Source organism: Serinicoccus sp. CUA-874 (assembly GCF_001942225.1).
GTDB lineage: Bacteria > Actinomycetota > Actinomycetes > Actinomycetales > Dermatophilaceae > Ornithinicoccus > Ornithinicoccus marinus.
Genome location: NZ_MKJZ01000008.1, coordinates 1 through 52,126 on the forward strand (window position 1 = coordinate 1; position 52,126 = coordinate 52,126).

Annotated in this window: 45 protein-coding genes, 2 tRNA genes and 4 pseudogenes; 36 read left to right on the forward strand and 15 right to left on the reverse strand. The window is 73.1% G+C overall.

Translation table 11 applies throughout. The annotated features are described in order from the left end of the window. Positions 1-424 precede the first annotated feature (424 nt). Entirely contained in the window at positions 425-1,672 is a 1,248-nt protein-coding gene (locus BJF80_RS03020; protein ID WP_075811229.1) for an IS256 family transposase, read from the forward strand. 215 nt (positions 1,673-1,887) lie between these two features. On the opposite strand, the gene BJF80_RS03025 is transcribed toward BJF80_RS03020, so the two are convergent. Beyond that, positions 1,888-1,964, reverse strand: a tRNA-Pro gene (locus BJF80_RS03025). Positions 1,965-2,077: 113 nt separating this feature from the next. Between BJF80_RS03025 and BJF80_RS03030 the strand changes: the two genes are divergently transcribed. Continuing rightward, positions 2,078-3,562: an ATP-binding protein gene (locus BJF80_RS03030; RefSeq protein WP_075811231.1), complete on the forward strand. Its 1,485-nt coding sequence runs from the start codon at positions 2,078-2,080 to the stop codon at positions 3,560-3,562. Here the strand turns inward: BJF80_RS03030 and BJF80_RS03035 are convergent. The 3 genes from BJF80_RS03035 to BJF80_RS03045 form a co-directional block, all read right to left on the reverse strand. Further along, positions 3,525-4,499, reverse strand: a complete 975-nt coding sequence (locus BJF80_RS03035; protein ID WP_414899272.1) for a metallophosphoesterase — start codon at positions 4,497-4,499, stop codon at positions 3,525-3,527. The two genes, BJF80_RS03030 and BJF80_RS03035, sit on opposite strands and share 38 nt — an antisense overlap. A 67-nt stretch (positions 4,500-4,566) precedes the next feature. Continuing rightward, positions 4,567-5,031, reverse strand: coding sequence for a GatB/YqeY domain-containing protein (locus BJF80_RS03040; protein WP_075811233.1), 465 nt, complete (start codon positions 5,029-5,031; stop codon positions 4,567-4,569). A 179-nt stretch (positions 5,032-5,210) separates the two neighbouring features. After that, positions 5,211-7,790, reverse strand: coding sequence for a penicillin-binding protein (locus tag BJF80_RS03045; RefSeq protein ID WP_083673417.1), 2,580 nt, complete (start codon positions 7,788-7,790; stop codon positions 5,211-5,213). A gap of 98 nt (positions 7,791-7,888) precedes the next feature. Between BJF80_RS03045 and sp36 the strand changes: the two genes are divergently transcribed. Genes sp36 through BJF80_RS03065 form a run of 4 tightly spaced genes read left to right on the forward strand, consistent with a single transcriptional unit; the run spans position 7,889 to position 10,273 of the window. Continuing rightward, on the forward strand, positions 7,889-8,059 hold the full coding sequence (gene sp36 / locus BJF80_RS18095) for a Sp36 family protein (protein WP_022925427.1): 171 nt from the start codon (positions 7,889-7,891) through the stop codon (positions 8,057-8,059). Between the two features lie 8 nt (positions 8,060-8,067). Next, positions 8,068-8,562 (forward strand): RidA family protein, encoded by a 495-nt coding sequence (locus tag BJF80_RS03055; RefSeq protein ID WP_075811237.1) that lies wholly within the window; start codon positions 8,068-8,070, stop codon positions 8,560-8,562. A gap of 6 nt (positions 8,563-8,568) precedes the next feature. Continuing rightward, positions 8,569-9,444 carry an NUDIX hydrolase gene (locus BJF80_RS03060; protein WP_075811239.1) on the forward strand — a complete coding sequence of 292 codons (876 nt, stop codon included), beginning with the start codon at positions 8,569-8,571 and terminating at the stop codon, positions 9,442-9,444. 13 nt (positions 9,445-9,457) lie between these two features. Then, positions 9,458-10,273, forward strand: coding sequence for an MBL fold metallo-hydrolase (locus tag BJF80_RS03065; protein ID WP_075811241.1), 816 nt, complete (start codon positions 9,458-9,460; stop codon positions 10,271-10,273). Positions 10,274-10,286: 13 nt separating this feature from the next. Here BJF80_RS03065 and BJF80_RS03070 read toward each other — a convergent pair whose 3' ends face one another. Continuing rightward, positions 10,287-10,964, reverse strand: a complete 678-nt coding sequence (locus tag BJF80_RS03070; protein ID WP_022925431.1) for a Crp/Fnr family transcriptional regulator — start codon at positions 10,962-10,964, stop codon at positions 10,287-10,289. A gap of 161 nt (positions 10,965-11,125) precedes the next feature. Between BJF80_RS03070 and nth the strand changes: the two genes are divergently transcribed. After that, positions 11,126-11,782, forward strand: a complete 657-nt coding sequence (gene nth, locus BJF80_RS03075; RefSeq protein WP_202817129.1) for an endonuclease III — start codon at positions 11,126-11,128, stop codon at positions 11,780-11,782. After that, the gene (locus BJF80_RS03080; RefSeq protein ID WP_075811245.1) at positions 11,779-12,450 is read left to right on the forward strand and encodes an NUDIX hydrolase; all 672 of its coding nucleotides are present in this window, start codon (positions 11,779-11,781) and stop codon (positions 12,448-12,450) included. The genes nth and BJF80_RS03080 overlap by 4 nt, the downstream gene beginning before the upstream one ends. A gap of 39 nt (positions 12,451-12,489) precedes the next feature. Here BJF80_RS03080 and BJF80_RS03085 read toward each other — a convergent pair whose 3' ends face one another. Further along, positions 12,490-12,954 carry a phage holin family protein gene (locus BJF80_RS03085; RefSeq protein WP_075811247.1) on the reverse strand — a complete coding sequence of 155 codons (465 nt, stop codon included), beginning with the start codon at positions 12,952-12,954 and terminating at the stop codon, positions 12,490-12,492. Positions 12,955-13,272: 318 nt separating this feature from the next. Here BJF80_RS03085 and BJF80_RS03090 point away from each other — a divergent pair, with 318 nt between their 5' ends. The 7 genes from BJF80_RS03090 (at position 13,273) to BJF80_RS03120 (ending at position 18,046) form a co-directional block, all read left to right on the forward strand. Next, positions 13,273-14,148: a Fic family protein gene (locus tag BJF80_RS03090; protein WP_237767398.1), complete on the forward strand. Its 876-nt coding sequence runs from the start codon at positions 13,273-13,275 to the stop codon at positions 14,146-14,148. 417 nt (positions 14,149-14,565) lie between these two features. Next, positions 14,566-15,642: a TadA family conjugal transfer-associated ATPase gene (locus tag BJF80_RS03095; RefSeq protein WP_075811249.1), complete on the forward strand. Its 1,077-nt coding sequence runs from the start codon at positions 14,566-14,568 to the stop codon at positions 15,640-15,642. Then, a complete protein-coding gene (locus tag BJF80_RS03100; protein ID WP_075811251.1) occupies positions 15,636-16,397 on the forward strand; it encodes a type II secretion system F family protein in 762 nt (253 codons plus the stop codon). The genes BJF80_RS03095 and BJF80_RS03100 overlap by 7 nt, the downstream gene beginning before the upstream one ends. Continuing rightward, complete coding sequence (locus BJF80_RS03105) at positions 16,394-16,975, forward strand: type II secretion system F family protein (protein ID WP_022925438.1); 582 nt, start codon at positions 16,394-16,396, stop codon at positions 16,973-16,975. The genes BJF80_RS03100 and BJF80_RS03105 overlap by 4 nt, the downstream gene beginning before the upstream one ends. A gap of 77 nt (positions 16,976-17,052) precedes the next feature. After that, complete coding sequence (locus BJF80_RS03110; protein WP_022925439.1) at positions 17,053-17,256, forward strand: DUF4244 domain-containing protein; 204 nt, start codon at positions 17,053-17,055, stop codon at positions 17,254-17,256. 32 nt (positions 17,257-17,288) lie between these two features. Further along, positions 17,289-17,618 (forward strand): TadE family type IV pilus minor pilin, encoded by a 330-nt coding sequence (locus tag BJF80_RS03115; RefSeq protein WP_075811253.1) that lies wholly within the window; start codon positions 17,289-17,291, stop codon positions 17,616-17,618. Beyond that, positions 17,615-18,046 (forward strand): Rv3654c family TadE-like protein, encoded by a 432-nt coding sequence (locus tag BJF80_RS03120; protein ID WP_158068456.1) that lies wholly within the window; start codon positions 17,615-17,617, stop codon positions 18,044-18,046. Before BJF80_RS03115 ends, BJF80_RS03120 begins: the two co-directional genes overlap by 4 nt. Positions 18,047-18,082: 36 nt before the next feature. On the opposite strand, the gene BJF80_RS03125 is transcribed toward BJF80_RS03120, so the two are convergent. Beyond that, positions 18,083-18,517, reverse strand: coding sequence for a hypothetical protein (locus tag BJF80_RS03125; RefSeq protein ID WP_143553944.1), 435 nt, complete (start codon positions 18,515-18,517; stop codon positions 18,083-18,085). Between the two features lie 595 nt (positions 18,518-19,112). Here BJF80_RS03125 and BJF80_RS18100 point away from each other — a divergent pair. Next, positions 19,113-19,316, forward strand: coding sequence for a hypothetical protein (locus BJF80_RS18100; RefSeq protein ID WP_143553945.1), 204 nt, complete (start codon positions 19,113-19,115; stop codon positions 19,314-19,316). Positions 19,317-19,479: 163 nt separating this feature from the next. Here the strand turns inward: BJF80_RS18100 and sftH are convergent, their stop codons facing one another. Continuing rightward, positions 19,480-21,813, reverse strand: a complete 2,334-nt coding sequence (gene sftH / locus BJF80_RS03130; protein WP_075811305.1) for a DNA 3'-5' helicase SftH — start codon at positions 21,811-21,813, stop codon at positions 19,480-19,482. 164 nt (positions 21,814-21,977) lie between these two features. Here sftH and BJF80_RS03135 point away from each other — a divergent pair. Together BJF80_RS03135 and BJF80_RS03140 are read left to right on the forward strand one after the other, a co-directional pair. Further along, a pseudogene (locus BJF80_RS03135) lies at positions 21,978-24,286 on the forward strand (sodium-translocating pyrophosphatase). Positions 24,287-24,342: 56 nt separating this feature from the next. Then, positions 24,343-25,791: a DUF7059 domain-containing protein gene (locus tag BJF80_RS03140; RefSeq protein ID WP_527251113.1), complete on the forward strand. Its 1,449-nt coding sequence runs from the start codon at positions 24,343-24,345 to the stop codon at positions 25,789-25,791. Between the two features lie 6 nt (positions 25,792-25,797). Here the strand turns inward: BJF80_RS03140 and BJF80_RS03145 are convergent, their stop codons facing one another. Beyond that, the gene (locus BJF80_RS03145) at positions 25,798-26,544 is read right to left on the reverse strand and encodes a hypothetical protein (RefSeq protein ID WP_075811261.1); all 747 of its coding nucleotides are present in this window, start codon (positions 26,542-26,544) and stop codon (positions 25,798-25,800) included. Between the two features lie 140 nt (positions 26,545-26,684). Between BJF80_RS03145 and topA the strand changes: the two genes are divergently transcribed. Next, entirely contained in the window at positions 26,685-29,387 is a 2,703-nt protein-coding gene (gene topA / locus BJF80_RS03150; RefSeq protein ID WP_075811263.1) for a type I DNA topoisomerase, read from the forward strand. Positions 29,388-29,415: 28 nt separating this feature from the next. Here the strand turns inward: topA and BJF80_RS03155 are convergent, their stop codons facing one another. Next, positions 29,416-30,621 (reverse strand): trans-sulfuration enzyme family protein, encoded by a 1,206-nt coding sequence (locus tag BJF80_RS03155; RefSeq protein ID WP_075811265.1) that lies wholly within the window; start codon positions 30,619-30,621, stop codon positions 29,416-29,418. Between the two features lie 217 nt (positions 30,622-30,838). Here BJF80_RS03155 and BJF80_RS03160 point away from each other — a divergent pair, with 217 nt between their 5' ends. The 11 genes and pseudogenes from BJF80_RS03160 to BJF80_RS03210 all read left to right on the forward strand — a co-directional run bounded on the left by BJF80_RS03160 (position 30,839) and on the right by BJF80_RS03210 (position 42,338). Next, positions 30,839-31,306 carry a winged helix-turn-helix domain-containing protein gene (locus BJF80_RS03160; protein WP_158068457.1) on the forward strand — a complete coding sequence of 156 codons (468 nt, stop codon included), beginning with the start codon at positions 30,839-30,841 and terminating at the stop codon, positions 31,304-31,306. A 63-nt stretch (positions 31,307-31,369) separates the two neighbouring features. Next, positions 31,370-35,095, forward strand: coding sequence for a S8 family serine peptidase (locus tag BJF80_RS03165; protein ID WP_143553947.1), 3,726 nt, complete (start codon positions 31,370-31,372; stop codon positions 35,093-35,095). After that, entirely contained in the window at positions 35,050-35,484 is a 435-nt protein-coding gene (locus BJF80_RS03170) for a hypothetical protein (RefSeq protein WP_075811271.1), read from the forward strand. Before BJF80_RS03165 ends, BJF80_RS03170 begins: the two co-directional genes overlap by 46 nt. Continuing rightward, a pseudogene (locus BJF80_RS19615) lies at positions 35,481-36,367 on the forward strand (cell wall-binding repeat-containing protein); the annotation flags it as partial. The gene BJF80_RS03170 and the pseudogene BJF80_RS19615, both read left to right, overlap by 4 nt. 45 nt (positions 36,368-36,412) lie before the next feature. Then, the gene (locus BJF80_RS19620) at positions 36,413-36,694 is read left to right on the forward strand and encodes a cell wall-binding repeat-containing protein (RefSeq protein WP_237767400.1); all 282 of its coding nucleotides are present in this window, start codon (positions 36,413-36,415) and stop codon (positions 36,692-36,694) included. A gap of 86 nt (positions 36,695-36,780) precedes the next feature. Then, entirely contained in the window at positions 36,781-37,290 is a 510-nt protein-coding gene (locus BJF80_RS03185) for an Lrp/AsnC family transcriptional regulator (RefSeq protein WP_022925451.1), read from the forward strand. A 43-nt stretch (positions 37,291-37,333) separates the two neighbouring features. Further along, the gene (locus BJF80_RS03190) at positions 37,334-38,107 is read left to right on the forward strand and encodes a MerR family transcriptional regulator (protein WP_075811307.1); all 774 of its coding nucleotides are present in this window, start codon (positions 37,334-37,336) and stop codon (positions 38,105-38,107) included. Between the two features lie 112 nt (positions 38,108-38,219). Then, the gene (locus BJF80_RS03195; RefSeq protein WP_075811277.1) at positions 38,220-38,792 is read left to right on the forward strand and encodes a hypothetical protein; all 573 of its coding nucleotides are present in this window, start codon (positions 38,220-38,222) and stop codon (positions 38,790-38,792) included. Between the two features lie 120 nt (positions 38,793-38,912). Next, entirely contained in the window at positions 38,913-39,572 is a 660-nt protein-coding gene (gene tmk / locus BJF80_RS03200) for a dTMP kinase (RefSeq protein ID WP_075811279.1), read from the forward strand. After that, positions 39,569-40,732 carry a DNA polymerase III subunit delta' gene (locus BJF80_RS03205; RefSeq protein ID WP_075811281.1) on the forward strand — a complete coding sequence of 388 codons (1,164 nt, stop codon included), beginning with the start codon at positions 39,569-39,571 and terminating at the stop codon, positions 40,730-40,732. Before tmk ends, BJF80_RS03205 begins: the two co-directional genes overlap by 4 nt. A gap of 16 nt (positions 40,733-40,748) precedes the next feature. Then, complete coding sequence (locus BJF80_RS03210) at positions 40,749-42,338, forward strand: alpha/beta hydrolase (RefSeq protein WP_075811283.1); 1,590 nt, start codon at positions 40,749-40,751, stop codon at positions 42,336-42,338. Positions 42,339-42,414: 76 nt separating this feature from the next. Here the strand turns inward: BJF80_RS03210 and BJF80_RS03215 are convergent. The 3 genes and pseudogenes from BJF80_RS03215 to BJF80_RS03225 form a co-directional block, all read right to left on the reverse strand. Next, a tRNA-Thr gene (locus tag BJF80_RS03215) sits at positions 42,415-42,491 on the reverse strand. Positions 42,492-42,651: 160 nt separating this feature from the next. Continuing rightward, entirely contained in the window at positions 42,652-44,184 is a 1,533-nt protein-coding gene (locus BJF80_RS03220) for a DUF3352 domain-containing protein (protein ID WP_075811285.1), read from the reverse strand. A 185-nt stretch (positions 44,185-44,369) separates the two neighbouring features. Beyond that, positions 44,370-44,886 (reverse strand): annotated as a pseudogene (locus BJF80_RS03225) (inorganic diphosphatase). Positions 44,887-44,980: 94 nt separating this feature from the next. Between BJF80_RS03225 and BJF80_RS03230 the strand changes: the two are divergent. The 5 genes and pseudogenes from BJF80_RS03230 (at position 44,981) to hpt (ending at position 49,387) form a co-directional block, all read left to right on the forward strand. Continuing rightward, entirely contained in the window at positions 44,981-46,489 is a 1,509-nt protein-coding gene (locus BJF80_RS03230) for a D-alanyl-D-alanine carboxypeptidase/D-alanyl-D-alanine-endopeptidase (protein WP_075811287.1), read from the forward strand. Between the two features lie 76 nt (positions 46,490-46,565). Then, positions 46,566-47,708: an Rv3626c family coenzyme F420 biosynthesis-associated protein gene (locus BJF80_RS03235; protein WP_075811289.1), complete on the forward strand. Its 1,143-nt coding sequence runs from the start codon at positions 46,566-46,568 to the stop codon at positions 47,706-47,708. 13 nt (positions 47,709-47,721) lie between these two features. Beyond that, positions 47,722-47,916 (forward strand): annotated as a pseudogene (locus BJF80_RS21745) (tRNA lysidine(34) synthetase TilS); the annotation flags it as partial. 47 nt (positions 47,917-47,963) lie between these two features. Next, a complete protein-coding gene (locus BJF80_RS03240) occupies positions 47,964-48,758 on the forward strand; it encodes a tRNA lysidine(34) synthetase (protein ID WP_321166336.1) in 795 nt (264 codons plus the stop codon). A 77-nt stretch (positions 48,759-48,835) separates the two neighbouring features. Further along, positions 48,836-49,387: a hypoxanthine phosphoribosyltransferase gene (hpt, locus tag BJF80_RS03245; RefSeq protein WP_075811291.1), complete on the forward strand. Its 552-nt coding sequence runs from the start codon at positions 48,836-48,838 to the stop codon at positions 49,385-49,387. A 22-nt stretch (positions 49,388-49,409) separates the two neighbouring features. Here hpt and BJF80_RS03250 read toward each other — a convergent pair whose 3' ends face one another. After that, complete coding sequence (locus tag BJF80_RS03250) at positions 49,410-50,234, reverse strand: hypothetical protein (protein WP_143553948.1); 825 nt, start codon at positions 50,232-50,234, stop codon at positions 49,410-49,412. Positions 50,235-50,547: 313 nt separating this feature from the next. On the opposite strand from BJF80_RS03250, the gene BJF80_RS18105 reads away from it, so the two are divergent. After that, positions 50,548-51,471, forward strand: a complete 924-nt coding sequence (locus BJF80_RS18105) for a hypothetical protein (protein WP_075811297.1) — start codon at positions 50,548-50,550, stop codon at positions 51,469-51,471. Positions 51,472-51,702: 231 nt separating this feature from the next. Here BJF80_RS18105 and BJF80_RS03265 read toward each other — a convergent pair whose 3' ends face one another. Next, positions 51,703-51,990, reverse strand: a complete 288-nt coding sequence (locus tag BJF80_RS03265; RefSeq protein ID WP_075811299.1) for a hypothetical protein — start codon at positions 51,988-51,990, stop codon at positions 51,703-51,705. Positions 51,991-52,126: the final 136 nt, after the last annotated feature.

Genomic DNA, 52,126 nt, shown 5'->3' on the forward strand with positions numbered 1-52,126 from the left:
CCCACTAGTGACACGCCGTGTCACCGCTCACGCACGCGTTTCCCCAGGTCAAACCCTACTTCTGTGTCCATACCGCGACCATCAGCTGCGGAACTCAGGACCGGGGCGTCGTCGTTTTGTTCACGCGGCTGAGGCCGTGTCCAGCGCCGCGTCCAGCGGGTCGGTAGCTACCTCATTGCAGGCCTCTCTGCTCGCATGCCGAGGGGCGGGTGAAGACGGGAGGCCGGGGGCGCCACAGGGAGGGGCTCTACGCCCTTCACGGGCGGAGCGATGGCGGCTACGATAGGAGCCACGAGTTGAGTCCCGCATAGTGGTGTAGCGCGGTCACCGTGATCGTTTCCGGCGTGTACGTCGGACGCGGGCGCGGTCACCGCGTGATCCTTCGAGTCAACCGTCCACAGAATCCTCGAACGGAGTCATCGCGATGACGGCTCCCCACATTGTCGACCCTGCCGGCGTGCTCGGTGAAGCCTTGGCCGAAGCCTCGCCCGATCTGATGCGCCATCTGCTGCAGTCGATCATCAACAGCCTGCTGTCCGCGGACGCTGATGCCGTCGTTGGCGCCGAGTACGGTCAACCCACCGCCGGCCGCGTCGCGCAGCGCAACGGCTACCGCCACCGCCCGTTGGACACCCGGGTGGGCACCCTGGACGTGGCGGTCCCCAAGCTGCGCAAGGGCACCTACTTCCCCGAGTGGCTCCTCGAGCGGCGCAAGCGGGCCGAGTCCGCGCTGATCACCGTCGTCGCCGACTGCTACCTCGCCGGGGTGTCCACCCGGCGGATGGACAAGCTCGTCAAGACGTTGGGCATCGACTCGCTGTCCAAGTCCCAGGTCTCCCGGATGGCGACCGACCTGGACCAGCTCGTCGAGGAGTTCCGCCACCGCCCCCTGGACCAGGCCGGCCCGTTCACGTTCGTGGCCGCCGACGCGCTCACGATGAAGGTCCGCGAAGGCGGGCGGGTCATCAACGCCGTCGTCCTGCTCGCGACCGGCGTCAACGGTGACGGGCACCGCGAGGTCCTGGGCACCCGCGTCGCGACCGCCGAGACCGGGGCCGCGTGGAACGAGTTCTTCGCCGACCTCGTGGCCCGCGGCCTGGACGGGGTCCGGTTGGTGACCTCAGATGCCCACGCCGGGCTCGTCGACGCGGTCGCGGCGAACCTGCCCGGCGCGTCCTGGCAGCGCTGCCGCACCCACTACTCGGCGAACCTGATGTCGGTGACACCCAAGTCCATGTGGCCGGCCGTCAAGGCGATGCTGCACAGCGTGTACGACCAGCCCGACGCCCCCGCGGTCCACGCCCAGTTCGACCGGCTCATCGACTACGTCACCGACAAGCTCCCCGCGGTCGCCGACCACCTGGGCGGTGCCCGCGAGGACATCCTCGCGTTCACCGCCTTCCCCAAGGACGTGTGGACCCAGATCTGGTCCAACAACCCCGCCGAACGCCTCAACAAGGAGATCCGCCGCCGCACCGACGCCGTCGGCATCTTCCCCAACCGGGCCGCGATCGTCCGCCTCGTCGGAGCCGTCCTGGCCGAACAGACCGACGAATGGGCCGAAGGACGCCGCTACCTCGGCCTGGACCTCCTGGCCCGCTGCCGGACCACCATCACCCCCGACACCGAACCCGAGATCGGAGCTGATCACCTACCCGCACTCACCGCCTGACAACCCCTGTCGAAGGAGCGCAGCGCTACACCACTACCCGGGACTTGACCGAGCCACGTCAGCACCTACTTTGCTGTCGTCCGACCCCCGGAGGTTGCCGCCTCGCGGGGGTCATTCATGGTCGCAGCCGATCCAGTTATGCCCCAGTTATGCCCAAGTGGGACAACGCAAACCGGCCCTGACTGCGTTTCCGCAGGTCAGGGCCGGTTCTTGTGTGGTCGGGGTGACAGGATTTGAACCTGCGACCTCTTCGTCCCGAACGAAGCGCGCTACCAAGCTGCGCCACACCCCGTGGCCTCCGCGCGAGGCCGAGGGGGCCGCGCGCAGCGTCCGCAAGGATAGCCCACGGCCCTGGCCTGGGCTAAATCCGTCGTGCCTGTCGGTGGGGGCGTCTAGGTTGAGGAGATGGACGACGACGTCAGGGGATTCCTCCGTTCCTTCCGCTCGCTGGCGGAGGCGGCACAGCGCAGCACGGTGGACGAGGGCGGGGAGCCGCTCGGGGAGCGGATCACGGCATACCTCGGCACGACCGCGGCGCAGGTGGCGGTCGTCACCGAGGAGGTGGCCGGGCACCGCTTCGCCGACTGGGACGTCGCGCTGGCCGAGGTCGCGGGCCGCGATCCCGAGGCGGAGGAGATCGGGGTCGGGGGCGGCGACCTGCGTCACCACCTCTCGCTCGCCGACCTCATCAGCGGCTCGCACGGTATGCCCTCGGTCGGTCAGGTCGACTACGTCTCGGTCGCTGTCGGACCGCACGAGCACCGGCGCGCGATGGGGGTGGGGCTCCGGCTGTTCCGTCACGGCGGGGTGCCCGTGGTGGTGCTGCAGCGCCGGGGCAACCCGCAGTACGGCCGCAACAGGGCGACCTTCGAGGTGCTGTGCGCCGACGACATGGCCCGCGACGCGGTGCTGGAGGAGCTGCGCGTCCTCTCCCTCGAGCGCAGCGTGCTGCGCGGCAAGGTCATCAGCTTCGAGTCCTCCGGATACGGCCCGGAGTCCGAGGGCGTCACCTTCTTCCCGCGACCGGACGTCGACGAGGGGGAGGTCATCCTGCCGCCGGGCTCGCTCGCCCGGATCACCGGGCACGTCAGCGGCATCGCCGAGCACGCCGCCACGCTGCGCCGCTACGGCCAGCACCTCAAGCGCGGGCTGCTCCTCTTCGGGCCCCCGGGCACGGGCAAGACGCACACCGTGCGGCACCTCATCGGGCGCAACCCCGAGCACACCGTGGTCCTGCTCGCGGGCGACTCGCTGCGCTTCATCTCCCTCGCCGCATCGCTCGCCCGGGCGTTGCAGCCGGCCGTCGTGGTGCTGGAGGACTGCGACCTCGTGGCGGAGGACCGCGGAATGGGTGACGTGGCCCGGCCCCTGCTCTTCGAGGTGCTGGACGCCATGGACGGGCTGGACGCCGACGCCGACGTGACCTTCCTGCTCACGACCAACCGTGCCGAGGCCCTGGAGCGGGCCCTCGTGCAACGCCCCGGCCGCGTCGACCTGGCGGTGGAGATCCCGCTGCCGGACGAGGCGGGGCGCCGCCGCCTCCTCGATCTCTACGCCGCCCAGCTCCCGCTGGCCGAGCAGACCCGGGCCGAGGTCGCCCGCCGCACCGAGGGCACGACCGCCTCCTTCGTCAAGGAGCTGGTGCGCCGCGCGGTGCTGGCGGCTGCCCTCGCCGACCAGGAGCCGCAGGACCGCCACCTCCTCGAGGCCCTCGACGGGCTGCTGGCCAGCCAGGACGAGCTCACCCGGGTGCTCCTGGGCCACGGCCGAGCAGACGACTCACCGGGAGCGGACTTCCCTGACGGCGGGGCGTCGGCGGACGCCCTCGACCTGGTGGTCGAGGACGATCCCCTCAGCGACGAGCGGCAGGGCCGGGTCGGGCCGCGGTAAGGGTGAGCAGCGTCGCCTCGGGCCGGCAGCAGAAGCGGAACGGCGTGTAGGGGTTGCCGCCGAGCCCGGCCGACACGTGCAGCCAGGCTGCGTCGGCGGGTGCCGCGTCCGAAGGTGTCGCGCCCGCGCCGGGCCACCAGCGGGACAGCCCCGACGCGCGAGAGGTGTCGAGGTCGCAGTTGGTGACCAGGGCGCCATACCCCGGCACCCGCAGCTGGCCGCCGTGGGTATGCCCCGCGATGAGCAGGCCGGCGCCGTCCGCCGCCATCGGGTCGAGCACCCGTCGGTAGGGCGCGTGGGTCACACCGATCGTCAGGTCGGCCCCCGGGTCCGCCGGCGCGGACACCCGGGCGTAGTCGTCGAGGCCCAGGTGCGCGTCGTCGGTGCCGACCAGCTCCAGGTCGAGGTCACCGGCGCGCAGCCGCACTCGACGGTGGGTGAGGTCGGCCCAGCCGCGGGCCGTGAGCCCGTCGACGAGATCCTGGGTCGGGAGCCGCAGGGGGGTGAGGTCGGCACCCTTGCGGTGGCTGTCGTTGACGTAGCGCAACGGGTTCTTGCGCGTGGGCGGGTAGTAGTCGTTGGAGCCGAGCACGAAGGCTCCCGGGCGGTCCAGGAGGCCGTCATAGGTCTCGAGCGCGGCGGGCACGGCGTCCATGGCCGCCAGGTGGTCACCGGTGTGGATGACCAGGTCGGGCTCGAGGTCGGCCAGGGCGCGCACCCAGTCACGCTTGCGGGTCTGCCAGGGCACGAGGTGCAGGTCCGACAGGTGCAGCACACGCAGGTCGCGCGACCCGACCGGCAGGCACGGCACGGTCTGCTCCCGGAGGGCGAACCAGCGTGGCTCGACCCAGGTGGCGTAGGCCGCCACCCCGGCCCCCAGGCCGAGCGTCATGGCCCCCGCGCGGGCGAGGTCGCGGCCGACCGCGCGTCCGCTCACGCCATCCCCAGGTCGATGGCCCCGCACCTGCGTGCGGTGGCCCGAGATCCCGGCGCCGGGGTGGAGGTCATCCGGCGAGGGCCTGCCTGACGGCGGCGGCGACCCGGCCGCCCTCGGCGCGGCCCCCGACCCGGGGCTGCAGGACCTTCATCACCTGGCCCATGCCGCGCAGGTCGGTCGCGCCGGTCTCGGCGACGGCCGCGCGGGCCAGCTCGACCAGCTCCGCATCGCTCAGCTGCTCCGGGAGGTAGGCCTCGAGCACCGCCAGCTCGGCCTCCTCCTGGGCGGCGAGCTCCGGGCGGCCGGCGCCGGTGTAGGCCTCCGAGGCCTCGCGGCGCTTCTTGGCCTCCTTGGCGATGACCTTGAGCACCTCGCCGTCGGCCAGCTGGCGTGCCTCCTTGCCGGCGACCTCCTCGGTGGTCACGGCGGTCAGGGCCATGCGCAGCGTGCCCGCGCGCACCCTGTCCTGGGCGCGCATGGCGGCGGTGAGGTCCTGCTGGAGGGTGGCCTTGAGGCCGGTCTGCTCGCTCATGCGGTCAGTGTCTCATCGGGGCATCGCCCACGCCCGTGCGCGGGCTGCCGCGCACCGTGGGAGGGGTGCAGGTGGCTCAGTCGTCCTGACCGGGAGGGTCGGTGCCCGGCGGCTCCTCGGGCGGTCCCGGGGTGGGTGCCGGCTCCGGCTCGGGCTCGGGCTCCTGCGTCGGCTCCGGCTCAGGCTCGGGCTCCTGCGTCGGCTCGGGCTCGGGCTCGGGTTCCGGCTCCTGCGTGGGCTGCGGCTGGGGTTGCGGCTGCGGCTGTGGCTGCGGCTGGGGTTGCGGCTGCCGGGGGGCCGGCTGCGGTTGCGGCTGGGGGGAGGGCCGCGGCCTGCTGGAAGCCGGTGGAGACGTGCAGCGTCACCGGGTTGGAGGTCTGCACCGACGAGCCCACACCCGGGGTGGTGTAGACGACGGTGCCCTCGGGCTGACTGGAGGAGACCCGCACGACGCTGCCGGTCAGGCCGGCGTCCTCGAGCCGCCCCTGCGCCTCGTCCACCGGCATACCGACGACGCGGGGGATCGTCACCCGCTTGCCGTTGAGGATCTCCGCGGAGGGCTCGTCCCAGTCCTCGATCTCCATCCCCTCGGAGGCGGTATCCATGATCCGCTTCCACGTCGGGGCCGCGAGCGAGGAACCGAAGAGCGGACCCTCGATGAACTCGCCGCCGATGGTGATGTCGACCAGGTCGTCGCCGTAGCGGGCGCCGCCCGGGACGTTGCCGACGAAGACCGCGGTCGACAGCTGCGGGGTGAAGCCGGCGAACCACGTGCTCGTCGAGTCGTTGTTGGTGCCAGTCTTGCCGCCCGCGGGGCGCTCGCCGTCGAGGATGGCCTGGTATCCCGAGCCGGCCTGGTCGACGACGCCCTTGAGCAGGTCCACCGCGCCGAGGGCGACGTCCTCCTCGATGACCCGCTCGCACTCGGGCAGCTCCAGCGGCAGCTCCTCGCCGTTGGCGTCGGTCACCTTGGTCACGGGGACCGGCGGGCAGTAGACGCCGCCCGAGGCGAACGTCGCGTAGGAGGTGGCCACCGTCAGCGGGCTGGCCGTGTCGGCGCCCAGGACCAGCGAGGGGGCGAGCGTGGTCTCGGCGTTGCCCGGGTCCAGACCGTAGGCCTGCCCGTTGGCCGCGTGCAGCCCCATCTCCGTCATGGTCTCGGCGATGTCGCAGGTGCCGACCTGCGAGGCCAACGTCGCGAAGGCGGTGTTGACCGAGAGGGCTGCCGCCTTACGTAGCTCGATGCTGCGCTGGTGGTTCTCGTCGTTGGCGTTGCGGACCGCCCAGTGGTCCTCACCGATGGTGCAGCCGTCCTCGAAGTCGTCGCGGAAGAAGATGCCAGCCGGGAAGACCTCGTCGCCGGGCGGGTAGGTCGCGCTGCCTTGCGGGTCCTCCAGCCAGACGTTGCCGTAGGTGCTGTCCTGCGGCGCCCGGACGTTGAGGGTGGCCTCGACCGGGACGCCTTTCTCCATGGCCTCGACCAGGGTGTAGGCCTTCGCGATCGAGCCGATCGCCATACCTCCCGGACCGCCGTAGGCGTTGTCGACGTTCCAGTTGACCGAGGTCTCGTCGACCTTGTCGCGGCTGTCCTCGAAGGAGTAGGTGCTGGACTGGTTGAAGGCCAGGATCTTGCCGGTGCCGGGCTCGACGACCGTGGCCGCCGACCCGAGGTTGTAGTCGTTGCCCTGCGGGGTGGCGTCCTGGAGGATGTCCTTCATGTCGGCGGACAGCTCGAGGTCGAGCGTGGTCTCGACGGTCAGCCCGTTGGTCGTGAGGTTCTCCAGCCGCTCGTCCCGGGTCTTGCCCAGGGCCGGCTGCTCCAGCAGCCAGGCCTCCACGTAGTCGCAGAAGTAGGGGTTGCGCGAGCGGAGGCAGGAGCGCTGGCTGTCGCGGATCTCCAGCATGTCCCCCACATCCTGCGCCACGGCCTCGTCGTGCTCCTCCTGGGTGATCATGCCCTGGTCGAGCATGTTGCCGAGCACGACGTCGCGCCGGGCCTGGGCCAGCTCGGGGTCGGCGACCGGGTTGGTGTTGCTCGGCGAGCGGACGACCCCGGCGAGCAGCGCGGACTGCGACACGGTCAGGTCCGAGGCGTTGACGTTGAAGTAGTGCCGGGCCGCGGCCTCCACGCCGAAGACCCGGTCGCCGTAGAAGGCGAGGTTGAGGTAACCGACGAGGATCTCGTCCTTGGTCAGTCGCTCCTCGAGGGTGATCGCATACTTCAGCTCGCGCAGCTTGCGGACGTAGCCCTCCATGCCGGAGCGGGCCTGCGTCTGCGCGTAGGCCTCGCTGTCGCCCTCCTTGAGCGCCTGCTCCTGCAGCGCGAGCTTGATGTACTGCTGCGTCAGCGTGGACCCACCCTGGGTGGTGTCGGTCGTGGTGTTCTGCACGACCGCCCGGGCGAGGGCCTCGACGTCGGCGCCCCCGTGCTGGAAGAAGCGCTCGTCCTCGATGGCGACCTGCGCGTCCTTCATGTTCTGGCTGATCTCGTCGCTGTCGACGATGATGCGGTTCTGCCGTGCAGGGGTCGCGAGGATGGTGCCGTCAGCGGCCAGGATCCGCGACTGCTGGGCCAGCGGGTTCTGCTCCAGGTCACCGGGCAGCTCCTCGAACATGCCGACGCTCTCCCGCGCGGCCAGGCCGGTGGCCCCGACGACCGGGGCGAGCAGACCGGCGCCGATGATCCCCATGAGGACCGAGACGGCGAGGAAGACCCCGAGCAGGGAGGTCACCCGTGCGACAGTGAGGGCAGAGCGCATACCAGACACGGTACGTGAGGTTTCTGAGAGGTCCGGCTTGCCGCGCCAGGCCCCCGGGTCGGAGCGTCCGAGGGGACGGCGCCGGTAGGCTCGGCACCATGACGACTGCGCACCAGTGGGAGTACGCCACCGTTCCGCTCATGATCCACGCGACCAAGCAGATCCTCGACCAGTGGGGCGAGGACGGCTGGGAGCTGGTGCAGGTCGTCCCCGGCCCCGGGGACGGCAGCAACCTCGTGGCGTACCTCAAGCGCCCGAAGAACGCCTGAACCCGCCCATGAGCTCAGCCGAGCCGACCGCCGGTGCCGTCGAGGCGCGTCTGGCCGAGCTGGGCCGCCGGGTCCCCGCGGTCGCGGCGCCGGTCGCCGCCTACGTCCCCGCCGTGCAGCACGGCGACCTCGTCTTCAGCTCGGGGCAGGTCCCCTTCGTCGACGGCCAGCTCGAGCTGACCGGCAAGGTCGGTGAGGGACCGGGGCTCGTGTCCCCGGCGGACGCGACCCGGCTGGCCGGCGTCTGCGCGCTCAACGCCATCGCCGCCGTCAAGTCGGTCATCGGCGACCTGGACCGGGTGGTCCGGGTGGTCAAGGTCGTCGGCTTCGTGGCCAGCGACCCGGGTTTCACCGGACAGCCTGGTGTCGTCAACGGCGCCTCCGAGCTGCTCGGCCATGCCTTCGGCGACGCCGGGGTGCACGCGCGCTCGGCAGTCGGCGTCGCCGTGCTGCCGCTCGACGTGCCGGTCGAGGTCGAGATCACCGTCGCCGTCCGGGGCTGACCCGCAGTGGCGCAGGGCGAGGGCTCCGCGGAGCAGGCCTACCGGGACTTTGCGGTGCCGGAGCCGGTCGCCGAGGCCGGCCGGGCCTGGCTGGCGACGCCGAGGGACCGGCGCACGGTCGCGGAGCCACGCCGCTCGGCCACCGTCATGCTGCTCCGCGAGGGCCCGTCAGGCGTTGCCCGGAAGCTCGAGGTCTTCGTGCTCCGACGCGCCGGCAGCATGGCTTTCGCGGCGGGGATGCTGGCCTTCCCCGGCGGAGGAGTGGACGCGCGCGACGCCGAGCGGTCCGTCCCGTGGGCTGGTCCCTCCGCCCAGGAGTGGTCCGGTCGGCTCGGTACCGACGAGGAGGGCGCACGCGAGCTGGTGACCGCCGCGGCCCGTGAGGTCTTCGAGGAGTGCGGCGTGCTGCTCGCGGGGCCCGACGCCGGTGAGGTGGTCGCCGACCTGCGCGACCCGGTGTGGCGGCAGGAGCGTGCCGCGCTGCTGGACCGCTCGCAGAGCTTCGCCGAGCTGCTCGCCCGGCACGGCCTGGTGCTCCGCACGGACCTGCTGAGCCTGCGCGGCCGGTGGATCACCCCCGAGTGCGAGCCGCGCCGCTACGACACCTTCTTCTTCGCCGCGCGCATGCCGCGGGGCCAGCGGGCCGACGACGAGAGCACCGAGGCCGAGGTGGCGAGCTGGCGCTCGCCGGCACAGATCCTGGAGGGGCAGCGCGCAGGCCGCGACGTCATGCTCCCGCCGACCCAGGTCATGGTGGAGGAGCTGGCGCAGGTGGAGGACGTGACCCTCGACTCCTGGCTCGGCCGACCGGTCGAGGTCCGACCCGTGCTGCCGGTCCCGGTCGAGGACGGCGGGGCCGTCGCCATGCGCATACCGCGGTGAGAGGCTGGGCGGCATGACCTCCACCGACGAGCCGTGGACCGGTGGGCCCTGGGGCGACCGGGCGCACGCCGTGCTCTGCCCCAACCCCTCGCCCATGACCCTCGAGGGCACCAACACCTGGGTGCTCCTCGAGCCGGGCAGCACGGAGGCCGTCGTGGTCGACCCGGGCCCGCTCCAGGAGGAGCACCTGCGGGCGGTGCTCGCCCACGTCGCCGGCCGGGGAGCGCGGGTCGCGCTCACCCTGCTGACCCACGGGCACCCGGACCACGCCGAGTCCGCGGAGCGGTGGGCCGAGCTGACCGCGGCGCCGGTGCGGGGAGCCGGTCGGGGTCAGGACCTGACGGACGGTGAGGTCGTCGGCGCCGGCGGCCTCGAGCTCCGCGTCGTCACCACGCCGGGGCACACCGCCGACTCGTTCTGCTTCCTGGTCCCGGCGGACCGGGTCGTGCTCACCGGCGACACCGTGCTGGGCCGGGGCACCACGGTCGTCGCCCATCCGGACGGCGACCTCACGTCATACCTGGCCTCGCTGCAGCGCCTGCGGGACCTGGCGGCCTGCGGTGAGGCCACCAGCATCGCGCCGGGTCACGGCCCGGTCGCGGCGGACGCCGCAGGCGTTCTGGACCGCTATCTCACGCACCGGCACCAGCGGCTGGACCAGGTCCGGGAGGCCGTCACGCAGGTGCGCGGGTCCGAGGCGCCCCGCGGGTCCGATCTCGCGGACCGCGTCGTCGAGCTGGTGTATGCCGACACCCCCCGAGAGGTATGGCCCGCGGCGCGGCTCTCGGTCCTGGCCCAGCTGGCCTACCTGGGCGAGCCGGTGGGCTGACCGGGCACGAGGGTCAGCGGGCGCGTCGGCGCAGCCGGTCCACGTCGAGGAGCGTGACCGACTTGGCGCCCAGGGTGACCCACCCGCGCTGGGCGAAGTCGGCCAAGGCCTTGTTGACCGTCTCCCGGCTGGCACCGACGAGCTGTGCCAGCTCCTCCTGGGTGAGGTCGTGCGCGACGACCAGCCCGGCCTCCGAGCGACGCCCGAAGCGGTCGGACAGGTCGAGCAGCGCCTTGGCCACCCGCCCCGGCACGTCGGTGAACACCAGGTCGGACAAACCCTCGTTGGTCTTCCGCAGGCGGTGCGCCAGTCCGGCCAGCATCTGCATGGCGACCTCGGGGTGCTGCTCGAGGAAGGAGCGGAGCGCGTCGTTGCCCAGCGAGATGAACTCGGTGTCGGACACGACGTAGGCGGTGGTCAGCCGTGGGCCGGGGTCGAAGAGGCTGAGCTCACCGAACATCTCACCGGGACCGAGCACCGACAGCAGGCTCTCCCGGCCGTCGGAGGCGGCCTTGGACAGCTTCACCTTCCCCCGCGTGATGACGTAGAGCGAGTCGCCCGGGTCCCCCTCGTGGAAGACGACATCCCCGCGGGCCAGCCGACGCGGGCTCATCGACTCCATGAGCTGGTCTGCCGTCGCCCCATCGAGCGCGGCGAACAGCGGAGCTTTCATCACCACGTGCCGGTCCACCGGTTCATGGTGCCATGGCGGCGACGCCGACGGGCGGATCAGGTGTGTTCCATGCCACGTCTAGGCTTGCGCGGGTGAGTGAGGACGACGGGCAGGGCCAGCCGGAGGTCGCGAGGCCGACGGGGGAGAGCGCGCTGGCGCTGACCCGGCGGGCGCGCAAGATGTCCCGGCTGCTCCACGAGCACTACCCGGACGCCCACTGCGAGCTGGACTTCGAGGATCCCTACCAGCTGCTCGTCGCGACGGTGCTGTCGGCGCAGACCACCGACGTGCGGGTGAACGGCGTGACGCCGACGCTGTTCGCGCGCTACCCCGACGCCCGGGCGCTCGCGGCGGCGGACCGGGCCGACGTCGAGGCGATCATCCAGCCCACCGGCTTCTTCCGCGCCAAGACGGAGTCGCTCCTGAAGCTCGGGGCCGCCCTCGTCGAGCGCTTCGACGGGCAGGTCCCGGGGCGGTTGCCCGACCTCGTGAGCCTGCCCGGGGTCGGCCGCAAGACGGCCAACGTCGTGCTCGGCAACGCCTTCGGCGTGCCGGGCATCACGGTCGACACGCACTTCGGGCGTCTGGTCCGCCGGTTCGGCTGGACCGCGCAGGAGGACCCGGTCGCCGTCGAGCAGGAGGTCGGCGAGCTCTTCCCGCGTCGGGAGTGGACCCAGCTCTCGCACGTGCTGATCTTCCACGGGCGCCGGCTGTGCCACGCACGCAAGCCCGCCTGCGGGGTATGCCCGGTCGCGCGCCAGTGCCCGAGCCACGGCGCGGGACCGACCGACGAGGCCGCCGCGGCGAAGCTGGTGCGGACCGGCCCGCGCGCGTGAGCGGTGAGGTCGCGCAGGCCCGCCCCCCGACCTGGCTGACGGACCTGGCGGGGAGGGTGCCGACGATCCCCGGCGAGCGCTTCAGCCGGTTCCTGCCGCCACCGGACGGGGGTCGTCGCCACTCTGCGGTGCTGGTGCTCTTCGCCCCAGGCATCCGGCACCCGGCCGACTCGGACGCGACGACCGTCGTCGTCACCGAGCGGGCGCACACCCTGCGCTCGCACGCGGGTCAGCCCGCTTTCCCCGGAGGTGGCACCGAGCCGGGCGACGGTGACGCCGCGGCGACGGCCCTCCGGGAGGCGCACGAGGAGGTGGGCCTGGATCCCGCCACGGTGCAGGTCCTGGGCGAGCTGCCCACGCTGCACATCCCCGTCTCGGGCTACGACGTGACCCCCGTGCTCGCGTGGTGGCGGCGGCCCGACCCGACCGCGCTGTGGGCGAAGGACCGGCGGGAGGTGGCGAGGGTGCTGCAGCCGGAGGTGCGCGAGCTCACCGATCCGGCCCGACGGTTCTGGGTGCGTCACCCCTCGGGTTTCGTCGGCCCGGCCTGGGAGGTCGACGGCCTCCTCGTGTGGGGTTTCACGGCCGGCGTGCTGGACCGGGTGCTGGACCTCGCGGGGCTCGGCGTGCCGTGGCCGGACGCGCCGACCCGGGACCTCGAGCTCTGAGCGCTGCGGCCCTGCGACGTCGGGGTGCCGCTGGGAGGCTCAGCCCCGGGAGGTCTCGATCGCGGCGCCGCGTTGCTGCCCCTGGGCGGCGGACTTGACCGTCTCGACGGTCTCCTTCGCCTCGCGGATGGCACGCTCGGGCTTGCCGTGGACCTTCTTCCGCTGGCTGTTGCCGATGAGCGCCAGGATGCCGGCGACGAGGAACAGCCCCCCGGCCATGATCAGCAGACCGGCCCACCAGGGCAGCCAGATCGCGATGACGCCCGCGAGCCCGAGGAACAGCAGCCCGAGGCCGTAGAGACCCAGGACGCCTGCCCCTGCGAACATCCCCACGCCCTTGCCCGCGTGGGAGACGTCCTGCTTGATCTCGGCCTTGGCGAGCTCGAGCTCGCCCCGCATGATCTGCGAGACGTCCAGCGAGACGTCCGACACGAGCTCACCCAGGGAGCGCTTGCCCGTGGTGCCGGTCAGCGTCGTGGTGTCTGTTTCCGCAGGAGTTGCCATGCCCAGGATGCTATCCCGAGCCGGTCTGGGTCGCATCACGCACGGACGCCTGCTGGACGATGGCCCCCGGACAAGCACGGGGCCCGCTCGGCACCCCCTGTTCAGTGCCGAGCGAGCGCCCGTGTCGACGAACCGGTCCCGTGACAGCCGGTGGAGCCACGCCCTCCGTGGAAGGGGCTCCTTGAGTCGATACGTCCAGTCTGCCAGGAGGATCAGGGTGGTCAGCGCCACTTTCGGCAAAGTTTTGTTAAAGACTTCTCCAGGTCGGCGCCTCCCCGTGCACAGGGGGCGGTTCGTGGCCGGCCGTAGGGTGAGCGGGTGAGCATCACGGCAGAGAGCGCGGTGGCGGAACTCGTCCGGATGCCGGACGTCGCCGAGTCGGTGGACGCCGCGCGGGAGGCCTGCACGCGGCTGCGGTGGCATGAGGGGCTCCGGCGCCGGTCGCCCGAGGCAGCCGCCGAATCACGGGTCCGCGGGGCCACGGCGACCGCACTGCTGGAGGGCGCGGAGCCGGCAGGGTCGGAGCGCAGCGTGGACGTGGTGCGGGACCTGCTGCGCGGGGCGCTGGGACGGAGCGCACGCGAGGCGGACCCGGTCTGGCGGACCGTCCTGGCCGCGGCGCGGGTGACGGCGCGCACGGAGGGTGTGACCGTGGCCCACCTGCGTGCCCCGGCGCAGCTCGTCGCCGCGCTCCACACCGCTGCGGGCGCCGGGCTCGCGCCCGAGCACCAGCTCGGCCGTCCGCGTCGTCCGGAGGAGGCGGTCGCGGGGCAGGAGGTCCTCGGCCCGGCACCGCCGGCGCAGGAGGCTCTCGCCCGCCTCGGCGCGATGCACGGTCTGCTCGGGTCGGCGGTGGCGGGTCGTGCCCCGGCGTTGGTCGTCGCGGCGATCGCCCATGCCGAGATCGCGGTGGCTCGCCCGTTCGTCTCCGGCAACGGTCTGGTGGCCCGCGCGCTCGAGCGCGTGGTGCTCACCGTGTGCGGCGTGGACCCGACGGGGGTGAGCGTCCCCGAGGCCGGTCACGCCGGGCGTGCAGGGACCGACTACCGCGGCGCGCTGGCCGCCTACGCCAGTGCCGATCCCACCGGCGTCCGCCTGTGGCTGGTCCACTCCGCGGAGGCCGTCGTGCTGGCCGCGGAGGAGGGGATGCGCATCGCCGACGCGGTCCGGGCGGGGCGCCTGGACGTGCCGTGAGCGGCCTCGGGAAAGCTGGTGGAACCTGGGGTCCGGCCCTCCTGAGGCGCCACCCCCGGGGGTATGCAGTCAGGGTCCCTGGCGGACGGCGTTTTTCCAGCACCGCAGGTGTCGGGTACCGCTTGCAATTGGTCTAGCGGGTGGGGCATACTTGGGGGTACAGCGCTCCTCGCAAGAGTTGTAGCGCGGGTGTTCGGGATCATCCCCCCCTGATCCTGGACACCGACGCCCCGGCTTCCCCCCGCCGGGGCCGTCCCCTTTTCCCGGGTCTTTCCCGCTTCCTGACCTCTCCCAGCTGCTGGTGCGCGGGTAGGCGCCAGGAGCCCCGGTCCACACCCTGCTCGGCTCCGGTCGGTCGTCCACAGATGCGGCGCCACCCCTGGTGCGGGTCCCTCCCGCCGCGGCACGGTCGGTGCCATGACCTCACCAGCGATCCTGTCGCCCACACCGGCGAGCCTCCCGCCGGCACCCGAGCAGGAGCTCCGGGCGGCCCTCGGGCCGCTCGCCCCGATGCTCAGCGACCCCGCCGTGACCGACATCCTCGTCAACGGACCGGACAGCGTCTGGTGCGACCGCGGCGAGGGCGTGGACCGGGCCGCGCTCCGACTGACGGACGAGCGCAGCGTGCGCAGGCTGGCCGTCCGGCTCGCCGCCCTGGCAGGCCAGCGCCTCGACGAGTCCAGCCCGTGGGTCGACGGCCTGCTGCCGGGAGGCCTGCGCCTCCATGCGGTCCTGCCGCCGCTGGTCGAGGGGACGGCCCACATCAGCCTGCGTGTCCCGCGCCGACGGGTCCCGAGCCTGGAGGACCTGCGGGCCTGGGGGATGGTCGACGACGTGGGGTATGTGCTTCTCGAGGCGGTGATCGGCTCGACGGTGTCCTTCGTGGTGGGTGGCGGCACGGGCACGGGCAAGACCACGCTGCTGGGCGCCATGCTCTCGCGCTGCGACCCGGGTCATCGGCTCGTGGTCGTGGAGGACGTCCGTGAGCTGCGCATCGACCATCCGCACGTCGTGCACCTGCAGGGCCGGGCGCGCAACGTCGAGGGCCGCGGCGAGGTCACCATGACCAGCTTGGTGCGGCAGTCGCTGCGGATGCGGCCCGACCGGGTCGTCGTGGGGGAGGTGCGGGGAGCCGAGGTGCGCGAGCTGCTGACCGCGCTCAACACCGGTCACGAGGGTGGCTGCGGCACGGTTCACGCCAACGCGGCCGGCGATGTCGTGTCGCGCTTCGAGGCGCTGGGAGCATTGGCCGAGATGTCCCGCTCGGCGGTCCGGGCCCAGGTGGGCAGCGCGATCGAGGTGGTGATCCACCTGGCCCGCGACGGTCGTGGCAGGAGGACCCTGCGCGAGATCGCTCTCCTCCGGGACCATCCCGAGCGCGGTGTCCAGGCGGTGACGGCTCTGGCCGCTGGCACGCAGGGCTGGCGACCTGGGCCGGCGCTCGACGAGCTGCTGCGCCGGCTCGGTCTGGAGCGAGGTGAACTCCCGTGGTGACCGGCCTGTCCGGGGTCGGCGGAGCAGTCGTCCTGCTGGCGCTGCTGGCAGGAGCCTCGGCGGGCGTCGGCCTGGCGTCTGCTCGTCCGCGAGCGACGCCGGTCCCGGCCGGCGCGGGTGCAGGTCGGGGGCACGGACCCGTCCGTCCCGCGCCCGAGGTGTCCGGCCTGCTGCGCCGGTGGCGCGCGACCCGAGACCGCGCAGACCGGAGAGCGGCGGAGGAGCTCGGCGTGGTCGGCACGATCGCCGCGGCGTTGGAGGCGGGGCTGCCCGTCGCCCGCGCCGTCCGCCTCGCGGTTCCGGACCCCCCGGACGGGTCGACGGATGGCGCCGACTGGCGTCCGCTCGCCCGAGCGGCGGCCGAGGGTCAGGCGTTGGCCCCGGCCTGGGACCGCCTCGGGCGCACGACCTCCAGCCCCACGCTCACGGCGGTGGCACGGAGCTGGGCGGTGGCCAGCAGGAGCGGAGCGCCGATCGCCGACGCGCTGCGGACCAGTGCTCACGTCGCCCGTGAGCGACAGCGGCTGGAGCGTGCGATCAGCGCCGCCAGTGCCGGAGCCCGGGCGACCGCGACCGTGCTGACCTGGCTGCCCCTGGCGGGAGTGGCGCTCTCCGCGGTGCTCGGCGTCGGGCCGGTCGAGCTCTACGGCAGCCCCTCCGCCCTTCTCTGCCTGGGGGCGGGAGCAACGCTCCTCCTGGTCGGGCGACTTCTCGTGCGGCGCCTCGTCGCGCGCGTCGTCGCGGAGCTGCGATGAACCCGCTCGCCACGATCGCGCCGGGGACCGGTCTGCTCGTCGCGGCCCTCACCGTCGCGGCTGCGCTGGTGCCGCTCGTCCGGGTCTCCACGCCCCGGTCGAGCTGGACCCCGCCGCGGCGGCCGACGCGCCGGGGCACTCACGTCTCCTGCTCCGCGGACGTGGCCGAGGCGCTGGACCTGCTGGCGCTCGCGCTGCAGGGCGGGGTGTCGCTCGGCGCGGCCGCGCGCACCGTGGCCGTCGAGCTGGACGAGCCGCTCCGGGGTGAGCTCGACGCCGTGGGGCAGGACCTGCTCGAGGGCAGGGACGCCTCCCCGAGTTGGGAGTCGGCCGGTGCGCGATGGGAGCCCGCCAGACGCACCGTCGAGGTGGCCTCGCTCGCCGGTGTGCCTCCCGCCCCCGCGCTCCGCCAGACCGCGACGGACCTGCGTCGTGGCTCCGTGGCCCGCGCCGAGGTGGCGACCGCCCGGCTCGGGGTCCGCCTCGTCCTCCCGCTCGGGCTGGCGTTCCTCCCGGCTTTCGTGCTGACCACGGTCGCCCCGCTCGTCCTCGCCCTCGTCCGGGACCTGTCCTGGTGAGGCCCACGCCCCGGCCGCTCGACGGTCGGCACGAGCGTCTCCGTCCGGAGGCGCCACCAACCCACAAGGAGGGGAACATGAAGAACACCACCATCCGCCTGCGCGACGCCGTCAGGGAGCTGCGGCACCGCGGGGAGGCGGGCATGACCACCGCGGAGTATGCCGTGGGCACCATCGCGGCGTGCGCCTTCGCCGCCGTGCTGCTCGCCATCCTCAAGTCCGGTGCCGTCAAGGGGGTGGTCACCTCGGTGATCACCACCGCGCTCTCGGTGTCGCTGTGAGCCGTCGCGGGCGCCGGACCCGGGATCGGGGGATGGTGAGCGCCGAGCTGGCCCTCACCGTCCCCGCGGTCCTGCTGGTGCTCGCGATCTGCCTGACCGCCCTGAGTCTGGGGGTCGATCAGGTGCGGTGCGAGGACGCGGCGCGCGTGGCAGCGCGCGCCGCGTCCCGCGGCGAGGAGACGGCCGTCGTCGAGCAGCTGGCGCGGGACCGGGCACCGGAGGGTTCGAGCGTCGTCCTCGGCCGGGACGCCGAGGCGGTCACCGTCGAGGTCCACGCGCCGTCCCGGGCGCGGCTGCTACCAGCACTCCCGGCGGCGCACGCCTCTGCGCGCGCGGTATGGGAGCCAGGAGCGGCGCCGTGAGGCCGGGGGCGGACCGCCGTCGTGACGCGAACCCCGACACGGGCTCGGCGACGGTGCTCGGCATCGGCCTCGTCCTGGGCGTGGTCACCGTCCTGGTGCTCGCCCTCGGGCTGGTGGCCGTCCTCGTGGCCGGCCAGCAGGCGCGCACGGCCGCCGACCTCGGCTCCCTGGCCGCCGTCGGCGAGGTGGTGCAGGGTGTGGATCCGTCAGGGGCCTGCGCGGTGGCCGGGCAGGTCGTCGATCAGCACCGGGCTCGACTGGTGGCCTGCGCGTGGGAGCCGTCCGGCGGTGCCTGGCCCGAGGTCGTGGTCTCGGTGCGCAGGTCGGTGCCCGCCACCCCGTGGACCGTCACCGCGAGGGCGCGCGCCGGGACCGTGCCGTCCCGCCCCACTCCCAGGAGAGCTCGAGGGAGGCCGCCCCCTGCTTGACGCTGAGCAGGTGGGCCGCCAGGTCCGCTCCCAGGCTCACCTCGTGCGGCTCTCGTCGCCGAACCTCCCGAAGCAGCGCGCGGGCACCCGGCCAGGGTCGAAGACCGCGGTGAGGACCGAGGTGAGGACCGCGGAGGACGTGCCCTTGGGGACGAACCGTGAGTAGAAGGGGGCCATGGCCCGGCCACGGTCGGTGGTCTCGTCCTCCAGCACATGATGCTGCCCGGGCATGAGCGGCGCACTGAAGAGCATCTTGGCGGCGATGATCGGCGCGGTGGCGTGCCGCCGGACCCGACCGACCCGGCAGCCGGAGGTGTGACGCATGCTGAGGAGACCGGACGAGGAGCCCTCGACGCCGAAGTAGACGGCGATGTAACGGTCCGGGAAGCCGCTGGCCGCCTCGACGACGAGCCGAGTGGTGACGCCGCGCAGGTGACCCTGGGCGTCGAGGGTCGCGGTCTCGTGGATCATGCGGGTCGTCAGCACCCCGGCCGACCGGTGCACCAGGGGCTCCAGGGGTCGAGGCCAGCTCGCTCGACAGGCTCTGCCCCAGCGAGGCGACCAGGGGCGCCACCCCCGGGTGGGACCACCGACCGCGGGGGCGGTTCGGCCCGAGCAGCGACAGCAGGCTGCCCGGGGACAGGCCGTCGCATCACGCCGCCACCCACTGTTGACCCCACCCGCGCGGGTGAGGTTGGGTGCTGCGTGGTGCGGCAGGCAGCAGGTCGATGGTGCGGCGGGGCGACATCGACGTGCGGGGGCTCGACTGCAGGGGGGTCGAGTCCCGGTGCTGGGTACCCCGTGGCCGGCATCGAGGCCGAGGCAGGCGCCCTGCTCGGGTCGACCTGGCTGCTGACAGTCAGGTGGAGCGGGGGGACCGCTGTTCTCCCGGGCCGGTGCCGGTGGTGCGCCCCGCTGCACGATCGCCACCGGACCGGGGCAGGATCGGCTGCTCGTCCGAGGCAGCCGACCCGGACGCAGAGCCGCCGGCGCCGACCGCGCCGCGCCCGAGTCGCGCCCCAACCGCGCGGCGTCCTGCTGCCGCTCAGAGCGACGGTCGGACTCGGTGGCCTGGCGTCGCAGCTCGCGGACCTCCTTGGCGCGGCGTGCCTTGGCGCGGGTGCCGACGGCGAGCAACCAGAGCCCGCTCGTCGCCGCGGCCAGGGTGATCCCCCCGACGACGAACAGCCAGATCGGGGTGATCTCGACGTTGAGCACGCCGTGGGAGATGGCGACGGGGTCCATGCCCTGGGTGGCGAGCCACATGTAGATCACCACGCGAGCGCCACAAGCAGGAGGATGACACCGAAGACAACCATGACGGTCCTTTCGTGAGCGGCGGGCGGTCCGCGTCCGGCAGGGCCGGGCGGGTCCCCCTGGGCGCAGAGAGTACCGCAGCCGGCCCGGCTGCTCGGCCGGTCGACCCCGCTCGGCTAACGGGCGGGGACCACCACGGTGCGCTCGCTCAGCAGGTGGTCCAGCACCGCGATCGCGCCCCGCTTGTCCAACGGTTCGTTGCCGTTGCCGCACTTGGGAGACTGCACGCACCCCGGGCAGCCGTCGGTGCAGCCGCAGGATCCGATCAGGTCGCGTGTGGCCGTCAGCCACTCCGCAGCCTCAGTGAAGGCACGCCGGCTGAAGCCCGCGCCCCCCGGGTAACCGTCGTAGACCATGACCGTCGGCAGCCCGGTGTCGGGGTGCAGGGCGGTCGAGACGCCGCCGATGTCCCACCGGTCGCACGTGGCCAGCAGCGGGAGCATGCCGATCGAGGCGTGCTCCGCGGCGTGCAGCGCCCCCGGCACGCCCGCTTCACCGACCCCGGCCAGGGCCAGCTCCTCCAGCGGCAGCGTCCACCACACGGCCTGGGTGACCAGGGTGCGTGAAGGCAGGTCGAGCGGATGCGTGCCGATCACCGTGCCGTCGCTCAGCACCCGCTGGAAGGAGGTGACCTGGGTGGTGACCTCGACCCGGCCCGAGGCCAGCGTGGCCGCCCCCCACGGCTGCACGACGGAGGTCTCCCGGATGACGAAGGTGCTCTCGCTCCGTGCCCGGGTGCTCCATCCCGGATCGCCCGCGACCACCAGCGCCACCGATGCGTCGAGGTCGAGCTCGGTGACGACGTGGGGCTCGCCCTGGTGCACATAGACCGCGCCCTCGTGGACGGTGCTCAGCGCACGCGCCTCGTCGACGGTGCCGAGCACCCTGCCGCTGCGGCCGTCGACGATCTGCACGGTCTGCCCGACGCCACGCAGCGCGACGTGGTCGCTGGCCCGGTCCGGGCGGGCCCAGTACCACCCCGTGGGGCGTGCCCGGAGGATCCCACCGACCATTAGCTGCTCGGCCAGGCCTGCCAGACCGGGGCCGAACCACCGCGCGTCCTCGGGGGTGAGCGGCAGCTCGGCCGCGGCCGCAGCGAGGTGCGGCCCCAGGACGTAGGGGTTCTCCGGGTCCAGGACGCAGTTCTCCACCGGCTCGTCGAAGACGAGCTCCGGGTGCTGCAGCAGGTAGCTGTCCAGCGGGTCGTCGGAGGCGACCAGGACGGCCAGGGACGAGGCGCCGCGGCGACCGGCGCGGCCCACCTGCTGCCAGAAGGAGGCTCGGGTCCCCGGCCAGCCGGCGATGACGACGGCGTCGAGCCCGGCGATGTCGATGCCCAGCTCCAGCCCGCTGGTCGCCGCCAGGCCCATCACGGTGCGGTCGCGCAGCGAGGACTCCAGGGCGCGGCGCTCCTCCGGCAGGTAGCCCCCGCGGTAGCCGGCGACCTGGGGCGCCGCGCTCCCGGAGCACGAGGCCGCCCTCGCCTCCAACGCCTCCCGCGCCCGCGCTGCGACGTGCTCCACCCCGACCCGGGAGCGGGCGAAGGCGACGGTCTGCACGCCCGCTCCCACGAGATCGGCCAGCAGGTCGGCCGTCTCGGTGGCGGTTCCGCGCCGCCGTCCGTCGTCGGTGCGGCCGGGATCCCAGAGCGCGACGACCCGCTCGCGGCGGGGTGAGGCGTCCGCGGTCACCGCGGTGACCTCCTGTCCGACGAGAGCACTCGCGAGCTCGTCCGGCGCGGCCACGGTGGCCGAGGCCAGGATCACCGTCGGCTCTGCGCCGTAGCGCGCCGCGACCCGCAGCAGCCGACGGAGCACCGCCGAGACGTGGGCGCCGAAGACCCCGCCGTAGACGTGGCACTCGTCGACCACGACATACCGCAGCGCCCGCAGGAAGGGCGCCCAGCGCTCGTGCCCCGGGAGCAGCGTGTGGTGCAGGAGGTCGGGGTTGGTGAGGACGTAGTGGGCGTGCTCCCGGATCCACCGGCGCTCCTCGCCCGGGGTGTCGCCGTCGAGCCGGGCGACCCGCACGCCGGGCACGGCGAGCGTGTGGAGCCGTGCCTCCTGGTCCGCGCCGAGGGCCTTGGTCGGGGCGAGGTAGAGCGCCGTCGCGCCGCGGCCGGTGACCGCTCCCGTGCCCTCGCTGAGAGCTGTGAGAACCGGAAGCAGGTAGCCCAGCGACTTGCCAGAGGCCGTGCCGGTCGCGACCACCACGTGCCGCCCCGCGTGGGCGAGCTCGGCGACCGTGCCCTGATGCTCCCAGAGCGTGTGGATGCCCTCGCCGTGGAGCGCCGCGGTGACGGTCGGCGCGCACCACGTGGGCCAGGGGACCACCCTGCCCTCGCGCGCCGGCACGGTGCGGACGTGCACCAGCCGGTCGGCCCGGGCACCGCGGGACAGGTGCTCCAGGACGGCCCGCGGGTCGACGTCGGTCTGCTCCAGGTGGTCCATCTCGTGACCCACGCTACGCCGGGCCGCCGACCTACCCGCTGCGCATCGCGGCGGGTGCTAGGAGTTGGGGCCGGTGATCACTAGAGTGATCACATCCGACCGATGTCCCGCGGGTCCGTCCGCGCCATCGCCCGCAACGGTGCGGGCCGTCCCAGGAGGCACACATGTCCCCAGTCGCTGCCGCGAGCGAGGTCTCGCTCTCGGGTGCCGACACCTCGATCGTCATCGTGGTGCTGTGCATCGCCCTCGTCGCCCTCGTCATGGGGTTCATGTTCCGCCGGGAGGTGCTGGCGACCTCCCCCGGCTCGGGCTCGATGCAGGAGATCGGCAGCGCCGTCCAGGAGGGCGCGTCGGCCTACCTGGGGCGGCAGTTCCGCACCCTCGCCATCTTCGCGGTCGTCGCCTTCGTGCTCCTCCTGGCGCTGCCCGCGGACGACATGATGATACGGATCGGCCGGTCCGTCGCCTTCCTCCTCGGCGCCGGCTTCTCGGCCTTCATCGGATGGCTCGGCATGAACCTCGCGACCGCCGCGAACATGCGGGTCGCCGAGGCGGCGCGCACCACGGGCCGGGACGACGGCATGCGGATCGCCTTCCGCACCGGAGGCACCGTCGGGATGGCCACCGTCGGCCTGGGCCTGCTCGGCGCGGCGGTCGTCGTGCTCGTCTACCAGGGCGACGCCGCCAAGGTGCTCGAGGGCTTCGGCTTCGGCGCGGCCCTGCTCGCGATGTTCATGCGCGTCGGCGGCGGCATCTTCACCAAGGCGGCCGACGTCGGCGCCGACCTCGTCGGCAAGGTCGAGGCCGGCATCCCCGAGGACGACCCCCGCAACGCGGCCACCATCGCCGACAACGTGGGTGACAACGTCGGGGACTGCGCGGGCATGGCGGCCGACCTCTTCGAGTCGTATGCCGTCACCCTCGTGGCGGCGCTCATCCTCGGCACCGCCGCGCTCGGCGCCGAGGGTGGCCTCGTCTTCCCGCTGGTCATCCCGGCCATCGGCGTCATCACCGCGATCATCGGCGTCTTCATCACCAAGGCCCGGGCCGGGGAGAACGGCCTGCAGGCCATCAACCGCAGCTTCTACATCTCCGCGGCCATCGCGGCCGTCGCCTCGGTCATCGCGGCCTTCGTCTTCCTGCCGGCATCGCTGGACGTCACCGGCGGGTTCGCGCTGCAGGACGGGTCGGCCGGCGGGGAGCAGATCAACGCCGCCGTGGGCGGGGCCGCCTCCGTCGTCATCGGCATCGTGCTGGCCGCCTTCATCCTCTGGCTGACCGGCTACTTCACCGGCACCGAGACCAAGCCCACCAACGACGTGGCGCGCACCTCGCTCACCGGCCCGGCCACCGTCGTGCTCTCCGGCATCGGGGTCGGCCTGGAGTCCGCGGTCTACACCGCGGTCACCATCGCGGCGGCGATCTTCGCGATCTTCACCCTCGGCGGCGGCTCGCTCATCGTCTCGCTCTTCTTCGTGGCGCTCGCCGGGTGCGGGCTGCTCACGACGGTCGGCGTCATCGTGGCGATGGACACCTTCGGCCCCGTCTCCGACAACGCCCAGGGCATCGCCGAGATGTCGGGCGACGTCGATGGCGAGGCGGCCCAGATCCTCACCGAGCTGGACGCGGTCGGCAACACGACCAAGGCGATCACCAAGGCATCGCGATCGCGACCGCGGTGCTCGCGGCCACGGCGCTCTTCGGCTCCTACCTGGACGCCATCCTGCAGGCGCTGGAGACTGCCGGCGACGCCAGCGGCGAGGTGCTCCAGTCCTTCCTCGTCTTCGACCCGCGCGCGCTGGTGGGCGTCCTCATCGGCGGCGCCGTCGTCTTCCTCTTCTCCGGCCTGGCGATCAACGCCGTCACCCGGGCCGCGGGCGCCATCGTCTTCGAGGTCCGTCGGCAGTTCCGGGAGAAGCCGGGGATCATGGACTACAGCGAGAAGCCGGAGTATGCCCGCGTCGTGGACATCTGCACCCGCGACTCGCTGCGCGAGCTCGCCACCCCGGGCCTGCTCGCGGTCTTCGCCCCGATCGCCGTCGGCTTCGGGCTCGGGGTCGGGGCCCTGGCTGGCTACCTCGCCGGGGCGATCGGCACCGGCGTCCTCATGGCGGTCTTCCTCGCCAACGCGGGCGGCGCCTGGGACAACGCCAAGAAGATCGTCGAGGACGGCAACTTCGGCGGCAAGGGCACGCCCGCGCACGAGGCGACCGTCATCGGTGACACCGTCGGCGACCCGTTCAAGGACACCGCGGGCCCGGCCATCAACCCGCTCATCAAGGTGATGAACCTCGTCGCCCTGCTCATCGCGCCGGCCATCATCGGCCTCACCTACGGCGACGGCGCCAACGACCTGGTCCGCTGGGGCATCGCACTCGTCGCGATGGCCGTGATCGTGGGGGCCGTGATGGTCTCCAAGCGGCGCGACATCGCCATCGGCGAGAGCGAGCCGGCACGGGCGGTGGAGAGCTGAGCCTCCCGCCGCCGGGGAGCGGCGACGGCGCGGCGCTCGCCGACCTGCGGGCCGACCTGGAGGCTGCCGACTACACCGTCGACCGGCTCGCGCAGGTGCTGGGGCCGGTGGCCGTGGCGGCGCTGCACCGGGAGCAGCCGTTGCCCGCGCTGCGGGCCACCGAGGGGTCCGAGGACCCGGTGGCCGTGCTGTGCCGGCTGTTCGCCCTGGGCGTTCGCGTCGCGGCTCGCGAGCTGGACCGCGCCCTGCCCCGGACCGGTGCCGCGGGACTGCTGGCCCTCCGGCTGGTGGCGCGGCACCAGGACGGCTCGGACCTGGTCGCCGCCTGCGACCTGCGTCCCTACGCGACCGAGCAGGAGCGGTGGTGGGTGGTCTCGGACCGCTCCGAGATGGCGACCGGCGGTCCGCTCCCGACCGACCACGTCCTCGGGATCGGCGGTGCCTCGACCACCCTGTCGAGCTGGACCCCACGCCCCCGGGTCGAGCGCGCGCTCGACATCGGCACCGGCAGCGGCGTCCAGGTGCTGCACCTGGCCGGGCACGCGGCATACCTCGTCGCGACCGATCTCTCGGAGCGGGCGCTGCGCTTCGCCCGCTTCACCCTCGACCTCAACGGGGTCGACGCGGACCTGCGCCCCGGCAGCCTGCTGGACCCGGTCGCCGACGAGCAGTTCGACCTCGTCGTGAGCAACCCGCCCTTCGTCGTCACCCCGCGCGACCCGGACGTGCCGGTCTACGAGTACCGCGACGGCGGGCAGGCCGGGGACGCGCTGGTGGCCGGGCTGGTGCGGGACCTGGCCGCACACCTGCGTCCCGGGGGGATCGGACAGCTCCTGGCCAACTGGGAGCTGGGGCCGCAGGAGGCATGGACCGACCACGTCGGGGCGTGGTTCGACGGGACCGGGCTGGACGCGTGGGTGGTGCAGCGTGAGGAGCAGGACGTGGCCGACTACGCCGAGACCTGGATCCGCGACGGTGGGCACCAGCCGGGCACGGCCGACTTCGACGCGATGTATGCCGCGTGGCTCGACGACTTCGCGCACCGGGGCGTGGAGCGGCTGGGTTTCGGGGTGGTCACCGTGCAGCGTCCGCTCACCGGGCGCGAGTCGTGGACCGACCTCATGGACGTGCGCGCCCCGGTCGCCAGCCCGATGGGGCCTGCCGTGCTGGCCGGTCTGCGTGCCAGGACGTGGCTGGCCGAGCACGACGACGACGCGCTCCTGGACACCGCCTGGCAGGTGGCGCCGGACGTCACCGAGGAGCGGATCGGCGTGCCCGGTGGCGACGACCCGCAGGTCATCCAGGTGCGTCAGGGCGACGGGCTGCGCCGGACCGTGCGGCTCGACACGCTCGGGGCCGGCCTCGTCGGTGCTTGCGACGGGGAGCTGACCGCCCGACAGCTGTGTGCTGGTCTCGCGGTGCTCACCGAGCAGGAGCCCGGCACGATCCACACCGCGGTGCTGCCGACCCTGCGCGACCTGGTCAGGGACGGCCTGCTGCGCTGAGGGAGATCAGCGCGCCTGGCCGAAGCGGTAGGCGGAGCGGGCGATGAAGAACTGCCGGCCCAGCTCGGAGCTGCGGCAGGTCACCCCGTCCTCGCTGGACTGGCAGGAGGCGCCCTCGACGGCGAGCGTCCGGCCGTACTCCAGCACCGCGGCGTCGGTGTCCTCCACGCCGGTGGTCGGCGCGCCCACCTCGTCGGCCCACCACCCGCCGGCGACGGCACCGGCGGCGGGGGCCAGCGGCTCGGGCGGGCAGGTCCAGACCCCGCCGGCGTCGGTGAGCACCATGGCGTCGGCCGAGGCGACGTCGCAGTCCCCGAGGCTGTCGTCGACGAGGTGCTCGGCGTTGGCGTCGTAGGTCTTGTCCAGCAGCTGACAGGTGGCGCTCGGGCCGTTGAGCACGCAGGCGATGTTGCCGCTGGGCGTCACGAAGGCGGCGCTGTCGCCCTGCACGGTGATCGTCCCGCCGTCCTCGCTGACGCTGCGGTCCCCGGCCGCGGGCTGGATGTCGGCCGGCTCCGTGGGCGGCGGTGCCGGCTCGGCCTCCTCCTCGCTCTCGCCGGAGGCCTCACCCTCGGCGGCGTCGTCGGTCTGGTCCTCGGACCCCGACCCCTGAGCACCCTCCTGCTCGCCCTGGGTGCTCGCCCCGCCGTCGGGCGTGTCCTGCCCGCCGTCCTCGCCGTCGCACCCGGTGAGCAGCACCGCCGCGACCGCCAGGGCCGCAGCGCCGGGGCGCAGCCGCCGTGCACCGTGCATACCTGTCCTCCGCCTCGAGCCGCGAGCCGTCATGAGAAGTCAGCGTAGCCGTTGGCCGTGCATGCGTTACGGTGCTGCCCGAGGTCCCCGTGTCGGGCGTCGCGACGAATCCGCGGCACACGGGGCGAAGGAGCGCACGCGTGGCACCAGGCAGCAAGCTCGTCATCGTCGAGTCGCCGGCGAAGGCGCAGAAGATCGGGGAGTACCTCGGCACGGACTTCCGGGTGGACGCGAGCGTCGGCCACATCCGCGACCTGCCCAATCCCTCCGAGCTCCCCGCCGACATGAAGAAGGGGCCCTACGGCAAGTTCGCCATCGCCGTCGAGGACGGCTTCGACCCCTACTACGTCGTGGACGGTGACAAGAAGAAGAAGGTCACCGAGCTGAGGCGTGCGCTCAAGGACGCCGACGAGCTCTTCCTCGCGACCGACGAGGACCGCGAGGGGGAGGCCATCGCGTGGCACCTGCTCGAGGTGCTCAAGCCCAAGGTGCCGGTGCGGCGGATGGTCTTCCACGAGATCACCAAGGAGGCCATCCAGCGCGCTGTCAACGACACCCGCGAGCTGGACACCGACCTCGTCGACGCCCAGGAGAGCCGACGCATCCTGGACCGGCTCTACGGCTACGAGGTGTCGCCGGTCCTCTGGCGCAAGGTCAAGCAGGGGCTCTCCGCCGGCCGCGTGCAGTCGGTCGCCACCCGGCTCGTCGTCGAGCGTGAGCGGGAGCGGATGGCCTTCAAGGTCGCCTCCTACTGGGACGTCGAGGGGGAGTTCGCCCCGGGCGGCAACAGCGGCCAGGGCTTCGAGGCCAAGCTCACCGGCGTCGACGGCTCCAAGGTCGCCAGCGGCCGCGACTTCGCCGACGACGGCACGCTCAAGACCAAGAACGCCGTGCAGCTCGACGCGGCGGCGGCCGAGGCGATCGCCGCCGGCACCCGCGAGGCCGACGTCGTCGTGCGCGAGGTCTCGGAGAAGCCCTACACCCGCCGTCCGTCCGCGCCGTTCACCACCTCCACGCTGCAGCAGGAGGCCTCGCGCAAGCTGCGGATGAACAGCCAGAGCACGATGCGCACCGCGCAGCGGCTCTACGAGAACGGCTACATCACCTACATGCGCACCGACTCGACCAACCTGTCGAGCCAGGCGGTCAGCGCCGCTCGGAGCCAGGCGCGCGACATGTACGGCGCCGACTTCGTGCCGGAGAGCCCGCGGGTCTACGGCAAGAAGTCCAAGAACGCGCAGGAGGCGCACGAGGCCATCCGGCCCGCCGGTGACTCCTTCCGCACCCCGGCCCAGGTCGCGGGGGAGATCCGCGGCGGGGAGTACGCCCTCTACGAGCTGATCTGGAAGCGCACCGTCGCCTCCCAGATGGCCGACGCCAAGGGGTCGACCGCCAGCGTCAAGCTCACCGCCACCCTGCCGGAGGGCACGAGCGCCGGCGGCACGGCATACTCCAGCGCGGAGTTCTCCGCCTCCGGCACCGTCATCACCTTCCGCGGCTTCCTCGCGGCCTACGAGGAGGGCCGCGACGAGAGCCGCTACGGCGAGGACAGCGCGATGGGTATGCGCCTGCCGAAGCTGAGCGAGGGGGTCGCGCTGGAGACGCTGCGCGCCGAGGCGCAGGGGCACCAGACCAGCCCGCCGGCGCGCTACACCGAGGCGACCCTGGTCAAGGCGCTGGAGGAGCGCGGCATCGGCCGCCCGTCCACGTATGCCGCGACCGTCGGCACCATCCAGGACCGCGGCTACGTGCACAGCCGGGGCTCGGCGCTGGTCCCGACGTGGCTCGCCTTCGCCGTGACCCAGCTGCTGGAGCAGCACTTCCCGCGGCTCGTGGACTACGACTTCACGGCCTCGATGGAGACCGACCTGGACCGGATCGCGAACGGCGAGGAGCAGCGCGTCGCCTGGCTCCAGCGCTTCTACTTCGGTGACCAGGCGACCTCGACCGAGGGCCTGCGCGACCTCGTGGCCGACCTCGGCGAGATCGACGCCCGCGCGATCTCGGCCGTCACCACGAGCGACGGCACCGTCGTGCGGGTCGGCCGCTACGGTCCCTACGTCGAGCTGCCCGGCGAGGACGGCGAGAGCCCGCGCCGTGCCACCGTGCCCGACGAGATCGCGCCGGACGAGATGACCGCGGCCAAGGCCGAGGAGCTGCTCGCGGCCGCGGCCGACGACGGCCGAGTGCTCGGCACCGATCCCGAGACCGGGCGCGAGATCGTCGCGAAGAACGGCCGCTACGGTCCCTACGTCACCGAGGTCATCGAGGACGAGGAGGGCGACGGCGGCGGCAAGGGTGCGAAGAAGAAGGCGAAGGTCAAGCCGCGCACCGGCTCGCTGTTCCAGGGCATGGACCTCGCGACCATCGAGCTGGACCAGGCGCTGCGTCTGCTGTCGCTGCCCCGCGTGGTCGGCCAGGACGCGGAGGGTGTCGACATCACCGCCCAGAACGGTCGCTACGGGCCCTACCTCAAGAAGGGCACCGACAGCCGCTCGCTGGAGACCGAGGCGCAGATCTTCGACATCACGCTGGAGGAGGCGCTGGCGATCTACGCCCAGCCCAAGCAGCGCGGCCGGGGTGCGGCCAAGCCGCCGCTGGCCGAGTTCGGCGAGGACCCGGTCTCGAAGAAGAAGGTCGTCGTCAAGGACGGCCGGTTCGGGCCCTACGTCACCGACGGGGAGACCAACGCGACCCTGCGTCGCGGCGACGACCCCGAGACGCTCACCGAGGAGCGGGCCTTCGAGCTCATCGCCGAGAAGCGCTCCAAGGGACCGACCACGCGCAAGAAGACCACCCGCAAGGCGCCGGCGAAGAAGAAGGCCCCGGCGAAGAAGTCCTGAGGGTGGGCGCACCCGGCCCCCGGGCTCGTCAGCGGGAGGCCGTCTCCATCTCGCGCGGGGCCAGGCGCGCCTCGAGCAGCGCCTGGTCCAGGTCGGCGATGAGGTCCTCGGGCGCCTCCAGGCCCACGGACAGCCGGAGTATGCCGGCGCCCGGCTTGGCCTCGTCGGCCACCGGACGGTGGGTGAGGGCGGCCGGGTGCTGGATGAGCGAGTCCACCCCGCCGAGGGAGACCGCGTGCGTGATGAGTCGGCAGGAGCCCGCCACCGCGGCGGCCGCCTCGTAGCTGCCGAGGTCGAAGGCCAGCACCGCACCGGGACCGGCCATCTGGCGGCCGATCAGCCGGGTCGGGTCGCCGTCGGCGCCGGGGTAGAAGACCTGCTCGACGCCCGGGTTTCCCCGCAGCCACCGGACGAGGACCTGGGCGCCCTCCTGCTGCGCCCGCACCCGCAGGGGCAGGGTCTGCAGACCGCGGTGGGCGAGGTAGGCGGACAGCGGGTGGAGCACGGCGCCGGTCACGGCGCGCACCGGGCGGATGCGCTGCGCCCAGGCCTCGGACGTGACCACGGCCCCCGCCAGCACGTCTCCGTGCCCGGCGAGGAACTTCGTCACCGAGTGCATGACCAGCGTCGCGCCGAGCTCGAGCGGGCGCTGCAGCACCGGCGTCGCGAAGGTGTTGTCGACCAGCACCGGCACGTCGCCGGCGGCGGCGACGACGGCCTGCAGGTCGACGAGGTCGAGGGTGGGGTTGGCCGGGGTCTCCACGACGACCAGCCCGGTGTCTGGCTCGAGCGCGGCAGCCACCCCGTCCGCGTCCGTCCACGTGACGCGGGTGCCGAGCATCCCCGTGGCCAGCAGGTGGTCCGAACCGCCGTAGAGCGGCCGGACCGCGACGACGTGCGGGGTCCCGGCGCCGACGCAGGCGAGCAGGACGGCGCTCAGGGTCGCCATGCCGGAGGCGAAGGCGATGCCGGCCTCGCCCCCCTCGAGCTCGGCCAACGCGTCCTCGAAGCGCGCCACCCCGGGGCTCCAGAGCCGCTGGTAGACCGCTGACTGCCCCTCGAGCCGCTGGCCCCCGCCGGCCATCTGGTCGTAGGCCTCGCCACCGCTCTCGACGTCCGGCAGCGGGTAGGTGCTGGACAGGTCGATCGGGGGCACGTGCACGCCGAGGGCGGTGAGGTCGGCGCGACCCGCGTGCACGGCGCGGGTGTCGAGGTCGGGGTGCTGCGGTGTCATGGACCCAGGATGCAGAATCTGCGTGTTCCAGTCAAGATCGACGGTGGATCTACGTCGATATAACCATGAACCGGGGATAACTGCGTATATGGAGGAGATCTGCCGCAGGTCTGGCGGGACGAGCACACCTGCCCCTAGAGTCAGGTCTCGATCGGCGGAGGGTAAGCGGATGACGGTCTCTTTGCGGAGGTCGACGGCGGATCGGCCGATGGTGGTCGTGGTCGCCGCGACCCGGCGCGAGCGCGAGCGGCTGCTCGCGAGCCTGCCCGGCGACGTCGCCGTGGTGCTGGCCACCTCCCGCGAGAACGCCGCGGACTTGCTGCGCTCGGGTGCGGGGGGTGCGGCATACCCGTCGCGAGGGATCGGCGTCGACCTCGACGCCGAGCACCGCACCGTGGTGTGGGGTGGGCGCGTCCTGCGGCTGACGCCCCTGGAGTTCGAGACCCTGGGTCTGCTCAGCTCGGACCACCAGCACGTCTGGTCGATCGCCGAGCTGACCCGGGACGTGTGGGCGACCGGCTACGTCGGCGACGGGGCGCAGGTGCGCTCGGTCATCAAGAGGCTGCGCCGCAAGCTGGCCCTGGCCGGTACGCCCCTGGAGATCCGGACCGTCCGCGGGGCCGGCTTCCAGGCGGTCTGCACCGTCGCCGACCAGGGCCGCACGCCCGAGCCGATTGCCCCATAACTGCCCCGGTCCGCCCGTTGTCGCCGGCCGCGACACTCCCTAGTCTCAGCACCACCCACAGGGGTGAGCAGTGCTGACCGGGAGGCGGACGACATGGGTGCAGGGGTATGGCGCAGGGTGGTCGCGGGGATCGGCGGGACGGGGTTGCTGCTCAGCGGCGCGCTCGTCGCCTCCCCGGTGCAGGCGGCCCCGGCGCCGGACGCGCAGGACAAGATCGAGCAGGCGCTGGCCCAGGAGTTCGAGCAGGAGGAGCGGGTCGACTTCTGGGTGCGCCTGGGGGAGCGGGCCGACCTGAGCCCGTTCCAGGACGTCCGTGACTGGGGGGCCCGCGGCCAGGGGGTCTACGACGCCCTGACCAGCACCGCGCAGGACAGCCAGCAGGACGTGCTGCGGCGGCTCGACGAGGCGGGCGCCACCTACGAGTCCCACTGGATCACCAACGCGGTCCACGTCACCGGTGGGTCCCAGGACCTGGCCCTGGAGCTCGCCGGGGAGCGCGAGGTCGAGGGGATCTACCCGACGGTGTCCTACGAGCTCCCTGAGGTGGAGCCCGCCCCCTCCGACCTTCCCGCACCGGCGGCGGTGGAGTGGGGCGTCGCCGACATCAACGCCGACGACGTCTGGGCCGAGTACGGCGTGGCCGGGGAGGGGATCGTCGTCGGCTCGATCGACACCGGGGCGCAGTTCGACCACCCGGCGCTGGTGGGGGCATACCGCGGCAACAACGGGGACGGGACCTTCGACCACGACTACAACTGGTTCGACGCCGCGGGGGTGTCCCCGGACGAGCCGGTGGACCTCGAGGGCCACGGGTCCCACGTCACCGGCACCATGGTCGGTGACGACGGCGGTGACAACCAGATCGGCGTCGCCCCGGGGGCGCGCTGGATCTCCGCCAACGGCTGCTGCCCCACCGACGAGGCGCTCATCAGCTCGGGAGAGTGGATGCTGGCCCCGACCCGGACCGACGGCTCCGACCCCGACCCAGCGATGCGGCCGCACGTCATCAACAACTCCTGGGGCACGACGTCGCCCTCCGACGACCCCTTCATGGAGGACGTCTCGCTCGCCTGGGCCGCGGCGGGCCAGTTCGGGGTGTGGGCCAACGGCAACATCGGGCCGGGCTGCGAGAGCTCGGGATCGCCCGGCAGCCGCATCATCAACTACTCGGTCGGCAACTACGACGCGGCGCACGAGATCAACCCGACGTCCAGCCGCGGGACCGGTCAGGACGGGGAGACCAAGCCCAACATCTCGGCGCCCGGCACGGCAGTGCGCTCCTCGGTGCCCGGCAACGGCTACGCCTCCTACTCGGGCACCTCGATGGCCTCGCCGCACGTGGCGGGGGCGATCGCGCTGCTGTGGGCCAGCTCCCCGCAGCTCGTGGGTGACGTCGAGACGACCACGTCCCTGCTCGACGGGACCGCTACGGACAACCCGGACGACCAGTGCGGTGGCACCGACGAGGACAACAACGTCTTCGGCGAGGGCCGGCTCGACGCCCTGGCCCTGCTCGACGCCGCACCCCGGGGACCGGTCGGTGTGGTCGAGGGGACGGTGACCGACGCGGCGACCGGTGAGCCGCTGGCCGGCGTCGAGGTCGAGGTCGCCGGCCCGGTGGAGCGGATGCTCTCCACCGACGGGGAGGGCGCCTACCAGGCCCTCGTCAGCGCCGGGGACTACTCCCTGACCGCCTCCCGCTTCGGCTGGCTGGAGCAGTCCGCCGACGTCACCGTGCCCGAGGACGGGACGGCCACCCAGGACTTCGCCCTCGAGCCCGCGCAGACGGCCACGGTCAGCGGCACCGTCACCGACGGCTCCGGCGCGGGCTTCCCGCTCTACGCCCAGGTGTCGGTGGCCGGCCAGTCGCTCGCCACCTTCACCGACCCCCTCGACGGCGGGTATGCCCTCGAGGTCCCGGTCGGCGAGGAGGTGCGCCTCGAGGCCGTGGTGCAGTACCCGGGCTATGAGGTGGTCGAGCAGGACGTGCTCGTCGAGGCCGACACGGTGGTCGACCTCTCGCCCACGGTGCTGCCCGACTCGTGCACGGCACCCGGCTACACCGCCAGTGACAGCGTCGTCCTCGCGGAGAGCTTCGACGCCGGGGTGCTGCCCGACGGGTGGGAGATCGAGGACAACCTGGACAACGGCCAGGTCTGGGCCGTGGACGAGGACGGCGGCGGCACCGGCAACCTCACCGGCGGCGAGGGTGCCTTCGCCTACGTCAACTCCGACGCCTACGGCCCCGACGGGGAGCAGGACACGTCCCTGGTCTCGCCGGTCATGGACCTCAGCGGCCTGGAGAACCCGAGTGTCAGCTTCGCCCAGGCCTACATCCCGCTCGGCGACATCGCCGACCTCGACGTCAGCACCGACGGCGGCGAGAGCTGGACCACGGTGTCGACCTGGACGACCCCGCAGGAGGGTGTCGAGGTGAGGGTGCCGCTCCCGATGGCGCAGGGCGAGGCGGACGTGCGGCTCCGGTGGCACTACCACGAGGCCGTGTGGGCGTTCTTCTGGCAGGTCGACGACATCGTCGTCGGCTCCCGCAGCTGCGACCCGACCGGTGACGGCGGGTATGTCGTGGGCTCGGTGTCCGCCTCGGCGGATGGCTCCGCGGTGAGCGGCGCCGCCGTGACCAGCCTGGACGTGCCGGAGGACCGCGGCACCAGCCGGGACACCCCGGCGGACGAGGGCCAGGACGACGGCTTCTACTGGCTGTTCAGCAGCGTGTCCGGCGAGCACCCCTTCGAGGCCACGGCGCGCGGCTACGGCGCGGCCACGCAGGACGTCGACGTCGAGCAGGGCGGTGCGGTCCGCGCCGACTTCGTGCTCGATGGCGGGCTGCTGGAGCTCGACCCGGGTCTCATCGAGACCGAGGTCGAGCTGGGTGAGGACTCCGAGACCGTGGACCTGACCGTGACCAACAGCGGCACCGGCCCGGCCGAGGTCACGCTGGAGGAGGTGCGCGGTGACGCCACGCTGCTCCGCGCCGACGGCCGGCGGGTCACCGCGACCGGCGAGGACGCCGCGGCGGGCGCCCCGACCCGGACCGTGGACGTCGAGCCGCGGGTCGGGGCATACCTCACGGCCGACGACGCGCCGGCCGGTGAGCCGGTCATGCGGCCGCACGAGGAGCCGTGGACCGAGCTCGCGCCCGTGCCGGCCACGATCGTGGACCATCGCGTGGTCGAGATCGACGGGGCCTGGCACAGCTTCGGCGGCTTCGACGGCACCGAGCCCACGACCGCCCACTACCGCTACGACGCGGCCACGATGGAGTGGACGGCGGGCGCCGACCTACCGCTGCCCCTCATGGCTCCGACGGCCGGGGTGGTAGACGGCCGGATCGTCGCGGCCGGCGGCTGGGACGACGTGGGGAACACCCGCAGCGAGGCCTACGTCTACGGGCCCGAGGACGACGCCTGGACCCAGGTCGCGGACGCCCCCGTCGCGGTCGCCTGGGCCGGCCAGGCCACGCTCGACGGGATGCTCTACTCCGTCGGCGGGTGCACCACCGGCGACTGCGACCCGACGACCGCCAGCACGGCGGCCTACGACCCGGCCACGGACACCTGGACCGCCCTGGCGGACTACCCCCGCCCGGTGGCCTTCCCGTCCTGCGCGGGCCTCGACGGACGGGTGGTCTGCGCCGGCGGGATCGGCGACGGCGGCCAGTCCACCACCGAGACGTATGCCTACGACCCGGTGGCGGACGCCTGGACGCAGGTCGCGACGCGCCGGTGGACGCCTGGGGCTCGGCCTACGCCGGGGCCGACGACCAGCTGATCGTCACCGGTGGGCTCCAGCAGGGCGCGATCAGCAACGACGCCTTCTCCTACGACGCGGCGGCGGACGACTGGGCCGACCTGCCGAACCCCAACAACCCCGCCTTCCGCGGGGCCGGGGCGTGTGGCTTCGTCATGGTCGGAGGTCAGAGCGAGGCAGGGTTCAGCGACGTCGTCGAGCTCCTGCCCGGCTACGACCTGTGCGGCGACGGCCCGGTCGACGTGCCGTGGCTGTCGCTGAGCGAGACCGAGCTGTCCCTGGCGGCCGGCGAGTCGGCCACGGTGCAGGTCACGACCACGGGTGAGGTGGCGCAGCCCGGGCTCTACACCGCCGGAGTCTCGGCGGAGGGCGGTATGCCGGGCACGGCGCGACCACCGAGGTCGAGATGACCGTGCTCCCGCCGGCCACGTGGGGCAAGCTCACCGGGCTGGTGGCCGGGGACGACTGCGCCGGCACCACCGACCCGCTGGCCGGCGCGACCGTCGACGCCTCACCGACGCGGGGAGAGGGCCCGAGGTGGCGCTGGGTCACCGACGACGAGGGACGGTATGCCCGCTGGATCGACACCCGGGTCGGCGAGCTGGAGCTCATCGCCTCGGCGGTGGAGCACCTGCCCGAGTCCGAGCTCGTGGAGCCACTCCGCGGTGAGGTGGTGGAGCAGGACTTCGCGCTGCTGCACGAGGACTGCGACACCGACCCCGGCCCGATCCACCCCGAGGTGGTCCGGGTGGCCGGTGAGGACCGCTACGGCACCGCCGTCGAGCTGTCGCAGGCCTACGACCCCGGCGTGGGTGCGGTCTTCCTGGCCACGGGTGCCGACTACCCGGACGCCTGGCCGGGGCCGCCCTGGCCGGCAGCACGCAGGTGCCCGTCCTGCTGACCAAGTCCGACGGCCTGCCCGCCGTGACCGCGGCCGAGCTGGAGCGGCTGGACCCCGGTGAGCTGGTCGTGCTCGGCGGCGACGGTGCGGTCGAGGACGCCGTGGTGGAGGCGGCGGCCGAGGCGGCCGACGCCCCGGCGCGACGGCTCGCCGGACGGGACCGGTATGCCACGGCGGCGCTGGTCGCGGCGGAGTTCGGCTCGGCGGAGACGGCCTACGTGGCCACCGGCCGCGACTTCCCCGACGCGCTCGCCGGTGCGGCGCGGGCGGGTGCCGTGGACGCGCCGGTCCTGCTCGTGCGGCCGGACTCGGTGCCGGGCAGCACCGAGCAGGCGCTGGTCGACCTCGGGGTCGAGCAGATCGTCGTGCTCGGGGGGACTGGCGTGATCGAGGACGGCGTCGAGACGGAGCTCGAGGAGTTCGGCGAGGTGGATCGGGTGTCGGGTGGTGACCGCTTCGGCACGGCCGCCCTCATCGCGCAGGACTACCCGACCGCGGCGGAGGTCTACGTCGCCAGCGGCCAGGACTGGCCGGACGCGCTCGCGGGTGCGGCGGCCGCGGGCGCCCAGGACGCCCCCCTGCTGCTCGTGCGGCAGGGCTCGGTGCCCCCGGCGACGTGGACCGCGCTGGAACGCCTCCAGCCCGGCCTCATCAGCGTCCTCGGCGGGGAGATGGCCGTGGCCGACACCGTCCTGGAGGAGCTGCGCACGCTGGAGTGACCTCCCCTCGGACCGCAGCCCGGCCGCTGCCCACCCCTCACGGCCGGGCTGCGCCATCTGCGGCGCGGGCAGGCATACTGTGCTGCGTGCCGAAGAATCCTCGTGACGACAAGCCGCTCGACGACACCGACCTCGCCCTCGTCCGCCTCCTGGAGGTGGACGGGAGGATGTCCAACGCCACGCTCGCCCGCGAGGTCGGCATCGCCGAGTCCACCTGCCTGGTGCGGGTGCGCTCCCTGCGCGAGCGCGGGGTCGTGCGGGGCATCCACGCCGACATCGACCCGGTGGCCGTCGGCCGGCCGGTGGAGGCGATGATCGCCATCCGGTTCGGCGGGCACCGGCGGGCGAACTTCGAGGAGTTCACCCGGGAGGTGCCCGAGCTGCCGGGCGTGCTCGGCGCCTACCACGTCTCCGGCGCGATCGACTACTACGTCCACGTCGCGGTGCCGAGCGCGGACGCCCTGCGCGACTTCGTGCTCGACCACCTCACCAACCGCCCCGGCGTCCTCCACGCGGAGACCTCGCTGATCTTCGAGTCTCTCCACGGGCGGGGAACGATGACCGCCGAGGAGGTCCCCGTCCCGGAACGGGCTTGACCCTCACGCACCGTGAGGCCCCAGGCTCGGGAGCGTGATCGAGATGACGGACCTGCAGCTGCTGACCGTCGGCCAGGTGGCCGAGGAGGTCGGCGTGAGCGTGCGCACGCTGCACCACTACGACGAGATCGGTCTCGTCGTCCCCAGCGAGCGCAGCTTCGCCGGCTACCGCCTCTACACCGAGGAGGACCTGACGCGGCTGCAGCACGTCGTCGTCTACCGACGGCTCGGCTTCGGGCTCGAGGAGGTCGCGGCCCTGCTGGAGCAGGACGCGGACGTCCTGGAGCACCTTCGGCGGCAGCGGTCGGCGATCACGGACCGGATCGGCGAGCTCACCGAGCTCGTGCGGTCGATCGACGCAGCGATGGAGAGTGAGATGAGCGGCTACCAGATCACCCGCGAGGAGCAACGAGAGATCTTCGGTGACAACTTCACCGACAACTTCGACGACTACCAGGCCGAGGCCGAGCAGCGCTGGGGTGACACCGACGCCTGGAAGGAGTCGAGCCGGCGGACCAAGAGCTACACCAAGGAGCAGTGGGAGCAGATCAAGGTCGAGCAGGACCAGGTCAACGCCCGCTTCGTCGAGCTGCTCGAGGGCGGCGAGCCCGCAGACTCCGAGGCGGCCATGGACGCCGCCGAGGAGGCGCGACAGCAGATCTGCCGGTGGTTCTACGACTGCCCGCGCGGTATGCACGCGAGCATCGCGCAGATGTACGTCGACGACCCGAGGTTCACGAAGACCTACGAGGACATCGCCCCGGGCCTGGCGCAGTTCGTCCGGGACGCCGCCGTCGCCAACGCCGCGCGGGGCTGAGACCGGGCGGGACCGAGGCCGGGAGACCGGGCGGCCTCTCACCCTTGTGGGTGAGGGGCCGCCGGGTGGACACTGGGCTCTCGGATGCCCCGACCCGTGACCCGGAGGTGCCATGTCTGAGGACACGTCGAAGGTGCTCGTCATCCCAGGGGAGTGGAGCGGTGACGTCGCTGGGGCTGCTTGCGCCGTGGGTGCGGCGGCCGGTCTCGTCTCGACGCTCTTCTTCTGGCGCACGGCATGGAAGATCGATCTCGCGACAAGCAGCGTCGTGCTGGCGGACGAGCAGTGGGTCGACGGCTCTTTCGCTCAGCGAGCGACCCTCGTGGTAGTCCTGATGTCACTGTGGTTGGCAAGCCTCGTGTTCATCGCGACCGCAGTGCTCGCGGTCATCGAAGCGAGGGCAGTCACCCAGCGCCAGGTGGTTGCGGCGTCCCCACCTGAGGCACCAGGGACGGGAGAGCGGAACCTTGTGGCGCAGAGTGTCTCGGAGGCGGTCAAAGCCGTCTCGGTCATCGCAGACAAGCTGACGCGCGCTCGGGGAACGGTCGTCCTCGGGGTTGCCGGCATGGTCCTCGTCGTCGGTGCTTTCACGGTTCTCGGGGCAGTGCTTGGGGACGACGGCGGCGGGACGGTCGCCGACGACAGCGAGCAGACGGCGACCCCGGGCGCGACGAGGCCACGGTGACCGAGGTTCCTGCCCCGGCTGACGACGGCACCGCGACGGGCGACGCGCCCTGACCGACGGGTGAGGCGGGCGCTGTGGATGGCGGGAGGGAGCGTCATACCCGTCCCGTAGGCTTCCCACGTGACCGACCAGCCGAGCCCTGACGCGCGACGCGGACGTCGGCCGGGGCTCTTCGTGGCGGTCGAGGGGGGTGACGGTGCGGGCAAGTCGACCCAGGCCGACGCGCTGGCCGGCTGGCTGCGCGAGCAGGGGCATACCGTGCTCCGCACCCGCGAGCCCGGGGGGACTGCGCTCGGGCGCTCCCTGCGCGAGCTGGTGCTGCACGGGGAGGACGGTTCGGTCACCCCGCGCGCCGAGGCCCTCCTCTTCGCCGCCGACCGGGCCCACCACGTGGCCACCGTGGTGCGGCCGGCGCTGGAGGCGGGTGAGGTCGTCATCACCGACCGCTACCTCGACTCCTCGGTGGCCTACCAGGGCGCCGCCCGGGAGCTGGGCCACGACGAGGTCCGCGACCTGTCCCTGTGGGCGGTCGAGGGGCTGCTGCCCGACCTGACCGTCCTGCTCGACGTCAGCGCCGAGCAGGGCCGCCGCCGGCGCGGACAGGTGCACGACCGGGTCGAGCGGGAGGGCGACGACTTCCACGACCGGGTTCGCCAGGGCTTCCTGGACCTGGCCGCCGAGGCCCCCGGCCGTTACCTCGTGCTCGACGGGGAGCAGGACCGCGACGACATCCAGGCGGCGGTCCGGGAGCGGGTCGCCGGGCTGCTGGAGCACCGATGAGCGTCTTCGCCCAGCTGGTCGGGCAGCAGCGCGTGGTCGACACCCTGCGCCGGGCCGCGTCCGACCCCGCGGCGATGACCCACGCCTGGCTCTTCACCGGCCCACCGGGCTCGGGACGCTCGGTGGCGGCCCGCACCTTCGCCGCCGCGCTGCAGTGCGAGCGGGCGCCGGCCGCACCGGAGGCGGTCGGCTGCGGGGAGTGCCAGCCGTGCCGGCTGGTCATGGGTGGCAGCCATCCAGACGTCCGGATCGTCGACACCGACCAGACGTTCATCAAGGTCGACGAGGCCCGCGAGCTGGTGCTGGAGGCGCAGGCCCGGCCGAGCCTGGGGCGCTGGCGGGTCGTCATCGTCGAGGACGCCGACCGGCTCAACGACTTCTCCGCCAACACGCTGCTCAAGTCGCTGGAGGAACCCACCGCGCGGACGGTGTGGATGCTCTGCGCCCCCTCCCTCGAGGACGTCCTCGTCACGATCCGGTCACGCTGCCGGCACGTGCGGCTGGGGACACCGCCGACCGCCGCCGTCGCCGACCTGCTCATCGAGCGCGACGGCATCGACCCCTCGATGGCGCACTACGCCGCCAGGGCCGGTCAGAGCCACATCGGCATCGCGAAGCGTCTCGCGATCGACGAGCACGCACGGGCGCGTCGCCGCGAGATCACCTCGATCCCGGTGACGCTCACCTCCCTCGGCGACGCGCTGCGGTCGGCGCAGGACCTGGTCGACGAGGCCGGGGAGGGCGCCAAGGCCACGTCGGCCGACCATGCCGAGGAGCAGCGGCAAGAGTTGCTGACCCAGCTCGGCGCCGACCCGTCGGCACGGACCCAGCCGCCGTCGGTCCGGGCCCACCTGAGGCGGCTGGACGACCGGCTCAAGGCCGAGGCCAAGCGGCAGCAGCACGACAGCATCGATGCTGCCCTGACCGACCTCGCCTCGGTCTACCGGGACGCGCTGCTCGTCTCCACCGGGGCGTCGGTCGACCTGGTCAACGCCAGCGAGCCGGAGCAGATCGCGACGCTCGCACGTTCTTTCACCGCCGAGCAGCTGCTGGGTGCCCTGGAGACCATCGGCGAGGCGCGGCAGCGGCTCATCGCCAACGGCGCGCCGTTGCTGGTCCTGGAGGCGATGATGATTGGCTTGCTCCTGCCCCGGGGGTGAGAGGACAAGGGAAGGGATGGGATCGCAGGTGCGGACGTCGAGGACGGCCAGGTGGGTCGCCGGGATCAGCGCGCTGTCGCTGCTGGTGGCCTGCACGCCCGGTGAGCCCGGGACCCAGGAGCCGGAGCAGGACAGCGCGGGCGCGAGCGCGGACGAGGGGTCGTCGGCCTCCACCACCACGTCGACCCCGCTGGCCGACGGCGCACCGGAGGGGCTCGAGGAGTTCTACTCCCAGCAGCTGGAGTGGAGCAGCTGCGAGGGCGACTTCGAGTGCGCCTCGCTGACCGTCCCCATGGACTACCAGGAGCCGGACGGCGCGACCATCGACCTGGCGCTGCTGCGCTCGGCGGCCTCCGGGGACGCGAGAGGATCGCTCGTGGTCAACCCCGGCGGTCCCGGTGGCTCCGGTGTCGACTACGCCATGCTCTCCGGCATGACGATCAGCGGGGAGGTGCGGGAGGCCTACGACGTCGTCGGGTTCGACCCGCGCGGGGTCGCGCGATCGGCGCCGATCACCTGCTTCGAGGACGAGCAGATGGACGAGTTCCTCTCCTCCGACCCCTCTCCTGACGACGCGGCCGAGGAGGAGGCCTCCGAGCAGCTGATGGAGGACTTCGCACAGGCCTGCGGGGAGCGCGCCCCGGACCTCGTCGGCCACGTCTCGACGGTCGAGGCCGCGCGCGACATGGACGTGCTCCGGGCCGCTCTCGGCGACGAGCAGATCACCTACTTCGGCGCGTCCTACGGCACCTTCCTCGGCACCACGTATGCCGCGCTCTTCCCCGACCGTGTCGGGCGGATGGTGCTGGACGGGGCGATCGAGCCCGACCTCACTGGGCTGGAGATGGGGCTGGGGCAGGCCGAGGGCTTCGAGCGAGCGACCCGCGCCTACGTCGAGGACTGCGTCGCCGGGGGTGAGTGCCCGCTGGGGTCCGACGTGGAGTCCGCGATGGCCCGCATACCAGCCTTCCTCGACGAGCTCGACGCCGCGCCGCTCCCGGTCCAGGGTGACGCCGCGGAGGAGCTCACCGAGGGCTGGGGGATGTACGGCATCATCGTCGCGATGTACGACGAGAACGCGTGGAGCGTCCTCTCGCAGGCCTTCGAGCAGGCCTTCGCGGGGGACGGGACCATGCTCATGTACCTCGCGAACCTCTACGCCAGCCGGAGCAGCGACGGCAGCTACGACGGCAACGGGATGCAGTCGATCTATGCCGTGAACTGCCTAGACCGTCCCGCTGAGGCCGAGGAGGAGGACCTCGACTCGGCGGCGGTGGAGCAGGAGTTCGAGGAGGTGTCACCCACGTGGGGTCGCTATCTCGCCGGGGATGGCGCCTGCGGCAGCTGGCCGGCGGAGGCCGCCGAGACGATCGAGGACTACTCGGCGCAGGGCGCGGACCCGATCCTGGTCATCGGCACCACCCGTGACCCCGCGACGCCGTACGAGTGGGCCGAGGGACTGGCGCAGACGCTCGACTCCGGAGTGCTGCTGACCTACGACGGTGACGGGCACACTGCCTACGGGCGCTCCAACGACTGCATCGACGAAGTGGTCGACGCCTACCTGCTGGAGGGCACGGTGCCCGCCGAGGGCACGACCTGCTGAGTCTGTGAAGCGGTCGGCCCACCCCCCGCCGCAACGTAGGACGCCCCCGCAGCTGCGGGGGCGTCCTGTCGTCTGCTGGAGCCGCCTGGGGGAATCGAACCCCCGACCTATTCATTACGAGTGAATCGCTCTGGCCGACTGAGCTAAGGCGGCGCGTGACCCGTCCTGGGCAACCCGACGAGGATACCGAACGACGGTGGCCCACCCAAACCGCCGGTAGCCGGGCCACACACGCCGTGGCCCCCGGCGGGGTGCCGGGGGCCACGTGCCGTGCTGGTGCGGCGCGATCCTCATCGGATCGCCGCGGGGAGCCTCACTCCTGCTCGTCGGCCACGATCCGCATGGTGAAGTGGCCGTCGCCACCCTCCTCGACGACGCTGGACGCGCCGACCGCCGCCAGCTTCTCCAGGGCGGTACGCGCCTTCTCGTCGGTGACCTGCGGAAGGTAGAACTGCTCGAACGGCGACACGTCCAGGAAGAACGTCGACTGCGCCTCGGAGGCGTCGGCCACCGCCCGGGTGAACAGGTCGCTGTCGCCCAGGGTGTCGCCCTCGCCCTCGGCCACGGCGTCGACGTACGCCTGGTCGGTGCCCAGCGTCAGCGTCCCGTCGTCGTCGCGGCTCACGAGCATGCCCGCGCCGAGACCGTTCTCGTTGAGCAGCTCCTGCGCCCGCTCGGTGTCCGTCGTCACCCGGTAGGCGACCGGCAGCTCCGGGACGCCCGGGTCGGTCTGCGACATGCCGGTGACGGCACCCACGATGTCCGGACCGACGGCCAGCGTCATGGAGTCGCCGAGCGCGACCTCGAGGTCGTCCGGCAGCACGAACCCCTCGGCCTCGGCGGCGTCCGCCGCCTCCTGGAGCTCCTCCGCGTAGTCCTGCGAGTAGTAGTCCCACATGGCCTGGACCGTCTCGCTACCGTTCTCCACGGAGAGCGCCACCGCGGTGTCCGCGGGGAGCTGGGTGACGAGGGGGTCGCCACCACCCGCCGGCACCTCCATGCCGGCGACGTCGCGGCTGACACCGTGCATCTCGATGGCGTCCGGCGTGAGGCGCACGGTCGCGGCCACCCGGCCGGTGATCTCGGGCTGCTCGCCGCCCATCCCGAGCTGCTCCTGGGTCATCTCCAGGCTCGGGTCGAAATCGCTGGGGTCGATGTCGTCGAGCTGGGCCATGTCGGCCCACATCGCCACGACACCCGCCTCGCCCAGGTCGTCCATGTCGGAGGTGAAGTTCTCGTTGTCCGACAGCGTGCCCGCCTCGGCGGCCGAGCGCACGGCGTCGAGCGTGGCGGCCTCGCTGAAGACGATGTAGTCGCCCTCGATGTAGTAGCCCACCTCGTCGGACTGGTCAGCCATCTGCTCGTCGAGGAAGGCCATGGCGGCCTCGCCGTCCTTGACCTGGAGCGCAACCGCGACGGCCGGCTCCTCGTCCGCGCCGGAGGGCAGCATCGCGACGCCGGCACGGTCGCCGAGCCAGGGCTCGATGTCCTCCTCGAAGGAGACGCCCTCGGGCACGTCGCCCTCCGCCTCGATCTGCTCCCACACCCACTCGCGCCACTCACCGTCGGAGAAGCGCTGCTCGAGGTCGCTGTCCAGGCCCTGGAAGAAACGCACCGCGGCGACCTTCTGGCCGGCGGAGGGGTCGAGGTCGATCTGGGCGTATGCCGCCACCTCGCCCGGCAGGACGCTGTCCGGGCGGTCGCCGCCGCCGTTCATCATCAGGGCGAAGGCGGTGCCACCCCCCAGCAGCGCGGCAGCGGCGACACCGCCACCGATGAGCAGCCACGGCGTCTTGCGGCCCCCCTCGGTCACGTCGTCGCCGTTCGTCTCGGTCACGGTCGTCATGTCATCTCCCCTTGGGTCTGGCGCGGCGATCCGCGCCCGTCGTCACCACCTCGGCCAGTGGCCCTGCGCAATCCAGCCTAGCGCGGCGGCGGCGGGGGTCGGGTCCCCGCACACCGCTACGACGGCATACCCTCCGGTCCGGTTCCCTCACGCGGTCGACAGGAACCGACCGCAGGACGAGCCGCTCAGTGCTTCGGCATCGGCCAGCGTGCGGTGGAGACGCCGTGCTCCTGCGCGCGCTTGCGGGCCTCCTCCACGCAGGTCTCGGCCTCCTCGCGGCCGGCCCAGTGGGCCCCCTCGACCGACTTGCCGGGCTCGAGGTCCTTGTAGACCTCGAAGAAGTGCTGGATCTCCAGGCGGGTGTGGGTGCCGATGTCGTCCAGGCTCTGGATCCCCATCTTGCGCGGGTCCTCGGCCGGGACGCAGATGATCTTGTCGTCGCCGCCGGCCTCGTCGCGCATGTGGAACATGCCGATGGGCCGGGCCAGGACCAGGCAGCCGGGCCAGGTCGCTCGTCCAGCAGCACCAGGCGTCCAGCGGGTCGCCGTCCTCGCCGAGGGTCTCCTCGATGTAGCCGTAGTCCGCCGGGTAACGCGTCGCCGTGAAGAGCATGCGGTCCAGCCGGATGCGGCCGGTCTCGTGGTCGACCTCGTACTTGTTGCGGCTGCCCTGCGGGATCTCGATCGTCACGTCGAACTGCATCTGCTGCTCTCTCTGGCTCGGGGACGGCATAGGCTCGGGCTCAAGTGTCCCTCATCCCGGAGGGTCACGACGACGGAGGTCGAGCACGCCTGTGATGCACCCGCGCCCCGCTCCCCGGCGAGCCCCACGGTACGCCCTCGCGGCGACCGCGGTGGTCGCGCTGCTCGTGGGAGCGGCGACGCCCTCGGTCGCAGGGACCTCCGAGACGGCGGACGAGGCCACCAGCACGACGGGTGCCCCCGCCGCGGACGACGCGAGCGGCACCTCCGACGCGCCCGCCGGCCCGGCGGAGGTCCGTCCGCAGGTCGCGGCTGTGGCCAGCCCCGTCGCCGCGGTGTCCGCGGCGCCGGTGCCGGACCGGGCGACGGTGTCGGTGCGGATCGGCGACGAGCTGGACAGCACCTGGCTCGGGGGCACCAACCGGCGCGCCGTCGCGATCCGGGACGCGCTCACCGGTGAGTCGCTGGCGGACCGCAATGCGGACCGGTTGGTGACTCCCGCCTCCACCACCAAGCTGCTGTCCGCCGCTGCGATCGTCACCGGCCTGGACGGCGAGCACACCTTCACGACGCGGGTCGTCGCCGGGGCCGAGCCGGACGAGGTGGTCGTCGTCGCCGGCGGCGACATGCTGCTCGCCGACGGCGCGGGGAACCCCGAGGCCGTGGCCGGTCACGCCGGCATCGGCGACCTCGCGGCGCAGACCGCGGCGGCGCTGCAGGAGGACGGCGGTCCCGAGGGCACCGTCCGGGTCCGGCTCGACCTGTCCTACGTCGCCGGCCCGCACGCGATGCCGACGTGGTCCGAGCACTGGATTCGGGAGGGCTGGAGCGGGCGCATCGTCCAGCTGGGCCGGTCGGGGGACCGGGCGCTGCCTTTCAACCCCTCGCCCGCCTCCCCCGAGCAGGAGGTCGCCCGGGTGTTCCGCGAGGCGTTGGCGAAGGAGGGGATCGAGGTCGTCGGCGCCGGGGACGAGGATGCGCAGGCGCAGGAGGTCGAGGCTGTCGAGGGCGCCACCGAGCTGGCCAGCGTCGAGTCGGCGGCGGCACGCGACGTGCTCGCGCTCGCGCTGGCCACGAGCGACAACGCCATGGTGGAGCAGCTCGCCCGGCAGGCGGCGGTCGCCGACGGTGGCAGCGCAGAGCAGGAGGCCGTCACGGCGTGGATCCGGCAGGCCGTGAGCGAGGACTACGGGCTGGAGCTGGACGGGGTGCGGATCGCCGACGCGAGCGGGCTGTCGGACGGCACCCAGATCCCGGTCGGCGTCGTCGCCGACGTCCTCGTCGCCGGGGCCGACGGCTCCCACCCCGCGTTGCAGGACGTCCTGGCCGCGGGTGGGCTGCCGATCGCCGGCTACACCGGCACGCTCGCGACCCGCTTCCACCTCGACCGGCACGAACCCGCCGTCGGCACGGCGCGCGCCAAGACCGGCACCCTGCCCGGCGTGAGCTCGCTGGCCGGCACTGTCGTGAGCCGAGACGGCCGGCTCCTGGTGTATGCGCTCACCGCCGACGACTTGGACGAGGGCACCGCCGCCATCGAGGCGGCGTCGGTGCTCGACGAGGTGGTGGCCGAGCTGGCCCGGTGCGGGTGCCAGGCCGAGTGACGGGAGGCTGGCCCACCACGACGAACGGGGGCGGCCCGGCTCGCCGGGCGGGTGCGGCACGGCATACCGTCGCCTCATGAGCGACCACCTCGAGCCCGCGGCCGACCGCACCCAGGAGCCCGTCGACGACGTCCGCGGCAGCGCCCTGGTCGACTGGGACTTCGCCGCTGCGGCCGCGACCCGGATCGCCCCGGCCGGACCCAGGGCGAGTCGGCGTGAGGTCGCCGACCTGGTGGCCGAGCTGCGGTCCGCAGCCGCCCGCGCGGTGGAGCCGGTGGCGCAGACCGCGCAGCTGTCGACGCCGCCGGGGACCCCCGAGGCGCTGGTCGTGGACCGGGCCGGCTGGATCCGCGCGAACTGCGCCTCCATGGGGGCGATGCTCGAGCCGGTGCTCGACGAGGTCGTGGCCAGGAAGCGCACCGCCGACCGTGCCCGCGCCGAGCGGGCGGGCCGCGAGCTGCCCGAGATCGGCGCCACGTCGCAGGCGATCTCCTCCAAGGTGACCGGCACCGAGGTCGCGGGTCTGCTCTCCTGGATCTCGACCAAGGTGCTGGGTCAGTACGACCTGGCACCGCAGGGCACTCCCGCCCTCATGTTCGTCGCGCCCAACGTGCTGGCCGCCGAGCGCGAGCTCGAGGTGGACCCGGGCGACTTCCGCCTGTGGGTCGCCGTCCACGAGGAGACGCACCGGGTGCAGTTCACCGCGGTGCCGTGGCTGCGCGAGCACCTCATCGAGCGGGCCCGGAGCATGGGGACCCGGATCATGCCCGAGCCGGACGACCTGGGCCAGCGGCTGCGCGAGATCGCGGCGGCGCTCCCTGGTGTCCTGCGGGGCGAGGAGGACATCACGCAGGTGGTGGCGACCCCGGAGCAGCGGGAGAAGCTGGCCGAGGTCACGGCGGTGATGTCGCTGCTGGAGGGGCACGCGGACGTCGTCATGGACGAGGTCGGGCCCAGCGTGATCCCGTCGGTCGCCGAGATCCGGCGACGGTTCACCCAGCGCCGCAAGGGAGCCGGCAACGTCGACAAGCTGCTGCGACGGCTCCTCGGCATGGAGGCCAAGATGCGGCAGTACAAGGATGGCGCCGTCTTCGTGCGCGGGGTCATGGACCAGGTGGGGGTCGAGGGCTTCAACCGCGTCTGGACCTCGCCCGACACGCTGCCGCGCCCGACCGAGATCGCCGATCCACAGGCGTGGGTCGCGCGCGTCCACGGCTGAGCGCCGCTCCGGTATGCCCGGTCCGCCCCCGGCCGTGGCCGCGGCCCGTCTCGCGGTGCGGCGCTGGCTGGAGGACGCCGGGCCGGCACCGGACTCCCTCGTGCTGGTCGCCTGCTCCGGGGGCGCTGACTCGCTCGCTCTCACGGCGGCCACCGGCTTCGTGGCGTTGCGGGCGGGGTTCCGTGTCGGGGCCGTGATCGTGGACCACGGGCTGCAGGGCGGGTCTGCGACGATCGCGGCGCGCGCCGCCGAGCAGTGCCGAGCGCTGCTGCCTCCCGGGTCCCCGGTGGAGGTCGGGCGGGTGCACGTCCCGGCCGCCCGGCCGGTCCGGAGGGGCAGGCACGGGCCGAGAGGTATGCCGTCCTCTTCGCCGCGGCGCAGCGCCTCGGCGCGTCGGCCGTGCTCACCGGGCACACGCGGGACGACCAGGCCGAGCAGGTGCTTCTGGGGCTCGCGCGCGGGTCCGGTGCACGGTCGCTGGCGGGGATGCCGGCGGCCCGGTCCTTCGGCGGCACGGAGATCCTCCTGGGCCGTCCCTTCCTCGGTGGCCGGCGCAGCCGCCGCGCCGGGCCCGATGAGGGGATCACCCGGGACCAGACGGAGCGGGTCTGCACCGAGCTGGGGCTCGACCCCTGGAGCGACCCGCACAACGAGGTCGACGACTACGCCCGGGTCCGCGCCCGCCGCGCCCTGCGGCTGCTCGAGGACGAGCTCGGGCCGGGTCTCGCGACGAACCTCGCCCGCTCCGCCGGCCTGCTCCGGGACGACGCCGACGCGCTCGACGCCGCCGCGGAGGAGGCATACCGGAGCCTGGGTGCGCCGCCCTGGCCGGTGGCGGGGCTGGCCGCCCTGGAGCCCGCGGTGCGGACGCGGCTCTACCGGCGCTGCGCGCGGGAGGCGGGCAGCTCCGGCACCGACCTCACCAGTGAGCACCTGCTCGCCGTCGACGCCCTGGTCACCGACTGGCACGGCCAGGGCCCGCTGCACCTGCCCGGCGGCGTCCGGGCCGGCCGCGGGAAGGACGGTGTGTGGTTGCGCGGGAGGACGTAGTTGAATGAGGCTGCAGGAGAGCGCGCCACCAGGTCCCGGTGGGCGCGGAGCCGCCACGGACCTGAGGAGCGAGCTGCGTGGACGCCGAGCACATGGGTGACGACCTGGCCGAGGTGCTGCTGACCGAGGAGGACATCCACGGACGGCTCGAGGAGCTGGCCGAGGAGGTCTGGGCCGACTACCACGACAAGGACGTGCTCCTCGTCGGTGTGCTCAAGGGGGCCATCATGGTGATGGCCGACTTCATGCGCGCGCTGCCGGGCTCGGCGGAGGTGGACTGGATGGCCGTCTCGAGCTACGGGTCGGGCACGAAGAGCAGCGGCGTCGTGCGCATCCTCAAGGACCTCGACACCGACATCACCGGTCGGCACGTCCTCATCGTCGAGGACATCATCGACTCCGGCCTGACGCTGTCGTGGATCCGCACCAACCTGCTCTCGCGCGGCCCCGCGAGCCTGGAGATCTGCACGCTGCTGCGCAAGCCCACCGCGGCCAAGGTCGAGATCGACACCCGCTACGTCGGCTTCGACATCCCCGAGGCCTTCGTCGTCGGTTATGGCCTGGACTACGACGAGAAGTACCGCAACCTGCGCGTCATCGGCACCCTCGCCCCGCACGTCTACAGCTGAGCGTCCCTGCGGCGGGAGGCGCTCAGAACGGTGGCGGTCCGTCGTCCTGAGCGGTTCCTGCTTCGTCCGCCCGCAGTGCGCTCTCCCCGGCGTCGGGCGTGAACGCGTCGGTCCAGTGCTCGGCCCGCAGGATCGCGCGTGGCTCCGTGCCCAGCAGGGTGTCCGGGTCGGGCGTGCTCGGGTGCGGCCCGGTGACCCTGCGGCCGTCTCGGGCCCGGGTATGACGGACCCACACGGCGCGAAAGGCCTCGGTGCTCCTGTTGTCGCCACCCAGGGTGTCGCCACCCGGGTCGTCGTCGGCCGCCTCGAGCGGCCCGCCGGCCTTGCGGTGGCACAGCGCGGCGTAGACCAGCACCGAGGCGAGGTGGCGCCGGGCCTCCGCGGACAGGGGTGTCGAGGTGTCGGGCGAGGCTGGCGGCGGCCGCTCTGCTGAGCCGGTGTCTTCCGGGGGCCGAGGGCGGGGGCTGCGACCGCTGAGGTACTGGCGGTAGTCGTGTGATCTCGTGCGGTAGAGCCGGTCGAAGAAAGAGGTCCAGGTGACCGTCCGCGTCTCGTCGATCTGCGCGGCCCAGAACTTCTGGGTCTTCATGGCGTGGAAGACGGTGTCGAGGGACTGCAGGTTGGGCTCGCTGGTCGGGCCGCCGAGGAGGTACTCCGTGACGTGGTCCAGCTGGCCGTCTCCCGACGGGAGTGTGCCGTCGGGTGCGCGGGACAGCAGGTCGGCGGCGGCGACCTGACGGCGCATCGCCGCGTCCGGCTTGTAGCGGGCGATCGAGCGTTCGATGCAGCGCCCGTCCGCCGGGTCGACGAGGAGCCGGTAAAGCGTCGTGCCGGCCGAGCCCACCATCCGGGCGATCTCCCCGGGTGGGGACGAAGCAGGAGGACCGGCCGATCACCCGCCCGACGCCCGGGGCCGACCCGGTCGCGCGGTGCTGGTCGTCCTGCGGGGGAGATGTCCCGCCAGCGAGGCTGTCCCAGGGCACGACGACCTGGAGCTGGTACGTGGGGCTGCCGGAGATCACCCGCGCGAGGTCTGCGACGTCGTCCGGGGTCAGCAGGTGGGCGAGGTCGACCTCGCTGCGGCCGCCGTCGGACATCGCTGCGTGGTGAATGGCGGCGTCCGACGGGCGGTCATCGGTGTGCCCTAACGGGAGGGTGCCGTGCAGGAGCAGGGCGCGGCCGAGGTCGGAGCGGAGCTGGGCCTCGGTGCGCGGGTCCCCGGCCGCGCGGGCACGGTGGGCCATCTGGTGCAGCCGGTCCAGGCAGGCGGTCGTCGAGGCCGCATCCCCGGTGAGCACGACCTGTCCGGTGCCGTCGTCGTCGACGATCCCGAAGGCCGTCCTGCCCCGGTGCCGGTCGGCCCGGGCCTGCGCCTCGGCCTCCGGGTCACGCGACCTCGCCCGGGTGACCTCCCGCTGCAGCGCTTGCACGAACTGCTTGGCGCCCCAGGGCCGATCAGCGACGCCACCGCCGCTGTCCAGTCGCTCAGGGCAGACCTGGTCGGCCTCCGCGCTGGGGGAGAACAGGGACTGGGCCACGTCCGCGGCGTGCTCGTGGGGCAGTCCGGCGGACAGCCGCCAGAAGTGCTCGATCTGGAACCAGCTGGCGACTCCACGCCGCAGCCCCTCCCGCACGGGTGCGGAGACGGCGCGCGGCGCGAGGGCCAGGGCGACGAGCTGGCGCGCCCGCCCCCGGCCCAGACCGGTCAGCGTCGCGACCTCGAGGGCGGTGACGGACTTGGTCCGAGCCCGCCAGCGGTCCCGCGCGGTGGTCGAGAGCTCCCCGGGGTCCGCCACGTCGGAGCGGGCCAGCAGCTCCTCGCCCGTCCTGGCCGCGAGCTGCGCGGTCAGGTGGATCCTCGCCTCCTCGAGCCGTCCCGCCAGCACCTGGAGCACCTCGATCCCGTCGAGGCAGGCATCGGGGGACAGGCCCACGGTTCCCTGGAGGCCCGGCTCTGCCGTCGCGAGCAGCTCGTCCGTGGCGGCCATCGACAGCCACCGAGAGCCGTCCTGCGACCCGTCGTGCGGATCCTGCTGCACGGGCTGCGCCGCCATCGTCATTCACCCCCCGGTGAGTCGAGCTGATGCTCGATCTTAGCACTTATGTTCGATCGATGTCGAGAGTTGTCCACACCGGGTCGTCCCATCTCGCGGCATCGCCCCGCAGGTCGTCGGCGACGGCGCTGGACGGGGCATCGGTGAATCAGGGCAGGGCTGAGTCAGGACGTGGGTGACGGTCCGACGGGATCGAGAGCGACGCCGGTCGGCAGGAGCAACGGTCGGGAGTGCCGCGATCGGGGCCTGTGCTGGTCCAGGTCAGGCCTGGTGCACGAGCTCCCTCGCCCGGCCGAGGACAGGGATCATGTCGAGGAGGGCTGGTCCGGGCTCGGGCGGGCCACCCTCCGACGCGACGACTGTGACGGCGACCCGGTGGGCACCCTCGGCCGCCCGTTGCCGGATCTGCTCCGCGACGATCTCCGCCGAGGTCCCGACGGCGACGGTCTGGAAGACGAGCACCTCCGCCTCGCCGTCGCGACCGCTCTCCCGCCGAGCAGCCCGGACCTGCGCCGCCGCGTCGGGCAGCGCCTCGGCCCGGTCGACCACGACGCCGTCACCCAGCTCACCGGCCAGGGCGAGCGTCCTAGGAGGGCGCTGAACAAGGCGCGATCGCGGGGCGGGTTTGGCGTGAAGGGGCTGGCGGAGCGCCACCAGGGCCGTCTTGCGGCGGTGGGGTCAGCAC

Excerpts from the sequence above, each read along its gene's own strand:
- BJF80_RS03145 (WP_075811261.1), bottom strand. The coding sequence starts at position 26,544 with ATGCACGGTGCACGGCGGCTGCGCCCCGGCGCTGCGGCCCTGGCGGTC.
- BJF80_RS03205 (WP_075811281.1), top strand. The coding sequence starts at position 39,569 with ATGAGCGTCTTCGCCCAGCTGGTCGGGCAGCAGCGCGTGGTCGACACC.
- BJF80_RS03155 (WP_075811265.1), bottom strand. The coding sequence starts at position 30,621 with ATGACACCGCAGCACCCCGACCTCGACACCCGCGCCGTGCACGCGGGT.
- BJF80_RS03125 (WP_143553944.1), bottom strand. The coding sequence starts at position 18,517 with ATGATCCACGAGACCGCGACCCTCGACGCCCAGGGTCACCTGCGCGGC.
- BJF80_RS03195 (WP_075811277.1), top strand. The coding sequence starts at position 38,220 with ATGTCTGAGGACACGTCGAAGGTGCTCGTCATCCCAGGGGAGTGGAGC.
- BJF80_RS03020 (WP_075811229.1), top strand. The coding sequence starts at position 425 with ATGACGGCTCCCCACATTGTCGACCCTGCCGGCGTGCTCGGTGAAGCC.
- BJF80_RS03030 (WP_075811231.1), top strand. The coding sequence starts at position 2,078 with ATGGACGACGACGTCAGGGGATTCCTCCGTTCCTTCCGCTCGCTGGCG.
- sp36 (WP_022925427.1), top strand. The coding sequence starts at position 7,889 with ATGACGACTGCGCACCAGTGGGAGTACGCCACCGTTCCGCTCATGATC.
- BJF80_RS03105 (WP_022925438.1), top strand. The coding sequence starts at position 16,394 with ATGAACCCGCTCGCCACGATCGCGCCGGGGACCGGTCTGCTCGTCGCG.
- BJF80_RS03210 (WP_075811283.1), top strand. The coding sequence starts at position 40,749 with ATGGGATCGCAGGTGCGGACGTCGAGGACGGCCAGGTGGGTCGCCGGG.
- BJF80_RS03065 (WP_075811241.1), top strand. The coding sequence starts at position 9,458 with ATGACCTCCACCGACGAGCCGTGGACCGGTGGGCCCTGGGGCGACCGG.
- BJF80_RS03110 (WP_022925439.1), top strand. The coding sequence starts at position 17,053 with ATGAAGAACACCACCATCCGCCTGCGCGACGCCGTCAGGGAGCTGCGG.
- BJF80_RS03045 (WP_083673417.1), bottom strand. The coding sequence starts at position 7,790 with ATGCGCTCTGCCCTCACTGTCGCACGGGTGACCTCCCTGCTCGGGGTC.
- BJF80_RS03085 (WP_075811247.1), bottom strand. The coding sequence starts at position 12,954 with ATGGCAACTCCTGCGGAAACAGACACCACGACGCTGACCGGCACCACG.
- BJF80_RS03250 (WP_143553948.1), bottom strand. The coding sequence starts at position 50,234 with ATGGTGGGCTCGGCCGGCACGACGCTTTACCGGCTCCTCGTCGACCCG.
- sftH (WP_075811305.1), bottom strand. The coding sequence starts at position 21,813 with ATGGACCACCTGGAGCAGACCGACGTCGACCCGCGGGCCGTCCTGGAG.
- BJF80_RS03095 (WP_075811249.1), top strand. The coding sequence starts at position 14,566 with ATGACCTCACCAGCGATCCTGTCGCCCACACCGGCGAGCCTCCCGCCG.
- BJF80_RS03115 (WP_075811253.1), top strand. The coding sequence starts at position 17,289 with ATGGTGAGCGCCGAGCTGGCCCTCACCGTCCCCGCGGTCCTGCTGGTG.
- BJF80_RS03220 (WP_075811285.1), bottom strand. The coding sequence starts at position 44,184 with ATGACGACCGTGACCGAGACGAACGGCGACGACGTGACCGAGGGGGGC.
- BJF80_RS03055 (WP_075811237.1), top strand. The coding sequence starts at position 8,068 with ATGAGCTCAGCCGAGCCGACCGCCGGTGCCGTCGAGGCGCGTCTGGCC.
- BJF80_RS03190 (WP_075811307.1), top strand. The coding sequence starts at position 37,334 with ATGACGGACCTGCAGCTGCTGACCGTCGGCCAGGTGGCCGAGGAGGTC.
- nth (WP_202817129.1), top strand. The coding sequence starts at position 11,126 with ATGTCCCGGCTGCTCCACGAGCACTACCCGGACGCCCACTGCGAGCTG.
- BJF80_RS03040 (WP_075811233.1), bottom strand. The coding sequence starts at position 5,031 with ATGAGCGAGCAGACCGGCCTCAAGGCCACCCTCCAGCAGGACCTCACC.
- BJF80_RS03235 (WP_075811289.1), top strand. The coding sequence starts at position 46,566 with ATGAGCGACCACCTCGAGCCCGCGGCCGACCGCACCCAGGAGCCCGTC.
- BJF80_RS03230 (WP_075811287.1), top strand. The coding sequence starts at position 44,981 with ATGCACCCGCGCCCCGCTCCCCGGCGAGCCCCACGGTACGCCCTCGCG.